The sequence below is a fragment of the Uliginosibacterium sediminicola genome (assembly GCF_039631295.1).
Lineage (GTDB): Bacteria > Pseudomonadota > Gammaproteobacteria > Burkholderiales > Rhodocyclaceae > Viridibacterium > Viridibacterium sediminicola.
Map to the genome: position 1 here is coordinate 1 of NZ_JBDIVE010000010.1, position 57671 is coordinate 57671.

A 57671-nucleotide genomic window follows, 5' to 3' on the forward strand; every position below is an offset into this window, starting at 1 on the left:
ACGGCGAACACGACCGATTCCTTCACGGTCACGGTGAGCGATGGAAATGGTGGCACGAACACCGCGACCTACACGGTAAACCTGACGGCGGCCAACGACACGCCGACCCTAGCGACGCCGACAGCCGCCAGCTACACCGACACCTCGGCCAACGACAGCTTCAGCAATGACACGGGCACGCTGACCGCTACGGATCGCGATTCGGGTCAGACGCTGAGCTACGGCATCCAGGGCGGCACAGTCAGTGCCGGCGTGAGCACGCTGGCGGGGACCTATGGCAGCCTGAGCGTCAACACGAGTACGGGCGCCTACACCTACACGCCGAACGCCACGGCAATTAACGCGCTGACGGCGAACACGACCGATACCTTCACGGTCACGGTCAGTGACGGCAACGGTGGTAGCAATACCGCGACCTACACGGTGAATCTGACCGCCGCTAACGACACGCCGACCCTAGCGACGCCGACTGCAGCAAGCTACACCGACACCTCGGCCAATGACACGTTCAGCAATGACACCGGCACGCTGGCCGCTACGGACCGTGATTCGGGCCAGACCCTGACGTATGGCATCACGGGTGGCAGTGTTGCCAGCGGCGTGAGCACGCTGGCGGGGACCTATGGCAGCCTGAGCGTCAACACGAGTACGGGCGCCTACACCTACACGCCGAATGCCACAGCGATCAATGCGCTGACGGCGAACACCACCGATACCTTCACGGTCAGCGTGAGCGATGGCAACGGTGGCAGCAATACCGCGACCTACACGGTGAACCTGACCGCCGCGAACGACACGCCCACGCTCGCTACGCCGACGGCGGCGAGCTACACCGACACCTCGGCCAACGACAGCTTCAGCAATGACACGGGTACGCTGGCCGCTACGGATCGCGATTCAGGTCAGACGCTGACGTATGGCATCACGGGTGGCACAGCGGCCAGCGGCGTGAGCACGCTGGCGGGGACCTATGGCAGTCTCTCGGTCAACACGACGACCGGTGCCTACACCTACACGCCGAACGCCACGGCGATCAATGCGCTGACGGCCAGCACGACCGATTCCTTCACGGTCACGGTGAGCGATGGAAATGGTGGCACGAACACCGCGACCTACACGGTGAATCTGACTGCCGCGAACGACACGCCCACGCTCGCTACGCCGACGGCGGCGAGCTACACCGACACCTCGGCCAATGACACGTTCAGCAATGACACGGGTACGCTGGCCGCTACGGATCGCGATTCAGGTCAGACGCTGAGCTACGGCATCCAGGGCGGCACAGTCAGTGCCGGCGTGAGCACGCTGGCGGGGACCTATGGCAGCCTGAGCGTCAACACGAGTACGGGCGCCTACACCTACACGCCGAATGCCACAGCGATCAATGCGCTGACGGCGAACACCACCGATACCTTCACGGTCACGGTCAGTGACGGTAATGGTGGCAGCAACACCGCGACCTACACGGTGAATCTGACCGCCGCTAACGATACGCCGACACTGATCGTGCCGAGTGCCGCGAGCTTCACGGATACCAGTGCCAATGACAGCTTCAGCAACGACACCGGCAGTCTGGGCGGCACGGATCGCGACAGTGGCCAAAGCCTGGTCTATGGCGTCCAGGGCGGCAGTGTTGCGGGAGGTCTGAGCACGCTGGCGGGGACCTATGGCAGCCTGAGCGTCAACACGAGTACGGGCGCCTACACCTACACGCCGAACGCCACAGCCATCAACGCCCTCACCGCGAATACCAGCGAGAGCTTCACGCTGACGGTCAGTGATGGCAATGGCGGGACGACGACAACGAGCTACACGGTCAACCTGACGGGGGCCAACGATACGCCGACGCTGATCGTGCCGAGTGCAGCGAGCTTCACGGATACCAGCGCCAATGACAGCTTCAGCAACGACACCGGCAGTCTGGGCGGCACGGATCGCGACAGTGGTCAAAGTCTGGTCTACGGCGTCCAAGGCGGCAGTGTTGCGGGAGGTCTGAGCACGCTCGTGGGCACCTACGGTAGCCTGAGCGTCAACACAAGTACGGGCGCCTACACCTACACGCCGAACGCCACAGCCATCAACGCCCTCACCGCGAATACCAGCGAGAGCTTCACGCTGACGGTCAGTGATGGCAATGGCGGGACGACGACGACGAGCTACACGGTCAACCTGACGGGTGCCAACGACGCGCCGACACTGATCGTGCCGAGTGCCGCGAGCTTCACGGATACCAGTGCCAATGACAGCTTCAGCAACGACACCGGCAGTCTGGGCGGCACGGATCGCGACAGTGGCCAAAGCCTGGTCTATGGCGTCCAGGGCGGCAGTGTTGCGGGAGGCCTGAGCACGGTCGTGGGCACCTACGGTAGCCTGAGCGTGAACACCTCGACCGGGGCTTACATCTATACGCCCAATGCGACAGCCATCAACGCCCTCACCGCGAATGCCAGCGAGAGCTTCACGCTGACGGTCAGTGATGGCAATGGCGGTACGACGACGACGAGCTACACGGTCAACCTGACGGGGGCCAACGATACGCCGACGCTGATCGTGCCGAGTGCAGCGAGCTTCACGGATACCAGCGCCAATGACAGCTTCAGCAACGATACAGGCAGTCTGGGCGGCACGGATCGCGACAGTGGCCAAAGTCTGGTCTACGGCGTCCAGGGCGGCAGTGTTGCGGGAGGGGTGAGCACGGTCGTGGGTACCTACGGCAGCCTGAGCGTGAACACCTCGACCGGGGCTTACATCTATACGCCCAATGCGACAGCCATCAACGCCCTCACCGCGAATACCAGCGAGAGCTTCACGCTGACGGTCAGTGATGGCAATGGCGGGACGACGACGACGAGCTACACGGTCAACCTGACGGGTGCCAACGACGCGCCAACACTGATCGTGCCGAGTGCCGCGAGCTTCACGGATACCAGTGCCAACGACAGCTTCAGCGATGTGTCCGGCAGTCTGGGCGGCACGGATCGCGACAGTGGCCAAAGCCTGGTCTACGGCGTCCAGGGCGGCAGTGTTGCGGGAGGCCTGAGCACGGTCGTGGGCACCTACGGTAGCCTGAGCGTGAATACCTCGACTGGTGCTTACGTCTATACGCCGAACGCCACAGCCATCAACGCCCTCACCGCGAATGCCAGCGAGAGCTTCACGCTGACGGTCAGTGATGGCAATGGCGGTACGACGACGAGCTACACGGTCAACCTGACGGGTGCCAACGACGCGCCAACACTGATCGTGCCGAGTGCCGCGAGCTTCACGGATACCAGTGCCAACGACAGCTTCAGCGATGTGTCCGGCAGTCTGGGCGGCACGGATCGCGACAGTGGCCAAAGCCTGGTCTACGGCGTCCAGGGCGGCAGTGTTGCGGGAGGTCTGAGCACGGTCGTGGGCACCTACGGTAGCCTGAGCGTGAACACCTCGACCGGCGCTTACGTCTATACGCCCAATGCGACAGCCATCAACGCCCTCACCGCGAATACCAGCGAGAGCTTCACGCTGACGGTCAGTGATGGCAATGGCGGTACGACGACAACGAGCTACACGGTCAACCTGACGGGGGCCAACGACACACCGACGCTTGCCACGCCGACGGCGGCCAGCTTCACCGATACCAGCGCTGCCGACAGTTTCAGTGCGGCCAGTGGCAGCTTGGGCGGTAGCGAGCGCGATGCCGGTCAGACTTTGGTGTACGGTATTCAGGGCGGTGTGGTATCCGCGGGTAGTAGCACGCTGGTGGGCAGCTATGGTTCCTTGAGCGTGAATACCACGACCGGTGCTTACGTCTTCACGCCGAATGCAAATGCCATCAACGCGCTGAAATCCAACACGACGGAAAGTTTCACGCTGACACTGAGCGATGGTAACGGCAGCAGCACGACGACGAATTACACGGTCAGTCTTGCTGCGAGCAATGACGCACCGATCGTCAGCCTTGGCGTGCAGCCGCAAAGTTTCAGCGGTTCGGGCAGCTGGAGCTTTGTCATACCGAGCGGTGCTTTCAGCGATGCCGAGGGCGACAGCTTGAGCTTCAGCGCCACGCTGGCAGATGGCGGCGCGCTGCCTGCCTGGCTGAGTTTCGACCCGGCGACGCGCAGCTTCCAGGGCAACCCGCCGAATGATCTGTCGGCGCTTGCCGTCAAGCTCACGGTCAGTGATGCGCAGGGCGGCAGCGTGACGCAGAACTTCAGCCTCAGCTTGAGCAATGTGAATGATGCGCCCAGCGTGGCCAACGCGATTGCCAACCAGAGCTTCAACGGCTCGGGCACGATCAGCTTCAGTGTGCCGGCCAATACCTTCAGCGACGTCGATGGCGATACCTTGACGCTCTCGGCACGTCTGGCGGACGGTAGCGCCTTGCCGAGCTGGCTGAGTTTCGATCCGGTCAGCCGTAGCTTCTCCGGCCAGCCGCCCTCGGGTTCGACTGCGTTGAATATCGTCGTGTCTGCTGATGACGGCCACGGCGCTACGGTCACGACCGGCTTCACGCTGGATACCGTGGCGCCGCCGCCGGTGGTCGTTGAGCCTGCCGCGCCGTCGGCACCTGTGGAGACGGTACCGGTGACTGTGGTCGAGCCGAGTACCCCCGTGACGCCGACAGCCGAGATCACCTTCCTGTCGCCGGTTTCCAGCGGCACCATCACGCCGCCGCAGCTTGTGCCCGTTGTTGCGCCGGTGCAGAGTGAAACCTCAAGCACGTCGTCACAGGGGCAGACGGTGCCGCCTGTGCAGTCAGCCGCTAGCTCGGGTTTGGTGACTTTCGCGGCGGGCAGCGGGCTGGATGCGGGCAATCGTGCCGCGGTGCTGGAGGTGACCCGCCCGGATCAGGGCCAATTCAATTTCGACCTTGGCAGCCGGGTCAGTGTCACCGTGCCACAAGGCACCTTCGTGCACAGCAGTGCGACGGCGCAAGTCAGCGTTACGGCGATCCAGCAAGATGGTCAGGCCCTGCCGAGCTGGTTGAGCTTCAACCCGAGCACCGGCACCCTGGAAGGCACGCCGCCAGCCAGTGCGCAAGGTGAGATCGTGGTGAGGGTAATCGCTCGCGATCAGAACGGTCGTACGGCCGAGACGATGATCAAGATCCGCATCGGTCGCAACACCAGCCAGATCATGGGTGACTTTTTGCCGGCCGATGCTGATGTCTTGTCCCTGACATTGCCGCAGGCCGAGCGCGCGCCGTTACCCATCCGTGCCGGCCTGTCCGAGCAGCTGAAGTCAGCCGGGCAGCCGCGTGGCTTGTCGCCGCATTTGCGCGCAGTGGCCAAAGCAGCGTTGGTGGCGAGTAGTCGGGTATGACCGAGGCGAGACCGACGACACATCCGCTATTGCTACTGGTTGAGCTGGGACAGGCGGCGCGCCGCGCGAGCACGCTGCCGGAGCTGGGCTTTCTGCTGGTCAACGATACGCGGCGTTTGCTGCCGTATCGTCAGGCGCTGCTGTGGTTTGAGGGGCAGGGGCTGCATACCGTCTCGGGCTTGCTGGCTGCGGAGGCCAACACGCCGTTCAGCCTGTGGCTGAACCGGCTGATGAAGCATCTGAACGCGGGCGCTGCGTCCAGCGCACCGCTGCAGCGCATCCATCCCGAGGCGCTGCCTGCCGAGCTGGCTGCCGAATGGGGCGAATGGCTTGCGGAGCATGTCTATTGGGCGCCCCTGGCCGCCAATACGCAGCGTTTCGAATCGCGCGCGGGTGGCGTGCTCTTCGTCTGTGATGAGCCCTGGGACGAGGCGGCGCATCCCCTGCTGGCCGAGTGGATCGCGGTCTGGCTGCATGCCTGGAACGGCTTGCTGCGCCCTGTGCCGTATTCGCCCACCGCATTGCTCAAGCGTCTGCGCGCCTGGTTCGCGCAAGGTCAGGACCTCGCCTGGTGGCGCCGCCCCCGGCTGCAGTTGGCGCTGTTGGTGCTGGCCCTGATGCTGTGCCCGGTGCGGCTGAGCGTGCTGGCGCCGGGGGAATTGGTGCCGCTCGATCCGGCCGTGATCCGCGCCCCGCTCGATGGTGTGCTGGCCCAGGTGCATGTACGTACCAATCAGGCGGTCAAAGCGGGCGACCCGCTGTTCAGTTTTGACGAGGCCTCGATTGCCGCCCGTCTCGAAGTGGCCCGGCAAGCCCTCGCGACCGCCGAAGCTGAGTACCGGCAGATGGCGCAAATGGCCGTCTCCGATGTCCGCTCCAAGGCGCAGTTGTCCGGCGTGCTGGGCAAGATGGCCGAAAAGCAGGCCGAGGTGGATTTCCTCAGCGGGCAGTTCGCGCGCGCCAAAGTGCTGGCACCGCAGGACGGTGTGGCCTTGCTTGACGATCCGACGGAGCTGATCGGCAAGCCGGTACAAACCGGCGAGCGCATCATGCGGATTGCCAATCCGGCGGCCAAAGAGATCGAGGCCTGGATTCCGATTGGCGACGCCATTCCCTTGCCGGAGCATGCTGATGTGCAGCTCTTCCTGAGCGCTGCGCCGCTGTCTTCCGAACGCGGGCAGCTGCGCTATCTGGCCCACGATGCCTTGCCCCGGCCGGATGGCAGCTACGCCTATCGCCTGCGCGCCAGCTTGCCGGGCGGCAGTGATCAGCGCATTGGCATGAAGGGCACGGTGAAAGTCCAGGGCGGCTGGGTGCCGGCCATCTACTGGATCATGCGTCGGCCGCTGGCCAGCATCCGCCAATTCCTCGTGCTGTGATGAACGAACGCCTGCCCGCCCTGCGGCAAGAGCTCTCGCTGTTGCCCGGTCCCGTTCTGCCTGATGGTCAGCCGAGCTGGACCCTGCACGATCCGCTGCGCAATCTGTTCTTCCAGCTCGACTGGTCCTCGGTCGAGATGCTCAAGCGCTGGGACATGGCGCCCGCTGCGCTGCTCGAGGATATCCGCCGCGAGACCAGCTTGCAGCTTGATGCGGCGCAGCTGGAGGCGCTGCTACAGTTCCTGCAGCAGAACCAGTTGCTGATGATTGCGCCTGGTGCGGCGCCCGCGTTGGCCGAACGCTGGCGCCAGCGCCAGGGAACGTTCTGGCAATGGCTGCTGCACAACTACCTGTTCTTCCGGATCCCGCTACTGCGCCCCGATGCCTGGCTGACGCGCATGCTGCCGCGGGTGGATTTCTTCTTCTCGCGCCAGTTCGCCTATCTGAGCCTGCTGGCCGGCGTGCTGGGCTTGTTCGGCGTGCTGCGTGCCTGGCAAAGCTATAGCGCGACCCTGGTCGAGATGCTTTCCTTGAGCGGGGCGATCGCCTATGGCGCGACCCTGGCCGGCGTCAAAGTGCTGCATGAGCTGGGCCACGGTTTCACGGCCAAGCGCTATGGCTGTCGGGTACCTAGCATGGGGGTTGCCTTCCTCGTCTTGTGGCCCGTGGCCTATACCGATACCAACGAGGTGTGGCGCCTGACTTCACGCCGCCAGCGTGTGGGGGTGGCGGCGGCAGGCATCCTCACCGAGCTGACGGTGGCCGTCTGGGCAAGCCTCTTGTGGTGCCTGCTGCCCGATGGTGCGCTTCGCACGGCCGCTTTCCTCCTCTCCTCAACGACCTGGATCTCGACCCTGCTGATCAACGCCAGCCCCTTCATGCGTTTCGATGGCTACTTTCTGCTCGCCGACGCCCTGCAGATTCCCAATTTGCACCAGCGTGCGTTTGCGCTGGCGCGCTGGGATTTGCGCGAGCGCTTGTTCGGGCTCGGTGCGCCGCTGCCGGAGCTGTTTCCACGGCTGCGCCATGGCGGACTGATCCTGTTTGCCTGGGCCACCTGGATCTATCGGCTGACGCTATTTCTCGGCATCGCCTTCCTGGTCTATCACTTCTTCATCAAAGCGGTCGGCATCCTGCTCTTCCTGGTCGAGATGATCTGGTTCGTGGCCAAGCCCTTTTGGACCGAGTTCCGCGTCTGGCGCGAGATCTGGCCACAGGTGCGATCACGCCCGGCAACGCGGCGCAGCCTGCTGCTGGCGACGATCTTGCTGCTCTTGTTCGCCGTGCCCTGGCCGACCCGCGTGGTGCAGAGTGGCGTGCTCTATCCGGCCGTCGAGCAGGTTTTTTACGCGCCGCGCAATGCCCAGCTCAGCGCCATGCACGCCGAGGCTGGCGCAGCCGAAGCCGCCGGCGTGCGCCTGTTTGATCTGCGCTCGCCCGAGCTGGAACTGCGTGCCCGCCAGGCGCGTGCGCGCAGCGAGCAGCTGGACTGGCTGTCCGGCGCCTCGGCGTTTGATGCGGAGCGGCGCAAGGATTGGCAGGTGCTCAAGGAACAGCTGGGCACCTCGCAGGCCGAGCAGAAGTCGGTCGACGCCGATTCCGGGCAATACCACCTGAGCAGCAACTTGCCGGGCGTGCTGCGCGATCGCGATCCAGACCTGCGGGTGGGCGACTGGCTCAGCCCGCGTGAAGTGCTGGGGCGGATCAGCGGCCCGGGCTTTCTGCGCGCCACGGTGTATGTCGATGATGAAGACCTGGCGCGCATTGCCGCCGGTGATCGTGCGGTGTTCACGGCCGATGGCGGCAGCGGGCCGAATATTCGCCTGCGCGTCCTCGCCATCGATTCCGATGCCACCCGCACGCTGGCCGAAGGCGAGCTGGCCAGCATGTTCGGCGGCTCAATCAGCGTGCGCGAAAAACATGGCGCGCTCTACCCCGAGCGGGCGATTTATCGCGTGCAATTGCAAAGCGAAATCGAATACCCGCAGCAGCAGCACCGCTGGCGTGGTCAGGTCGCCATTGCCGCAGATTGGGAAGCGCCGGGCCTGCGTTATCTGCGCCAGTTTGTCGCCGTCCTCTGGCGCGAGTCCGGTTTCTGAGCGCGGCCTGGGGCCGCGCTTTTGACAGCTGTGTCGATCTTGCGTAAGCTCTTTCAACAGACGGCAAGATCTGCGAACGATCAAAAAATGCTGGCTATTTGATTCCCTGGCTGCTGCCCTGCAGGCAGCCACAGTGCCGCAAGCGCTGCAGAATCCGGGGGTATAGCTCAGTTGGTAGAGCAGCTGACTCTTAATCAGTAGGTCGTAGGTTCGAATCCTACTGCCCCCACCAAATTCCCGAACAGCTTAGGGCGTGCTTACATTCACGCGGCGGTTGCGCGGGTGCTGAATTGGGCGCAGAACAAGGCGCAGCGACGCTGTCAGGGTGGCCCCCTGAGGAGGAGCTGCAACGCTGTGCTGCGGTCAATTCAGTACCCGCCCTTAGGGTTGAAGTGCAGGGCTCGCCATCCTGCGTTGCGCTCCTTGTACAGGGCGATTTTGCCAACCGAGACCCTGCACTGTGTCGCGCGCCCGCTTTTGGCAAGCACGTGGCAAGCCCTGCACTTCAACGCAATCCGCCGGGTGAATGTAAACACGCCCTAGTCTACAGACTGGGCTTTTTGCTTTTGCGGCCCTTACTTTGCACGCGCACTTACACCATGGCCCTGCCCACGATAGACCCTGCTGATTACGCCGCACAACTGGCGGCCAAGCTGGCGCAGTTCAAGCACGACTTTGCGCCGCTGGGCTTGCCCGAGCCGGCCGTGCACGCCTCGGCGGCGCAGCATTACCGCATGCGCGCCGAATTCCGCATCTGGCACGCCGGCGAGCAGATCGATTACGCGATGTTCGACCCCGAGGAGCCCAAGCGGGCGGTGCTGATCGAGTATTTCCCGGTCGCCTGCGAGGCCATCTGTGCGGCCATGCCGCGCTTGCGCGCCGTGCTGCAGGACAATGCGGCGCTGAAGACGCGGCTGTTCCAGGTGAATTTCCTCGCCACCCTGAGCGGCGAGCTGATGATCACCCTGATCTATCACCGCAAGCTCGATGCCGCCTGGGAGCAGGCTGCGCGGGAGCTGGCGGTGCAGATGCAGGCGCAGATCGTCGGCCGCAGCCTGAAGCAGAAGATCGTGCTCGAACGCGACTGGCTACTCGAATCCTTCGAGATGAATGGCCGCACGCTGCGCTACAAACACATCGAAGGCGCTTTCACCCAGCCCAATGGCGGCGTCAATCGCCAGATGCTGGCCTGGGCCTGCGCGCAGGCTGGCGAGCTGGGCGGCGATCTGCTGGAGCTGTACTGCGGCAATGGCAATTTCACCGTCGCGCTGGCGCCGCAGTTCGGCCGCGTGCTGGCCACCGAGGTGAGCAAATCCTCGGTCAATGCCGCGCATTACAACCTGGAGGCGAATGGCGTCGACAATGTGGCGATGGTGCGCATGTCCAGCGACGAGATCAGCGATGCGCTGGCACGCACGCGTGCCTATCGGCGCATGAAGGACATCGATCTCGACAGCTACGCCTTCTCGACCCTGTTCGTCGATCCGCCGCGCAGCGGCCTGGATGCGCCGACCCTGGCGCTGGCTGCCGGCTTCCGCAACATCCTCTACATCTCCTGCAACCCGCACACCTTGCTCGACAATGCGCGCGCCCTGCAGGCGACGCACGAGATCCGCGCCTCAGCGGTATTCGACCAGTTCCCCTACACCCACCACCTTGAGTGCGGGCTGCTGCTGTCGCGCCGCTGAGGCTTTTCTGTCAGCCTAAAGTCCGTGCGCGGTCTTGTAGTTGAGGGTGTAGGCGATCTTGCCGGGCTTGCTGTTGCTGATGGCCTTGCTCAGGTCGCCAAAAGTGCCCTTGTTGTAGGCGCTGCCGGCATTGATGCTGGCGAGCTTGCCCAGATCAGCGCCGGTTTTGCCGGCAATGATCGGGTCGCTCGCCGCGACCATCAGCAAGGACGCGTTCCATACGGCGCCGAGATAACCGGTGTCGGCGACCGGATCGGTGAGGCTGCTGTTGAGCTTGCTCAGATCGAAGCTGGCCAGCTTGAAGCTGCTGTTGGCGCGTAGCCACTCGGCCCAGTAGAACTCCAGGAAGTCGGTGCTGATGCTCGGCTTGCTGTAGCCGACGTCGCGGGTGAAATAGACCAGCGAGCGATAGACATCATTCTGCAAGCCGTTCTTGAGCCCCAGTCCGCTGGGCAGTTTGTCGGGCGTGATGGTGTTGTCATTGCCGTCCTTGAGCCACAGATAGTTGTTGCTGCTCATCTGGGTCCAGAACGCGCTGCCGGAATAGGCCGAGAAATTGTTTTTGACGAGTACCGGAACGACCAGGTTGGGCCCGCCGTCGGCGACTTCGTAATAGGTCGACATGCCGTGGTGACCATCGGTCAGGTATAGGCTGCTGCCGTTGGGGCCGACGACAACGGTGGGCAGCACCGTGGTATCGCGCTTGCTGGTGTCGGTCAGCGTGCAGCTGAAGCTGCTGGCATCGCTCAAGCTGGAGCTGGTGGTCGAAGTGGCGACGCCCGTCATGCCGGTGTCGGCGCAGAAGTCGTCGAACTTCTTGCTCGGCACCAGCTCGTAGCGGCCGAGCTTGTAATAGATCTGGTCATAGCCCAAACCGCCTTGGGTGGGCTTGAGATCGGAGAGCTTGACCAAAATGACGCTGCCGATGCTGGCCGTGCTCCAGGGGCCCGGCGCCACCGAGGACGCCGAGGAGGATGCGGAGCTGGTGACTGCGTCGTCCTGCCCACCGCAGGCGGTCAGCAGACCCAGACTCAGGCACAGAATCGCCATCCAGGCGGTGGCGTGTGGCGTGCGTTGCATAAGCGTCAAATCCCTTGTGGCGGCAAAGGGGGCGACGCTAAAGCTTCAAGGTGACAGCTTGATGACGAGCGCTTGCCTGGCGCCTAGCCTGCTTGCAAGCTGTGGTGTGCACCACGCTGGGCTTGCCAGCTCGATACGCTCATCACGCAGGCGATGATCAGGAACACCGGCACGGCGCCGAACAGGGTGCTCACTGCGCCGTAGACCGAGGGGCCGGTGAGGCCCATCAGATTACCCATCATCGAACGCAGACCGGCGCCTTCGCCGGCCTTGCCGTCGGGCATGGCGCGGTAGATCAGGCTGAGGATGTTCGGCTGGCCGGCACCGGCGGCAAGGCCGAAGATGAAGCCCAGCGTGGCCAGCAGCACGCTGCTGCGGGCCAGCGGCAGCAGGAAGAAGACACTGGCAGTGAGCGCAAAGGCAAGACTCAGCTGGCGCCACTCCGGCATGCGGCGCGAGAGCCAGGGCAGGGCTGCGCGAATGGCGAAGGTGCCGATCGCGAAGGCCGACAGCACCATGCCGATCACCGTGGCCGAGTAGCCGCGCGCCTGGCCGAGCACCGGCACCATGAAGTTGAAGCCATCCCAGGCCATCGACACGGTCATCGCCAGAATATAGATGCGCAGCAGCTGCGGGCTGCTGAAGACCATCCGCACCACGCTGGCATCGCCGCGCGGCGCGCGTGCCCGCTCGCGCTTGCCATCGGGCAGATGCACGCGGTACGAGGTGAGGAAGCTGCCCAGCACGATCAGCGCCAGTCCGCCAAAGGCCGCACGAAAGCCGCTGAAGTCGATCAGCAGGCCGACCAGCGAGGGGCCGACGACCGAGGACACCGAGTTCCCCAGCTGCAGCCAGCCGATCATGCCGACGCGCTCGCTCTCCTGCTCGAAGTCCATGTAGGACACGCAGACATTGGCCGCCAGCATGTAGCTGCCAAAACCGAAGCCGCCGAGGGTCGCGGTCAGCAGGATCACCGGCAGATTGAGCCACAGCACCGGCAGCGCCAGCCCGCAGATCATGGCGATCAGGCTCAGGCGCATCACCAGGCGCGGCCCGACGCGGTCGATCCAGCGTCCCATGTGCAGCGACAGCAGTGCCGGCAGTAGACCGTAGAGGCTGTAGGCGATGCCGGCCATGGCCTCCGAGCCGCCGTGACGCAGGGCAAACAGCGATGCCGCGACACGCCCGCCCGACATGGTGACGTGGGCCAGCACCGACACGGCGATCAGGGAAAGCACTTGAGTAGGCGCTTTGGCGAAAAAACGCGACAGTTGGGCCGTGAACATGGCAGCATCTTAGGCGTCGGGCGGCCGATTGCCAAAGTCATCCGACCAGCCTGCCGCCTGCTATGACTGCCTGAAGAGAATGCCCCTGATGACGAAGTCCGCGCTGCATGTCGATATCTTCTGTACCGTCATCGACAACTTCGGCGACGCGGGCGTGTGCTGGCGTCTGGCGCGTCAGCTGGCGCTCGAACACGGCTGCCGCGTGCGGCTGTGGATCGACCAGCCCGTGGTGCTGCACGCCCTGGTGCCGGAGCTGCGCGGGCGCCGCGAATGGCAGGGCGTTGCGCTCGGCGACTGGCAGGAGGCGGCCGCAGCCGTGCCGGCGCAGCTGGTCATCGAAGCCTTCGCCTGCAATCCGCCCGCCAGCTACGTGCAGGCCATGCAGGCGTGCAATCCGCCGCCGCAGTGGATCAATCTCGAATACCTCAGCGCGGAAGACTGGGTGGAAGGCTGCCATGGCCTGCCCTCGCCGCAGCCGGGCGGCTTGCGCAAGTACTTCTTCTTCCCAGGCTTCACGCCGCAGACCGGCGGTTTGCTGCGTGAGCAGGCGCTCGATGCCGAGCGCCGCGCGTTTCAGGCTGATGCACTGGCGCAGGCGGCGTTCTGGCGCAGCCTGCGGCTGAATCCCTCGGCTGCTGCGCTCAAGGTTTCGCTGTTTGCCTACGAGAACGCTGCCTTGCCGAGCCTGTTGGCGGCCTGGGCCAATGGTGATCAGCCGGTATTTTGCGCCGTGCCCCTGGGCCGCTCATTGCCGGCCGTGGCGCAGTGGGTTGGCCTGTCCAGTCTGCACGCCGGTGATGTGTTGCAGCATGGCGCGCTGAGCATCGCCGTGCTGCCCTTCCTCGCACAAAGCGATTACGACCGTCTGCTGTGGGCCTGCGATCTGAATTTCGTGCGCGGCGAGGACTCCTTCGTTCGCGCGCAGTGGGCGCAGCGCCCCTTCGTCTGGCACATCTACCAGCAGCAAGAGGCGGCGCATCGGCCCAAGCTGGAGGCCTTTCTGCAGCGCTCGGAGGGCGGTTTGCCCGCGGCGGCGGCCCAGGCGCGGCGCGACTTCTGGCGGGCCTGGGACGATCAGGCCGGTGCCGCCGAACACTGGCCAGCCCTGCGTGCCGCCTTGCCGGAACTGGGGCAACACGCTGCAAAATGGGCCGAATGTGTCGCCGATCAAGGCGATTTGGCTTCCAAGTTGCTGATTTTTTGCAGGCATTTGCTAGAATAGCCGGCTTTGTAATCTCCGGCGCCATGGCGCCATCAGGGTGCCCCTATGAAAACCGCTCAAGAACTCCGCGTTGGTAATGTCGTGATGGTCGGTGCAGACGCACTGGTCGTGCAACGTGCCGAATACAGCAAGGGTGGCCGCAACGCCGCCGTCGTGAAGATGAAATTCAAGAACCTGCTCACCGAAGCGGGTTCGGAATCGGTCTACAAGGCCGACGACAAGTTTGAAGTCGTGCAGCTCGATCGCAAGGAAGTGACCTACTCCTACTTCGCTGATCCGATGTACGTGTTCATGGATGCTGAATACAACCAGTACGAGATCGAGCCGGACAACATGACCGACGCGCTCAAGTACCTCGAAGACGGCCTGCAGTGCGAAGTCGTGTTCTACAACGACAAGGCCATCTCGGTCGAACTGCCGACCTCGGTCGTGCGCGTGGTCGAATACACCGAGCCGGCCGTCAAGGGCGATACCTCGGGCAAGGTGATGAAGCCTGCACGTCTGGCCACCGGTTTCGAACTGCCGGTGCCGGCTTTCGTTGAAATCGGCGACAAGATCGAAATCGATACGCGTACCGACGAATACAAGAACCGCGTCAAGTAAGCTGTCCGCACGCGCTTCGCTCAGAAAAGGCCCGCAAGGGCCTTTTTTTATTGCATTCCGTGTCAACAACAGGCCCTGTTCGCGCGTTATCCCCATCGCTTCACGTAAATTTACGCCGCTTCCACGCCTGCAACGATTTCTGTCATCCATGCGGGCTTAGCATGTCAGGCGCAGCCCTTGTGTGCATGATGTGTGGTTGCTGATGCTTACCAATTCAATAGGAGAATAGAAATGTCGATGCGAGTGATTGCTTTGTCCGTACTGCTGGCGCTGAGCCTGGGTGCATGCAAGAAGGCTGAAGAAGCAGCGCCTGCTGCCGAAGCGGCCAGCGCCCCGGTCGTCGAGGCTGCCAGCCCGGCTGCCGCCGAAGCGCAATCTGCTGCTGATGCGGCCAGCCCCGCTGCAGCCGATGCAGCCAGCGCACCGGCCAAGTAAGCGCAGCGACTTTCGCTGATCCGCAAGGGGCCGTTTGGCCCCTTTTTCATGTCGGCGGCAAACGCGCGCCAGCGCACCGGAATTTTCCGGGCAATCGGTTACTCTATGCAGCTCTCGCCCCGCCGTCGTTCGGGGTGTCGCTGTCTTCTCCGATTTTGCCCTTATGAATCATCCGTATATCCGCATTCGCGGCGCCCGCCAGAACAACCTCAAGAACATCGACCTCGACATCCCGACCGGTGAGCTGGTCGTGGTGACCGGGCCCTCGGGTTCGGGCAAATCCTCGCTGGTTTTTGACACGCTTTACGCCGAGGGGCAGCGGCGCTACGTCGAGACCTTCTCGCCCTACGCGCGGCAATTCCTCGACCGCATGGACAAGCCGCAGGTCGATCGCATCGAAGGCGTGCCGCCGGCGATTGCCATCGACCAGAGCAACCAGGTGCGCACCTCGCGCTCCACCGTCGGCACCATGACCGAGCTGGCGGACTACCTCAAGCTGCTCTTCGCACGTGCCAGCACGCTGTACTGCAAGGGCTGCGGCGCCGAGGTCGTGCGCGAGACGCCGGAGACGATTCTGGCGAGCCTTGCCGAGCGCTGTCCGCAACATGAGGACCCGCGCCTGGCCATCGTCGCGCCGCTGGCGATCCCAGAGAATTTCACGGCCGAGGAAATGCGCGGCCATCTGGAGCGCCAGGGTTTCACGCGTGTGGCCGAATCGGGCAAGCGCTTGTTGGTGACCGTGGACCGTTTCCGCTTCGGCAATGCCGAGACCGCCCGCGTCGCCGAAGCGCTGGAATCGGCCCTGCGGCTGGGCAACGGCAGGATGGAAGTGCATCTTGGTGGTGAGCTTATTGCGGCGGGAGTGGGGAGTGGCGAGTCGGGCGTTACTCAACCAAGCGTTTCAACTCCCGACTCCCGACTCCCGACTCCCCAGATCTGGAAGTTCTCCGCCGACCTGCACTGCGCCGAGTGCGACATCCACTACGTCGAGCCGACCTCGGCGCATTTCTCCTTCAATTCCGCCGTCGGCGCCTGCGAGACCTGCAAGGGCTTCGGCCGCGTGATCGGCATCGATCCGGGCCTGATCGTGCCGGACGAATCAAAATCGCTCGCCGCGGGCGCCGTCAAACCCTGGCAGAGCGAGAGCTACAAGGAATGTCAGGATGATTTGATGAAGATGGCGCGTCTGCGCGGCGTCGCGACCGATATTGCGTGGCGCGATCTGCCCGCCGAGCACCGCCATTGGGTGATGGAGGGCGAGCCGGAGTTCAAGAGCTGGCAGCGCTCCTGGCCGAAGTACTGGTACGGTGTGCGGCGCTTCTTCGACTGGCTGGAAACCAAGGCCTACAAGATGCACATTCGCGTCTTGCTCAGTCGCTATCGCGCCTACACGGATTGCCCCGCGTGTGACGGCGCTCGACTGAAGACCGATTCGCTGCTGTGGCGCGTGGGGACGAAGGAGGCGGCAGATGCGGCGCTGGCTTTTTCCCCTCTCCCGGCGCACAGCGCCACCCTCCCCCGAGGGGGAGGGAACGGCAATGGTTTGTCGGTGACTCGCCAGCGCTTCCGCCCCCACGGCGTCACCCTGCCCGAAGCCACGCTGCAATCCCTGCCGGGCTTGTCGATTCACGATCTGATGCGCTTGCCGATTGATCGCGCGCGCGATTTCCTGAGCCAACTGGATATCCCCGGCAGCGCGGGTGATGCGGCTGACCTGGTGATGGGCGAGATCCGCAGCCGCATGAATTACCTATGCGAAGTCGGCCTCGGCTACCTCACATTGGACCGTCAGAGCCGCACGCTCTCGGGTGGCGAAGTGCAGCGCATCAATCTGACGACGGCGCTGGGCACTTCGCTGGTCAACACCTTGTTCGTGCTCGATGAGCCCTCGATTGGCCTGCACCCGCGTGACATCGAGCGCATCAACGGCGTGATGCGCAATCTGCGCGACGCCGGCAATTCGCTGATCGTCGTCGAGCATGATCCGGCCGTGATGCTTAATGCCGATCGCATCATCGACATCGGCCCCGGTCCGGGCGCGGCGGGCGGCAATGTGGTGTTCAACGGCACGCCGGATGAATTGCGTGCGCGCACCGACACGCTCACAGCGCAGTATCTGGGCGGCCATCGTCAGGTCGATGCCGGCCTCGTCCGCCAGCGCGTCGAGGCGAAAACGCCGCGTCTCAAGCTGCTCGGCGCGACCGCCAACAACCTCAAGAATGTCGATCTGGCCGTGCCGCTGGGCCGCCTCGTCTGCGTCACCGGCGTGTCGGGCTCGGGCAAGTCGACGCTGATTCAGGACGTGCTGTGGCCGGCGCTCAAAAAAGCCAAGGGCGAATCTACCGAGGCGCCGGGCGCTTTCGCCAAGCTGATGGGCGAGGATCTCATCGATGCCGTGGTGATGGTCGATCAGAGCGCCATCGGCAAGACCACGCGCTCGAATCCGGCCAGCTATGTCGGCGCTTTCGACGTGATCCGCAAGCGCTACGCGGCGCTGCCGGAAGCCGAGCAACGTGGCTACACCGCCGGCACCTTCTCGTTCAATTCCGGCGACGGGCGCTGCCCGACCTGCGGCGGCAATGGTTTCGAGCATGTCGAGATGCAGTTCCTCTCCGACGTCTATTTGCGCTGCCCGGATTGCGACGGCACGCGCTATCGCCCCGAGGTGCTGGAACTCAAGCTGCAGGGCAAGAGCATCGCCGAAGTGCTGGAACTGACCTGCGCTGATGCGCTCAACTTCTTTGCCGGGGACAAGGAGCTGACGCGTGCGATCCAGCCGCTGGTCGACGTCGGTCTCGATTACCTGACCCTGGGCCAGCCGGTGCCGACGCTCTCGGGCGGCGAAGCGCAGCGCTTGAAGCTGGCCGGCCACCTCGCCGAGTACGCCGCCAAGTCCGCAGCGAAAAAGAAGGCAGCAACGAAGGGATCGCTGTTCCTGTTCGATGAACCGACGACCGGCCTGCATTTCGGCGATATCGAAAAGCTCTTGCGTGCGCTGCGTGCTCTGGTTGATGCCGGCAATACCGTGCTGGTTGTTGAACACAATCTCGATGTCATGCGCGCAGCAGACTGGCTGATCGACCTCGGCCCCGAAGGCGGCGACGGCGGCGGCGAGATTCTCGTTGAAGGCGCGGTTGAAGATGTGATCGCCTGTGCGCGTTCGCATACCGGGCGCGCGCTGGCGGAATATCACTTGGGCGTCGGGAGTCGGGACTCGGGAGTCGAGGCGCTGCGCGCCGCCGAGCCCGCAGCGATTTACCGATTCCCGACTTCCCACTCCCCACTCCCGCAAAAAAACACCATCACCATCACCCACGCTCGCGAGCACAATCTCAAGAACGTCTCGCTGGCGATTCAGCACAACAAGTTCACCGTGGTGACCGGCGTGTCCGGCTCAGGCAAGTCGACGCTGGCTTTCGACATCTTGTTCGCCGAAGGCCAGCGCCGTTATCTCGAATCGCTCAATGCCTACGCGCGCCAGTTCGTGCAGCCGGCGAGCAAGCCGGATGTCGACGCGATCCACGGCATTCCGCCGACCGTTGCCATCGAGCAGCGCACCAGTCGCGGTGGGCGCAAGAGCACGGTGGGCACGCTCACCGAGGTCCATCACTTCCTGCGCCTGATGTTCGTGAAGCTCGGCACGCAATACTGCCCGGACTGCAACTGCGCCATCGAGCCGCAGACGCAGGACGCCATTGCCGCGCGCATTCTGCGCGACTACCGTGGCCAGCGCATCGGCCTGCTGGCGCCGCTGGTGGTCAATCGCAAGGGCCTCTACACCGATCTGGCCAAGTGGGCGAAGAACAAGGGTTACACGCATCTGCGCGTCGATGGCGAATTCCTGCCGGTCGCACCCTGGCCGCGCCTGGATCGCTTCAAGGAGCACAATATCGAGCTGCCGGTATGCGATGTGGATGTGCGTGCCGACAATGAGGCCGAGCTGCGTGACAAGCTGGCGGATGTGCTGGCGCTCGGCAAGGGCGTGGTGCGGCTGATCACGCCGGATGGAAAAGACGTCGTGTTCTCCATTCTGCGCGCCTGCCCGAGCTGCGGCACCAGCTTCCCCGAGCTCGACCCGCGCCTGTTCTCCTACAACTCCAAGCACGGCTGGTGCGAGAGCTGCTGCGGCACCGGCGTCGAGATTCCGAAATGGATGAAGGAGCCGGAAGTCGATGTCGCCGAGATGGAGTTTGCCGGCATCGAAGAAGACGGCGAGGAAGTCGCCTGCCGCGCCTGCGATGGCTTGCGCCTCAATCCGGTGGCGCTGGCGGTGCGTTATCGCGAGGCGTCGATTGCCGACTACAGCAAGCGCTCGGTGGCCGATCTGGCACAGTGGATCGCCAGCCTCAAGCTGGCGGGACGCGAGGCCGAGATCGGCCGCGACATCGTCAGCGAGCTGACGCACCGCCTCGCTTTCCTGCGTGATGTGGGTCTCGGTTATCTCGCGCTGGATCGCGCCGCGCCGACGTTGTCGGGCGGCGAAGCGCAGCGTATCCGCCTGGCATCTCAGTTGGGTAGCAATCTGCGCGGTGTCTGTTACGTGCTCGATGAGCCCTCGATTGGCTTGCACCCGCGCGACAACGGCGTGCTGCTCGACATGCTCACCGCCTTGCGCGACAAGGGCAATACGGTGGTGGTCGTCGAGCATGACGAAGACACCATCCTGCGTGCCGACGAAGTGCTGGATTTGGGGCCGGGCGCGGGGACGCGCGGCGGTCGCCTGATCGCCCAGGGCACGGCGCAGGAGCTGATCGCCTCCGCGGATTCGGTCACCGGCCAATGCCTGCGCGAGCCGATGCAGCATCCGCTGCACACGCGCAAGGACGTCACCCAAGCTGATCCGGCGATTGCGCTGCAAGGCGCCAGCCTGCACAACCTGCGCTCGGCGAGTGTGCATGTGCCGCTGGGGCGCCTCAGCGTGGTGACCGGCGTGTCCGGTTCCGGCAAGTCCACGCTGGCGCGCGATGTTTTGCATGGCGCGCTGAAGAAACTCATCGGCGAAGATGCGCAGGCGGCGAAAGCGGCGGGGCGCAAAGCCAAGGCGGTGATGCCGGCGCGTGCCGCCAGCGCAGGCGCGTACAGCTCGATTACAGGTTGGCAGACGGTTGGTCGCGTACTCGAAGTCGACCAGACGCCGATTGGCAAGACGCCGCGCTCCTGCCCCGCAACCTATGTCGGCTTCTGGGACAACATCCGCAAGCTCTACGCCGAGACCGAGGTCGCCAAGCTGCGTGGCTGGACCGCCGCACGCTTCTCCTTCAATACCGGCGATGGCCGCTGCCCGGCCTGCGAAGGTGCAGGCCAGCAGACCGTGGCGATGAACTTCCTGCCCGATGTGAAGGTGCGCTGCGATGTCTGCGACGGCAAGCGCTTCAATGCCGACACGCTGAGCGCGCTGTGGCGCGGCAAGTCGATTGCCGATGTGCTGGCGATGGAGGTCGACGAAGCCGTCGAGTTCTTCGCGTCGCACACGGTGGTGGCGCATCCGCTCAAGCTGCTGCAGGACGTTGGTCTCGGCTATCTCACTCTGGGCCAGCCCTCACCGACGCTGTCGGGCGGCGAGTCGCAGCGCATCAAGCTGGTCACCGAGCTGGCCAAAGTGAAGACCGATCCGGCTGCGCGCGCCTCGAAATACAAGAGCCCGCACACGCTCTACGTGCTCGACGAACCGACCGTGGGCCTGCACATGGCCGACGTCACAAAGCTTATTCACGTGCTGCATCGTCTGGTCGAGGCGGGCAATACGGCCCTGGTCATCGAGCATGATCTGGACGTCATGGCCGAGGCGGACTGGATCATCGACATGGGGCCGGAAGGCGGCGATGGCGGCGGTCAGGTGGTGTTCGAAGGCCCGGTGTCGCAGCTGCGCCAGCGCGACACGCATACGGCACGCGCGCTCAATGAGTTCCTGAAGCGTCACGCGAAACTGGCATCATGATGCTGTCGCACGACTTCATTCACAGGAGAGCTGGACATGCATGAGGCACCGCGCATTGCCGACCCGCTGCGCATTCTGGTCACCGTGGTTCTGGTATCGCTGCTGTTGATCAGCTGCTTCTGGGTGTTGCGACCGTTCCTGCCCGGTGTGCTGTGGGGCGTGATGATCGTCGTGTCGAGCTGGCCGCTGATGCTGCGCCTGCAGGCAGCGCTGGGCGGGCGGCGGATTGCGGCCACCGTGCTGATGACGGTTGGCCTGGTGGTGGTGATCGTGGTGCCCTTGCTGCTGGCGATCTTCACCCTGATCGACAATGGCGGCGAGCTGATCGACTGGGTCAGCAGCCTGCAGCAGGGCGCCCAGGCGCAGCCGCCGCAGTGGCTGCGCGAGCTGCCCTATGTGGGCGAACGCATTGCCCTCGAATGGCAGCGCCTGCTTGGCGCCGGCGGATTGGGCGCGCGCTTGTCGGAGCATGGCCGTGAAATCACCGCCTGGATGTTTGCCCAGGCGGGCAGCGTGGGGGCGGTGCTGCTGCATTTCGCCATCACCATGGCCACCACGGTGCTGCTCTACCTGCGGGGCGAACTCGCTGCATTGTTCATCCGCCGCTTTGCCTTGCGTCTGGCCGGCGAGCGCGCGCATGCCCTGGTCGAGCTGGCAGGGCAGGCGATCCGTGCGGTGGCGCTGGGCATCGTGGTGACTGCGCTGTTCCAGTCCCTGCTCGGTGGGTTGGGCCTGTTGCTGACCGGGGTGCCCTTTGTCAGCGTGCTCACTTCGCTGATGCTGATGTTGTGCGTGGCGCAGATCGGCCCGATGCCAGTGCTGCTGCCGGCGGTGATCTGGCTGTTCTGGCAAGGCGATACCTGGCAGGGCGTGGTGCTGGCCGTGGTGGCGGTGCTGGCGGTGACGCTGGACGGCGTGCTGCGGCCTATCCTCATCCAGCGCGGTGCACATCTGCCCCTGGTGCTGATCCTGATCGGCGTGATCGGCGGCTTGATCGGCTTCGGCCTGGTCGGCCTGTTCCTCGGTCCGGTGATCCTGGCGCTCAGCTATACCCTGATCCACGCCTGGATCGATGATCAGGTGCCGGCCCGCATCGAGCGCGATGTCATGCCGCCGCCGGTTTGAACTCAGGCCCCGCATTCGTTAGCATGTCGACCCGCTCTCAAGCTTCTCCCTCTTCCATGCCCAGCACCGCAGCTCACCATTCCCGACTCCACCGGCCCGTGCCGGTGCGTGTGTCGGCAGCTCATGCCCTGCAGTGGCTGGCCTGCGGCTGGCGCATGTTCGTCGCCCAGCCCGTGCAGTGGCTCCTGATGTCGCTGACGGCATTCGTGGTGATGGCCATCATCTCGATGTTCATCGTGCCCTTCCTGCCGATTCTCGGGCCGATGGCCGCGCCGGTGATGTTCGTGCTGCTCACCGGCGGCATGCTGCGCGTGGCCGAGCGGCAGGCGGCGGGCGAAACCCTGCAGTTCCGCCATCTGCTCGAAGGCATGTCGCGCCACACCGCCAATCTGGCCCTGGTCGGCGTGCTGTTCAGTATTCCGCTGGTGCTGCTGCACCTGACTATCATGCTGGCGATGGGTGGCGGCCTGCTGGTTGGTGTGCTGGGCGTCGCCCTGGGCAGCGCGCTCAGTGGCGTGCTCAGCTGGCTGGCGACCTTGCTATCGACCATTCTGGCCGGCGGCGCCATCGTCCTGGTGCTGTGGCTGCTGCTGATCCTCACCCTGATCTTTTCGCCCGCGCTGATCATGTATCGCGGGCTGTCACCGCTGGACGCCATGGGTGTCTCGCTGCATGCCAGTGCGCGCAACTTTGGCCCCATCCTGCTGTTCGGTCTGTGCATCTATGCACTGTTTGTGCTGGCCATGGCGCCGCTGGGTCTGGGCGTGCTGATTTTCATCCCGGTCAGCGTCGGTGCGCTGCGCCAGGCCCACCACGATCTGTTTGCCGAAGCGACGGAGCCCGCATGAGTTTGCAAGCCCGGAAATTACCCGCCGCACGCGGCTTCTATTGGCTCAGCGGCGGTTTCCGTCTGTGGCGCAGCAATCCGCTGGCGCTGTCGATGACGACCTTGTTCGGTCTGTCCCTGTCCTTGCTGATCGGCAGCATTCCCTGGCTGGGCTCCCTGATCATCTGCCTGCTGGTGCCCTTCGTCGATGCCATCCTGCTGCGTGTCTGTCATGCCCTGACTCAGGGCGGACGCCCCGATCCGCGCACTTGGCGGGCAGCGCTGGAGCGCAATGCGCGCAGCCTGCTGATACTCGGCCTGGTGATGTTCGTGATGCTCTCGCTCAGTCAGGCTTTGTCCGGCTGGGTCGCCGGTGACGATGTCGAGCGCACGCTCAGCGATGCTGCCAATGCCAGCGCGCCGATGCCGGCCAATGTGCTGTGGGCGGCGCTGATCTACGTGCTGTGCGCTTCGGTGCTGAGCGTGATCATGTGGATCGCGCCGATGCTCAGCGCCTATGCCGACGTACCGCCGTTCAAATCCCTGGTCTTCAGCATCATTGCCTGCTGGCGCAACAAGGGCGCTTTCCTGGTCTTTGGTCTGGTGTTGGTGTCCTTGTCGATTCCGCTGAGCCTGGTCCTGCTGGCCGGGCCGGGTGGTCAGATCCTCGCCAGCGCCCTGGTTTTCGGTCTGCTGATGCCGGTCTGCGCGGCCAGTAATTATCTGAGCGTCAGCGATATCTTCGGCGCGCTGCCGGGCCTGGTCGATGCCGACTGAGCAGGCGCCGCTGGGCATTCTGGGCGGGACATTCGACCCGATCCATTACGCCCATCTGCGTCTGGCGCAGGAAGCGGCCGACGCGCTGAGTTTGCCCCGCGTGCGCTTCATTCCTGCTGGCCAGCCCGCGCATCGCGCCGCGCCGCAAGCGAGCGGCGCCCATCGTCTGGCCATGGTGCAGGCGGCGCTGGCCGGGCTGCCGCAGTTTGAATGCGATGCTGCCGAAGTCAGCAGCACGGCACCCAGCTATACCGTGCCGACCCTCGAACGCCTGCGTGGCGAGCTCGGCGCGGACCGCCCGCTGGTGCTGATCATGGGCGCGGATGCCTTCCTCGGTCTGGCCAGCTGGCATCGCTGGCGCGAGCTGTTCGCGCTGGCGCACATCGCGCTGGCCACGCGGCCCGGCTACGTCCTCGCTGAACAGGCCCTGCCGGCCGAGCTTGCCGCCGAGCTGGCGCAACGGCAATGTTTGCCGGCAGCACTGGCTCAGCAAGCCGCCGGCGGCATTGCCCGCTTCGAGATGACGGCGCTGGATATTTCGGCCACGGCGGTGCGTGAGCAGATTCGCACGGCACGCAGTCCGCGTTTCTTGGTACCCGAGCCGGTTCTCGACTATATTGAAGCCCATTCCCTCTACCGATAGCCAACACCCCCACCGCATGGATATTCGCAAGCTGCAAAAAATCGTTGTTTCCGCACTCGAAGACATCAAAGCTGTCGACATCGAAGTCATCAACGTCACCAAGCTCACCTCCCTGTTTGATCGCGTCGTCATTGCCAGCGGCAATTCCAATCGCCAGACGCGTGCGCTCGCCAACCACGTTCAGGAAAAGGTCAAAGAGGCCGGCGGCGAAGTCATCTCGGTCGAAGGCGAGCAGGGCGGCGAATGGGTGCTGGTCGATCTGGGCGATATCGTCGTGCACCTCATGCAGCCGGCTGTGCGCAGTTATTACAACCTTGAAGAACTCTGGCAGACCACGCCGGCCGCCCGCCGCAAGATGGTCGCTGCCAGCATGAGCCAGGCTGCGGAGTGATTGCAGCACAGCTGTCGGCATGAAGCTGCTGATTACCGCCGTCGGCACGCGCATGCCGGCCTGGGTCGAGGCGGGCTTTGCCGAATACGCCAAGCGATTTCCACGTGACTGTCCGCTGGAGCTTGTCGAAGTGCGTGCCGAACCGCGCACCACCGGCAAGCTGCCGGCGCAGATGATGGAGCTGGAAGCGGCGCGCCTGCGCCAGGCGATTCCCGCCCGCGCGCGGATCGTCGTCCTCGATGAGCGTGGTGAAGACCTGAGCAGCAAGCGTCTGGCCGAGCATCTCAAGAAATGGCAGGCCGAGGGCGATGATGTCGCCTTCGTCATCGGCGGACCGGATGGTCTGGCGCCGGCTTTCAAGGACGCTGCCCATGCGCGCATCCGCCTCTCCAGCTTGACCCTGCCGCACGCCATGGTGCGGGTGATGCTCGCCGAGGCGCTCTATCGGGCATGGAGCTTGCTGCAAAACCACCCATATCACCGTGAATGATGCGGTGCGCCGGCGGCACTCTTGCTGCCGGTCTCATGTCTTCGCAGCAAAGGCTTTCCGCAGATGAGCTCATTGCCCAGTCTTCCGCGTATCTATCTGGCTTCGACCAGCCCGCGTCGGCGCGATTTGCTGCACCAGATCGGTATCGAATTCGACACCCTGTTCTTCCGCTCGCCACCGCGCGACGATGAAGATGTTGCGGAAGACGCGCATCCGAACGAGCCCCCCGAGGACTACGTGATGCGTGTCGCCATCGCCAAGGCCGAGGGCGCACAGCGCCGCATCGTCTGGCGCAAGCTGCGCCGCCAGGCGGTGCTGGCCGCCGATACCACGCTGGATCTGGATGGCGAGATCATCGGCAAGCCGGAAGATGCTGAGGACGCCGCGCGTATCCTGCGCCGCCTCTCAGGCCGTGAACACCGCGTGCTTACAGCTGTCGTGCTGGCCGATGACAAGCTGTTCCTGCAGCGCCTGTCGATCAGCACGGTGCGCATGCGCGAGATCCGCGAGGACGAGATTGCCCACTACGTCGACAGTGGTGAGCCCTTCGGCAAAGCGGGCGCCTACGGCATTCAGGGGCGCGCGGCGGCCTTCATCGCCGAGATCAAGGGTTCCTACTCGGGCATCATGGGGTTGCCGCTCTACGAGACAGTCGAGCTGCTGCACGAGCTGGCGGCCTCGCAGGCCGGGAATTCCTATGCCGCGCTGCGCACGGCGGGCTGAAGCGTTTAGCGCCGGGCGACCAGGCTGGCATTGGCGCTGAGGTAGATCAGCGCGAGGAAGGGCCAGAGGAAGTCGGACAGGCGCGTCAGGCCGTGGAAGTTGAGGAAGTGGCCCTCGTGGATCAGGCGCATCGAGGCGAGCTCGAAGGGGTTCTCCGGCGCAATGTTCACCAGTACGGTCGAGCACAGCAGGGCCACGCAGGCGGTGCTGTGCTGCAACCAGCCGGGCAGGCGCCAGGTCAGCAGCAGCGCCAGCAGGCCCAGCGCGATGCCGCGCACGGCGCCGGGCGTGGCCCATTGCCAGGGCTGCGGCGGGACGACGAAGACGTAGTCCGCCAGCGAGCGCAAACCCAGTCCTACCAGCAGGACGATCAGCACCAGCAGGATGCTGCGCTCGCGCATGCAGCGTTGCAGCAACATGCCCAGGGCGAGCAGATTCATGCTGACGATGAGGGTTTCGATCAGCACGAAGCGGCGCGTCGAAAAGGCGATGGCGGCGGGCAGCTCGAACAGCGGCCGCATGTCGCCGGTACCGAACAAGGTGCTGGTCGGTTCCAGCTGGGTCAGCCACCACAGACCGACGAGGATCATGCCGGCTTCACCGATATGGCCGGGCAGGATGCGCCGCTGCCGCCAGCGGATCAGCGCGCCATCGTGATCGAACATCCTGCCCCAGCGCAGGCCGGCCAGCGCGCCGAGCAGGCCGCCGAGTGAATTGGTGGCCAGGTCGATGTTCGAGGCGACGCGCGTGGGCAGGTAGTTCTGCGCGTATTCCATGCCACCGCTGAACAGCGTGCACAACAGCCAGCTGAGCAGTACCGCCAGCAGCGGAGAACGCCGGTAGCGCATCGAGGCCAGCACGCTGAAACCCAGCGGCATGTAGCCCAGCACATTGAGCCAGATGTCGGCCAAGGTGCTGTAGCGCGGCCAGGGCGCGACCAGAAAGGCCAGTGGGCTGCCGCCGGGATCGCGCCAGCCGCTCAGCGGATACAGGCAGGCATAGGCCGTCAGGACGGCATACGAGAAAGCCAGGTAACGCGGCAGGCGCTGATCACGCATCCAGGGCTTTGCTGCACCAGCCGCGTTGCGGGCGCATCTCAGACGCCGCCATGGCCGGGCGAGCCCGCCGGGCTGACGTGGCCCAGCGGATGCTCACCCGCATGTGCCGTGTGCGGCGCGCCGGGCGCCTGCGGAATCGGCGGCGTGCGCACAAACTGCGGCAGCAGCGAGAACAGGATGAAGCTGCCCAGCGAGACCAGGAAGCCGACCAGATGCGGCAGCCAGACTTCGGTCCAGGCCGGCGGCGCATCGCCCGCAGCGAGCACTTCGAGGCTGATCCAAGTGATCAGGCCCAGCAGCATCGACACCACGGCACCCTGAGTCGTGGCCCGCTTCCAGTACACCCCCAGCGCCAGCGGCACGAAGGCGGCGACCAGGGTCACCTTGTAGGCATTCTCGACCAGGCCGTAGATCGACAGCTTGGAGTTCATCGCGATCCAGGTCACGACGCAGGTGAACACCAGCACCACGCCCTGCATCCAGCGCAGGAACTGCTTGTCGGTCAGCTCCGGTTTCCAGGCCTTGAGGATGGGGCGCAGCAGGTTTTCGGAGAAGGTCACCGAGGGCGCCAGCAAGGTCGCCGAAGCACAGCTTTTGACCGCCGAGAGCAGGGCGCCGAAGAACATGATCTGCGCAATCAGCGGCACTTTTTCCAGCACCAGCTGGGGCAGGATCAGCTGCGGGTCGGTGTCGATGTATTTGGCGACCAGATCCGGCGCGATCATCGTTGCGCTGTAGGCGAGGAACATCGGGATGAAGGCGAACACGAAGTACAGCGAGCCACCGAGCACCGAGGCCCACATCGCGATGTTCTCGGTCTTCGACGACTGCACGCGCTGGAACACGTCCTGCTGCGGGATCGAGCCGAGCATCATGGTGATCCAGGTGCCGATGAACAGCACGATGGCGTCAAGCTTGAACTCCGGCCAGAACTGGAACTTGCCGGCGGCCTGCGCATGCGCGATCACCGTGCCGACACCGCCGGCGCTGCCGCCGACATCCCAGCCGATGTAGAGCAGGCCGATGACGATGACGATCATCTGGATGAAGTCGGTGATCGCCACCGACCACATGCCGCCGAACAAGGTGTAGACCAGCACCGAGGCGGAACCCAGGACCATGCCCAGCTCCTGCGACACCGCGCCGTTGGAGAGGACGAAGAAGACCAGACCGAGTGCCTTGATCTGTGCCGCCACCCAACCCAGGTAGGAAATGACGATGGCAAGCGTGGTGATCAGCTCGACGGTGCGCCCGTAGCGCAGGCGGTAGTAATCGCCGATGGTCATCAGGCGCAGGCGGTAGAGCGGCTTGGCGAAGAACAGGCCGACCAGGATCAGACACAGCGAGGAGCCGAAGGGATCGGCCACCACGCCGCCGAGACCGTCTTGCAGGAAGGTGGCGGGAATGCCCAGCACGGTCTCCGAGCCGAACCAGGTGGCAAACACCGTGGCGGTCACGACATGGAAGGGCAGGGCGCGGCTGGCCACCGCGTAGTCCGTCGTGTTCTTGACGCGCAACGCGGCGTAAAGACCGATGGCGATGGAAATCAGCCAGTAGATGATGACGAAGCTCAGCAGCATGACATGACCTCTGCAGACGTTATGTGTGTGGCGCTGTGGGCGCGCCATTCACGCAGCAGGGGGAATGCTGCGAGTCCGCAGGATTATAGCTGGAGCCCGGCGGCGTGCGAGTAGGCCGTGGCGGCCCTGCGCACGCCGGTGTGCCGCTCAGAGACGGTAGCTGGTGACCACGCGCTGCATGCTGCTGGCGAGCGCGTCCAGCTCGCGGGCCGAACGGGCGCTGTCGCTGGCGGCCGAGTTGCTCTCTTCGGCCATGCGTGCAATGCGTTCGACCTGCTGGGCGATGCTGGTGCTGGCCGCGCTTTGCTCGCGGATGGCGTGGGTGATTTCGCTCACCATGCCCACCGCCTGCTCGCTGCTGTGGCCGATCTGGCGGATCGCCGCATCGGCTTCGGAGGCGCGCGTCACACCGGCGCTGACACTCTGCACCGATTGTTCCATGCTCTCCACCGCCGTGCGTGCGCTGTTGCGCACGGTCTCGACCATCGACGAGATCTCGTGGGTGGAGCTGGCCGTGCGCTCGGCGAGCTTGCGCACTTCGTCGGCCACCACCGCAAAGCCACGCCCCTGTTCGCCGGCACGTGCGGCTTCAATGGCCGCATTGAGCGCCAGCAGATTGGTCTGGTCGGCCACTTCGCGAATCACCGCCACCACCGAGGAGATGCGGTCGCTCTGCGTCTCCAGCTCGCGGATGCGCGTTGCGGCAGTATTCACGGTGTCGGCGATGTCATTGATGTCGTGTACGGTCTGGCTGATCACCTGCGCGCCTTGCTCGGCCAGCGCGCCCGACTGGGTCGATTGCGTATTGGCTTCGCCGGCGCGTTCGCCGACGTGGGTGATGCTGACCGTCAGTTCCTGGATCGAGGCGGCCATATTGGACGCCGACTGGCTTTGCTGTTCCGAAGCATGGGCAACCTGATCAGAACTGGCTGCCAGGGCGCTGGACGCCGAGGCCAGTTGGTGTGTGCCCTGCGAGATCGACTTGAGGCTGGCCTGCAGCTTGTCGAGCAGGCGATTGAGCGCCACCGCCATCACGCCGATTTCGTCTTGCGCATGCACCGGTGCACGCAGGGTGAAATCATTGTCGCGTTCGATGCGTTGCAGGGTGGTGCTGGTGCTGGCCACGGCGCGCTTGATGCCGCGTGCCATCAGCAGGCTCAGGCCGCCGACGATCAGCAGCGCCAGGCCGATGGCGATCCCGCTACCGATGGCGCCGCGCTGCGACAGCGTTGCCGCGCTTTGTTCGGACTCCGCAGCCAGGCGGGCGTTGTAGGCCGAGTGCGCCTCCAGGGTTTCGAGCAGCTTGTCGCTGAGGCCGGTCAGGGCGCGGCTGTTGAGGCTGCGCACAGCATCGGGGTCGTTCTGCGTGGATTTCTCGATCACCGGCGCCATGGCGGTGAGGAAGTCATTGAGCGCCTGGCGGTCGCGCGCCAGCATTTCGCGGTCGTGGTCGTCCGAAATCAGGGTTTCGTATTGCTTGAAGTCCTTTTCGAGGGCCTGCTTGCCCTGATCGACCGCCACCGTCGCACGGCGCCGCGCCAGGGGATCTTCGGCGGCCAGCACGTGCTGCATGAGGGCGGTGCGGATCTTCAGCGCATTGATTTCCATGCTGCTGATGCTCTGGATGCTGGGAATCATGTCGCCATTGGCTTCGCGCAAGGCTTTGCTGAGGCCCGAAGACGAATACAGCCCGACCAGTCCGACGATCAGGAGCGCCACTGCGGAAATGCCTGTCATCAAAAGCAGGCGCTGTGAAATGGATAGCTGCATTGCAATGTCTCCGGAAAACGATTTACCTGGCCCTTTGGATTTACGGATGCAGATCGGCTTCCTTGAGGCGCTGCGCAGGAAAATCCTCCGTATGTGACCGTTATCAAGGTGTGTGGGCGAGGCCCAGCTTGGGGCTGCGGCGTGTCTGTCAAGCGGAAGTTTTCGGCGCGTGTTGCGTTTTTCGAAGCGCAGCACTGAAAAAGCAGCGGCAGACCGCGGCGCCGGGTGGCACTAAGCTGGCGCCATGTTTAACAAGTGCATGCACCCTTCAGAAAGCGAATCATGGATCTCGGGCTGAAAGACAAAGTGGTCCTCATTACCGGCCCGGCCAAGGGCATGGGGCGCGCCATCAGCTTGGCGTTTGCCGCCGAGGGCGCCAAGCTGGCGCTGATCGGGCGCGACACCCAGGCTATCGATGCGGTGGCCGGCGAGCTGCATGCTGCTGGCACCGAAGCCAGGGTATTCGCCTGCGACATCACCCGCAGCGCCGAGGTGCAGGCCGTGGTCAGCGCGGTGCTGGCCGCCTTCGGCCGCATCGATGTGCTGGTGAATGTGGCCGGCGGTTCCGGCCCGATCGGCAAGACCGGCTGGGAGACGACGCAGGAAGAGTTCGACCAGATCGTGCAGCTGAACATGACCGGCTGCTTCAACACCATGCAGGCGGTGCTGCCGGGCATGATCGCGCAGCGCAGCGGCAAGGTGGTCAATGTCGGCGGCACCTTCGGCATGCGTGGCCGCGCCGGGCGCATGGCTTACTCGGCCAGCAAATGGGGTTTGCGCGGCATCACCAAGAGCTTCGCGCTGGAAGCCGGCCCCTTCGGCATCAACGTCAATTGCGTGGCGCCGGGCATGGTCGATGGCCCGCGTTTTCGCGACAAGGTCTGCGCCAACATGGCCAGCAAGCTGGGCATCACGCCGGACGAGGCGGCTGAACGCCACGCCGCCGATTACGCACTGCGCCGCATCTCGACCGATACCGATGTCGCCAATGCCTGCCTGCTGCTGGCCAGCGAGGTGACGCGCCAGGTGACGGGCGTCGATCTGCCCGTCGATGGCGGCTGGGCCATGCTTTGAGGCGCCTCTGGCACAGCCTGCAGCACTTACAACACAGATTCCATCACAGAGAAGAACATGCCTATAGTTGATCTCGTCATTCGCGGCGGCAAGGTCGTATCGCCGGACGCCATCATCGACGCCTCGGTGGCCATTCATGAAGGTCAGATCGTCGCCGTCGGCCACGACGACCTGATGCCCAGCGGGCGCGAAGAAGTACGTGCCGATGGCCTGCATCTGCTGCCCGGTGCCATCGACAGCCACGTGCACTTTCGCGATCCCGGCTATCCGCACAAGGAAACCTGGGCCACCGGCTCGGCAGCGGCGGCCTGCGGCGGGGTGACCACGGTTTTCGACATGCCCAACACCAAGCCGGCGACCGGCACGGTGGAAGCCCTGCAGATGAAGCTGCGCGCGGCGGAAGCTTCCTACGTCGACTTCGGCATCCACGCGCTGCTCGGTGACGATACCGTTGGCCATCTGGAAGATCTGCTCGAACACGGCGCGACCAGTTTCAAGGCCTTTGTCGGCAACACCTTCGGCAATCTGCCGGCGCCGAGCGATGGCGCCTTGCTGGAGGCTTTCGAGATCCTCGCGCCGCTGGGCATTCGCACCGTGGTGCATGCCGAGAATTCCTCGATCATGGCGCGCCGCCAGCAGCGCATGATCGAAGCCGGGCGCATCGACGCGCAGGCGCATCTGGCCGCGCGTCCCGAAGTGTGCGAGATCGAAGCGGTCAGCCGCATCATCCACTTCTCGGAATGGACCGGCGCGCGCGTGCACATCGCCCACAAGAGTTCGGCCGATGCGCTGTGGCTGGTGCGCGAGGCCAAGGCGCGGGGCGTCGACATTACGGTCGAGACCTGCCCGCAATACCTGCTGCTCAACACCGATGATGTCCTGCGCCTCGGTGGCCTGCTGCGCCTGAACCCGCCGATCCGCGATGCGCGCCACAATCAGCCGCTGTGGGATGCGCTGATGGATGGCACAGTCGACATGATCGCCACCGACCACGCACCGCACGCCATTGACGAGAAGCTCAAGGAGAACATCTGGGAATGCGACTGTGGCTTCCCCGGCGTGGAAACGCAGATGGCCCTGATGCTCAGCGAAGTGAACAAGGGCCGCGCCAGCCTGATGGACTACGTGCGCTGGAGTTCGGTGGCGCCGGCCAAGGCCTGGGGCCTGTATGGCACCAAGGGCGTGATCGCTCCCGGCGCGCATGCCGACATCGTGATGGTGGACATGAACCGCCGGGGCATCCTCTCGCATGGCAAGCTGCAGACCATCGCCAAGCTTTCGCCCTGGAACGGTCGTGCGGTGATGGGTTATCCGCTGCACACCCTGGTGCGCGGCCGCTTCGTCATGCGCGATGGCGCGCTGGTCGAAGCTGCGCGCGGCTGGGGCAAGTCGATCAAGGGCGTCCAGAAGATGCCCACGCCCAAGCCTTTGCATGTTGAGCTGGCGACGCGCAATATCCTCAAGGCGCCCGACAATGCGCCGCAAAATGCGTTGCCGCAGGTCGATGCGGTGACGCCGGCACACTGAGTCATTAGCGGGGATTCCATGAAATTCAAAAGCGTTGCGGTGTTCTGTGGCTCCAATTTCGGCATTTCGGAGGCCTATGCCGAAGGCGCGCGTGCGCTGGGTCGCACGCTGGCCGAGCAAGGCATCAGCCTGGTCTATGGCGGCACCCACAAGGGCTTGATGGGTGTGGTGGCCGATGCGGTACTGGCCGCTGGCGGTACGGCGCATGGCGTGATCAGCCAGCGCTTGTACGAGCGCGGTCATCTGCACACAGGGCTGACGCGCCACGAAATCACCGCCGACATGAAGAGCCGCAAGGCGCGCATGGCGGAGCTGGCCGATGCCTTCATCGCCCTGCCCGGCGGCATGGGCACCTATGAGGAATTGTTCGAGGCGGTGACGCTGACCCAGCTGGGCGATCACCTCAAAGCCTGTGGTGCGCTCAACATCAATGGCTTCTTCGAGCCGATGCGCGCTATGCTCAATCACGCTGCGCAAGAAGAGTTCATGCGTCAGGAGCATGCCGACATGCTGATGATCGATGCCGATCCGTCGTCGCTGCTCGAACGCATGCAGACCTGGGAGATGCCCAAGGTCGAAAAGTGGTTCCCGGTCAAAAGCTGAACCGGGCTTGCCGAATCACAACACGCCAGCAGCGCGACCACCTGCTGGCCAGTCAAATTGAATACGAGATCCGACATGATACGCATCCGAATTTCCGCCGGTGGTTTTGAGTTCATCGCCGAAACCCACGACGAGGCGCCGCAGACCGTGGCCGCTTTCGTCAAGCTGCTGCCCTATGAGCAAGAGCTTATCCACGTGCGCTGGAGCGGCGAGGGCTGCTGGATTCCGATGGGCGACTTCAAGCTGGGTGTCGATTTCGAGAACCACACCAGCCACCCCTCGGTGGGCGATGTGCTGTTCTATCCGGGCGGCTACAGCGAGACCGAAATCATCCTCGCCTATGGTGCCTGCTCCTTCTCCAGCAAGCTCGGTCAATTGGCCGGCAATCATTTTCTGACCATTGTCGAAGGCAAGGAAAATCTGCGCGCCCTGGGCCTCAAGTGCCTGTGGGAGGGCGCGCAGGAGGTTCGTTTTACGCTGGCTTGACGGTCTGCGTCGGCGCAGCGGATTCAATTGCTTGTGTCTGAGTCCTGCGCTTTCATGATCAGTGCAAAGGGGCCGCCGCCTGCGGGGCCCTGATGCTCGGCACCACCGGAAACGTAGAGTGCCGTGTCGCCCAGCACCGAGGCCAGCGCCGCACCAACCGCCGCACGCGCATGGCGCGTGGCGTTGATGTCCGAGTCGTTGAGCATGGTGTGACGCGCACCGCGCAGCTGGCCATCTGGCGAGGCTTCTGCTTTGGCGAATACATTGACGAAGCGCTCGCGCAGCAACGCCGCTTGCGTATCCGGATCAATGCCGAAGTTGTCGCGCAAGCAGTGGCGCACGCCCGCCACGTCGATGGCGTCACGCATCTGTCCGTGGGCGATCACGTAGTCGCTGCGGGCGTGTCGGCTCATGCCCAGCACGACCAGCACATTGTTATCGAGTTCGATGCCTGAGGAGGTGGATGCGACGGTGGAATACAGTGACCAGTCCCGCTGGATGTGCTCATCGCGCAGCGTGCTGGCGTCAATTTCGCCGAGTGCGCAGGCGACGCCCAGGGCGGAGGCTGCACGTGAGGCGCCCATTGATTCGTAGGTGTCGTGCGTGACGGTATCGACGCCGCGTTCTTGCGCCGCACGGATTTTTTCGGCCGTCAGCAGCGGGCACTTGATCTGCACGAAATGTACGTCGCTCGCGTCTTCGATGCCGGCATCGGCCATGGCGCTGCGCACGGCGTCCTGCGTTGCGCGCACTTGCGCCAGCCGGCCCAGCTCTTCGGGCAGAAAGTCACGGGTGAATGCCACGCCGACTGCCAGGCGCTTGTTCGCACCCGCGGCGGCATCGTCATGACGCCGTGCAAACACCGTGAAATGTGGTGCCAGTACGCCCTCGGTACCGCCCGACATGACGAGTGCGACACGCGCGTGCACGGCCGTGCTGGAGATGCCCAGGTGTGGCGCCAGCAAATCGCACCAGGCGCGCGTGGCGTAATCGCGGGTGAAGTCATTGACGCAGCCATTGCCTTCGGTTTTGCCGAGGACAGCAACAATGTCCTGCGCGCGTAACAGGCCGGCGTCAAGCAGCGCTTGTGCCGCGCTCAGGTCAGCCGGGCCCTTGCACGGCAATTTGAACACATCGATATGTTGAGTCATGTCATTACCGTGATTGGCGTTCGATTCAGGATCTACAGGGCATTGATCTTGCTGCGCTCGGTGCAGCACTTCCAGTGCCATGTTGGTAAAGCCGTGTTGAATTTTCTGCAACAGTAAAAATCTCATGACCTTGCACTACCTGCGCATCTTCAATTACATCGACGCCATTGCGCGCAGCGGCTCCATCCGCAAGGCGGCCGAAGGCCTGTTCATCACGCCATCCGCGCTGGACCGGCGCTTGCAAGATCTGGAGGAAGATCTGGGCGCCGAACTGTTCGAGCGTCATGCGCGCGGCATGCGTCCGACAGCGGCGGGGGAGCTGTTCCTGCAGCACGCGCGCAGCCAGCGCGCTGACTTCGAGCGCCTGCATGGCGAGATCGCCCAGCTCAAAGGCATGCACCGTGGAACGGTCAGCATCGCGGCCAGCCAGGCCTTGGCCTTCTCACTGTTCCCGGACATCATCACGCGCTTTCGCGCCGATAATCCTGGCGTCAATTTCACTGTCCGCATTTGTGATCACAATCTTGCCATACAGGCGCTGCGGGATTTCGAAGCCGATCTGGCGCTGGTCTACAACGTACAGCCGACGGCCGACATCACGGCGCTGCAGGAGCTGGAGCAACGCATGTGTGCCGTCATGGCAGCCAATCATCCGCTGGCGCAGCTGAGCTCACTGCGCATGCGCGACTGCCTGAGTTATCCGCTGGCGCTGCCCGACAATAGCCTGGGCGGCCGTATTTTGCTGGACGGCTTCTTTGCGCGCAGTTCGCTGATGCCGAACGTGGTACTTGAGTCCAATTCTTTTGAAATGCTGCGCAACTTTGTGCGCGGCAACGATGCCATCTCATTCCAGATCCAGGTCGGTACCGCTTTGGCGCGCGCGCAAGATGGCGTGACGGCGCGTGACATTGAAGATCGCGGCCTGAGCTCACGTCCGCTGCTGCTGGCGCAGCTCAAGGGCCGCCACCTGCCGCTGCCGGCACTGCGCTTTGCGGAAGTCTTGCGCCAAACTCTGGCGCAGCAGATCAGTTGAAGCGCGCGATGCTGAGCGTTGCACTGGGGGCAACGCGGCATTGAAAAAGCAGCGGCAGACCGCAGCAGCCGGTCGAGCTACGCTGCACTCATGTCGAGCACGCGCGAACCCTTCGAACCCCTGGCAAGTTTTGGCGCGACACACAATGCGTGGGTCGGCAACAGCCAGCATGTCAGCCTGCTGCGCCAGACCCCCGTAGCGCAGCCACTGCACTTGCAGGCTGAACCGGCGACGCTGGAAATCGATCTGGCGCGCAGTGCGCTGGTGATCGTTGATATGCAGAACGATTTCTGCCATCCGCAGGGCTGGTTCGCGCAACGCGGCTTTGATATCAGCGCCGCCCGCCGACCGATCAATACCCTCAGCGCACTGCTGCCGCCCTGGCGTGCCGCGGGCGGGCGTGTGCTGTGGCTCAACTGGGGGATCCGCGCGGATCGCGCCAACTTGCCACCCGGTGTTCTCTACAAAGGCAAGGCTGGCAAGGCGAGCAATACGGGCTATGGCGAAGTGTCGCCGGAAGATCATGGCGCAGCGCTGGTGCGTGGCAGCTGGGGTGCCGCCAGAATCGACGAATTGACTGCCGCCGAGGCGGACATCTGCGTCGACAAGCATCGCCTGTCCGGCTTTTACGACAGTGAGCTCGATGGCGTGTTGCGCGCACAAGGCATCACCAGCTTGCTGTTTGCCGGCATCAACACCGACCGTTGTGTGTTCTCGACGCTGCAGGACGCCGGCTTTCTCGGCTACGACTGCCTGCTGCTGCGTGATGCCTGCGACACGCCTTCACCGCCCTACGTCAGCGACAGCATTCATTTTCTTGTCCGGCTGTTGCATGGCTTCATCACCGACAGCGCCGCGCTTCACGCGGCCTTGTCTGCGCGCTCCGATTCACCTTCTCACGCTCAACCCTAAAGGAAGCACCATGAAATTTGCCCGTTCCTGTGCGGCGCTGGTCTTTGCGCTGACGGCTTCGCTGGCTTTGTTGCCAACGAGTGCCAGTGCTGAAACCAAGCTGAAAATGACCCTCAACTGGAAGTTCGAAGGGCCGCAAGCCTGGTTCTTCCTGGCCCAGGAGAAGGGCTACTTCAAGGCCGAAGGGCTGGATGTGCAAATTGATTCGGGTGAGGGCTCGGCGGCATCGATTCCCAAAGTGGCCAGCGGTGCCTACGACGTTGGCTATGGTGACCTGGGTGCGATTATCGAGATGGCCTCCAAGTTTCCGGCGAGCGCGCCGGTTGCTGTGTACATGATGTACAACGTCACCCCTTACGTCGTCGCAGTCAAAGCGAATAGTCCCTACAAGACGCTGAAGGATTTTGAGGGACACACCCTGGGTGGTCCGGGCAACGATGCGGCGCTCAAGCTGTTCCCGGTGGTGGCCAAAGCGGCTGGGGTCGATAGCAGCAAAGTGAATATCACCAATATGGCGCCTAATCTGCGCGAACAGATGCTGATGCGCGATCAGATCGATGGCGCCTTCGGCTTCATGCTGACCGTGGCTTTCAGTGCCAAAGCCATTGGTATCGATCCAGACAAGGAGCTGCGTTTCATCAAGTACGCTGATTCAGGTGTGGATTCGTATTCCAATACGCTGTTCTTCTCGCAGCAGATCGTCAAAAACCATCCCGAAGTCGTGCAAGGCTTCCTGCGTGCGGTCAATCGCGCGATCAAGGAGGTCATCGCCAATCCCGAGCCGGGCCTGGACCTGGTCATGAAGCGTGACCCCTTGCTCAATCGCAACATCGAGCGTGAGCGCCTGATCGCCACGTACAAGCTGCAGATGAGCAGCCCGGAAATCGCCAGAATCGGGTTGGGCGACGTGGATGATGTACGCCTCAAGCGCAATATCGACCTGATTGTCAGCACCAGCAATCTCACACGCACGCCGGCGCTCACCGAAGTCTTTGACCGCCGCTTCCTGCCGCCGCGCAGCGAACGCCCCTCCAAGCTCTGAGCGCTGGCGGAGGACCGTCATCAGGCCGACCGTGAAAAGGGCGTCGGAGGCGTGACGCTCGCAGGCCTCTTCGGGCGCCGTAGCATAGGCTGCCCTCTGCTTACGCCGGCTTGATGCCGTGCGCCTGCGCCTGGCGTAATCCCCATGACTTGCTCCAGGCCAGCACACGTGTCGTGAACGCGATGCGTGGAGCTGGCTCAATGACCATCAGCTCGCATTGGCGCCGTGCCTGGAGTCGCAACCAGCCGCCCTTGTCGAGCGTTGTCGTGTCGCCGGCGCCCAACTCACGTACGAGCGCCAGCATGCTGGCGCCCAGCCACTGCGGCGGAAGCTCGAACTGCACATAGCCTTCGGTGCAGATCAGCTGGCTGCCTGCTTCGAGATAAAGACTGGCGATGGCGCCGGCCGGGATGCTGATGGCGCGCGATGCGCCCTGCTGAGGTGCTGAAGTCTGGTCCTTCGAAATGCTGCTCATTTGCTGCTCCGCAACGGATGTATCGAGCCCCAGAATAGGCTTCGGTATCGCAGCGAAACAGACACAGCAATTGGCTTTGTTTGCCAGATCAGGGCGACTTGTCAGCATCTGTTATGGTCAAATACGGCCTCCTCTGTATCTGTTCTGTTGTGCCGCCACAGGTGATGATGAGCCATGAGTTTGCCGGACGATACACAGCTGCTTTACCTGCGCCTTGCCTCGCATTACCAGGGCGCCATCGAATCAGGATCGCTGACGCCGGGGGATCGCATGCCCTCGGTGCGCAGCCTCACCCGCCTGCACAAGGTCAGCTTGTCGACCGCCCTGCAGGCCTGCCACTACCTGGAAGACAAGGGCTGGCTGGAGGCGCGCCCGCGCTCCGGTTACTTCGTGCGCCGCCCGCGCCGCGTCAGCCTGCAACCGAACAGCGAACCGGAACAGCCGCTGCAGCTCGATGCCGCGCAGTACCTCGGCATTCATGAGCGGGTGTCGGAATTCATCGCCAGTTGCGAGCTCTACCCGCTCAAGACCAATCTGGCCCAGGCCTTCGGCTCGCCCGATGCCTACCCGACCGAAGCCCTCAAGCACGCCGCCACGCGTGCGCTGCGCAGCCACCCCGAAGTGCTCGTCGAGCCCACGCCCTGGCATGGCGAGAGCGGTTTTCGCGCCGTGCTGGCGCGGCGTGCGCTGGACCACGGCATGCGCCTCACGCCGGATGACATCGTCGTTACCCACGGCTGTACCGAGGCGGTGAATCTGGCGTTGCGCGCGGTGACACAAGCTGGCGATACCGTCGCGGTCGAATCGCCGTGCTATTTCGGCCTGCTGCAGATCGTGCAAAGCCTGGGCTTGCGCAGCATCGAGATCCCGACCAGCCCGCACACCGGCATGTCGATCGAGGCGCTGGAGCTGGCCTTGCAGACCCAGCCTTCGATCCGCGCCGTGGTGGTGGTGCCCAATTTCCAGAATCCGCTCGGCAGCGTGATGCCCGACGCGCATAAGGAGCGCCTCGTCGCGCTGTGCGCCGAGCATGGCAAGGCGTTGATCGAAGACGACAGCTACAGCGCGCTGTGCGATGCCGAACAGTCGCTGCGTGCCGTGCAGTCCTGGGACACCGATGGCACCGTCATCTACTGCGCCTCGCTGCACAAGACCCTGGCACCGGGCATGCGTCTGGGCTGGATTACGGGCGGGCGCTGGCATGCACGGATCAAGATGCTGAAGTTTGCGCAGAGCCGCCCGAATGATGCGCTGTCGCAGCTGACGGTCGGCGAGTTCATGGCCAGCAGCGCTTACGACCGCCACATGACGCGCCTGCGCAATCTGCTGCGCGAGCGGCGGGAGCGCACGGCCGAATCGATTGCCGCGCACTTTCCGGCCGGCACCCGCCTGAGCATGCCACGCGGCGGCATGCTGCTGTGGGTGCAGCTGCCGCCGATCCGCTCGCCGCATGCGCTGTTCGAGCAAGCGCTGCGCGAAGGCATTCGCGTTGCGCCGGGCTGGATCTTCAGCAACTCCAGCCGCTATGACAATTACTTGCGCATCAATTGCGGCATCCAGTTCACGGCCGAGGTCGATGCCGCCATCGAACGCCTCGCTGCCCTGGTGTACGAGCAGCTGGTCTGAATCAGTCGGCCGTGCTGTCACCGCAGGCGCAGTGCAGCGCTTCGTGGGCGTAGTAATGCGCGACCGCGTCACGCAGGCGTGACACGGCCGCCGCATCGACTGGCGCCGCGAGCATGGCTTGCCGTGCATCTTCGAGCAGGCGCGCTTCGAGCGCCGGCAAATCGACCGTCACGCAGCGTCCGTCTTGCGCTACAGTGCGCCCGGCAATCACCACGCGGGCAATGTCGCGCTTGCTGGCGCGGGCGAGGATCAGGTTCAGCTCATCGCTGCGTGCCGGGTCGAGCACATCGCTGTAGAGGCGCTGTGTGTCGAGCACGATGAAGTCCGCCGGCGCGCCGGCCGCGATGCGCCCGCCGCCATCGGCACCGGTGATGCTGTAACGGCCGGTCACGCAGGCGGCTTCGAACAAGTCAGCGAGGCTGAACTCATTGGCGCTGCATTGTGTGCCCAGGTGTCGCCAGGCCAGGCGCAGTTCGCGCAGCATGTCTTCGTCATCATCGCAGCTCATGCCGTCCAGGCCGATGCCGAACTTGAGGCCGGCATCGAGGTAGTTGCGCCAGGCTGGCACGCCGGAACGCAGGCGCATGTTCGACGACAGATTGGCTGATACCGTCACCCCGCGCTCGGCCAGCAGGCGGCATTCATCCAGGCTGAGCCAGACGGCGTGCGCGATGGTCAGGCGCGGCGAGAGCAGACCGATGCTGTCGAGGTGCTGGATCAGGCCGTGCTTGTAGTGGGCGTCGGCCCAGTCGCGCTGCGGGCGTGTTTCGAACAGGTGCATGTGCACGCGCCGGCCATCTGCAGCCGATGCTTGGGCGATGGCCAGCAGGGCGCCATCGTCCAGCCATTGCGGGCCGACCGGACCGTACTGCACGCTGAAGAATTCGTGCTCCAGCGCGGCGATCTGTTCGACCAGCTGCATGTTCTCCTGCAGGCTGCGCGAGGGGCGGCGCATGGCGTGCACGCGTGCGTGGTCGGTGGCGGGGAGCTGCTTGAGCAGCGGCTCCAGCGGGCCATAAACCACAGAATTACGTCCAGCAAACGGCACGGCGAAGGCGATGCGGATGCCGACGTCGCGCGCTGCGCGCGACACCGCTTCGGCTTCGGCAAGCAGCTGGCGACCATCCTGCGTGTTATGGCAATGATTGGCGGCGCAGATGCCCGACTCGACCATGCGCGCAAAAGCCACCACGGCGCGCAGATACGGGTCGACGCGTGGCTCGTAGGCTAGCTCGGTCAGCCAGGTTTCCAGCGCCTGGTCTTGCGCGCCGAAGGCGAGCGTGCGCAGGCCGCGACCGTGATCATGTGCATTAGCCAGCGCGGGCAGGGCGAGGTGATGGCGTGCGCTGGCGGGCAGATCGCTCAGGGCGCTGATCTGCGCGATGCGGCCAGCGGCCAGCTGCAGGCTGCTGGGCCCCCGTGCGGGCTGCTCGCCCGGTTGCGTATAGACGCGTGCGAACAGCGGGTCGGTGTGGTGTGGGTCCATCGTTCAGAGCGCCGCCCAGCCGCCGTCGACCGGCAGGTCGATACCGGTGATCTGGCGCGACATATCGGAGGCCAGGAACAGGCAGGCATTGGCCACATCGATATCGGTGCTGACGCGGCGCAGGGCGTATTCCTCGGCTTGGCGCTGGGCCGCGTCGTCGGCGTTGAGGCCGAAGCGGCGCATCGCCTCCGGGATGAACTTGTTGCGGTACTGCTCATCGTCGACCATGCCCGGCGCGACGAGATTGACATTGATGTTGTAGGGGCCGGCTTCCAGCGCGGCGGACTTGGTCACACCACGCAGGCCCCACTTGGAGGCCGAGTAGGCCATGCGGCCGGCGCGACCGCGCATGCCGAAGGTGCCGCCAACATTGACGACCTTGCCGTAGCGCCGCGCGATCATGCGCGGCAGTACGGCGCGCATGGTGTTGAAGCAGCCGGACAGATTGAGCTCCAGGGTGCGATTGAACTCGGCGGGCGAGGTGTTCCAGGTGGTGTCGCCAATCGGGCCGATGCTGCCGGCGACATTGACCAGCACATCGATCTGGCCGAATTGCTGGATCGCCAGTTCGGCCATGCGGTCGGTGTCTTCTGGTCGCGTGACATCGCAGAGCACCGGCAACACCTGCACGCCGAGGCTGCGGGTTTTCATGGCTACCGCGTCGATACTCTCCAGATCGTTGCAGGCGAGCACCAGGCGGCAGTTCTCTTGTGCAAAGGCCAGCGCAATGGCCGGCCCCAGGCCCGACTCTGGCCCTGTGATGATGACAACCTTATCCCTGAGTTCCAGTTGCATGATTTTGTCCGCGCGAGTCTTGTTTGATCATCGGTGGGCGTGCATGGCATTGCGGTTGCTTTAGATCAATGTGCGTTGGTTTGTTTTCACTACGCACTTTGGCACTTAGCCACTTGCATGCCAGAGCCGTCCTGTTGATCAAGTTAATGGATCGCGTGATGCTGAGGGGTGCAAATTCGGCGGGTGCGTGTTGCCTTTATTGCAGCTGGAGCAGAACATGGCATTGCGGAACATGCGGGTATGGCGTTACCTCGAAGAGGTCGCACGGGTTGGGTCGGTCAGGCAGGCAGCTGAACGTTTGCACGTTACGCCTTCGGCATTGTTGCGAAGGATTCAGGATGTCGAATCCGATCTCGGTGCGGCCTTGTTCGAACGTACGTCCTCGGGCATGCATCTGACCGCCGCGGGCGAGGTGTTCATCGGCTGGATCAAGAACCAGCAATCCGAACTGCGCCGCGTCTATTCGCACATCGAAGCGCTCTCCGGCCTGCGGCGTGGCGAGGTGCGCATCGCGGTCAGCCAGGCCGCTGCCAGCGGCTTTCTGCAGCGTGAGCTGCGCGAATTCCGCAGCAAGCATCCGCTGGTCAAATTCACCGTCACGGTGTGTGATCACACCGCTGCGATCCGCCAGCTGATCGCCTATGAAACCGACCTCATCCTGGTGTTCCGCCCGCCACACGCGGCCGAGCTGCAACCGGTGATGTCGATTGGCCAGAACCTTGTCGCCGTGATGGCGCACGACCATCCGCTGGCCAAGAAAGAGACCGTGCGCGTGCGTGACTGCCTGATGTACGACCTGGCGCTGCCCGAGCGCAGCTACTCGGGTCGCGAGATCATCGACGAAGTCCTCGCGCGTGGCTCGACACGGCCTAATCCGGTGATCGAATCGAACTCCTTCGAATTGCTGGCCGGTATGGTCAAGGACAGCGAGTTGATCAGCTTCCAGGTCGACATCGGCGCCCTGCGCTGGCGCGATGATCCGGACTTCGCCGTGCGGCCCATTGATGTGGTCGACCAGGCGCACGGCCCGCTGGTACTGGGCCAGCTCAAGGGCCGCGCACTGCCGCTGGCGGTGGCGCGTTTCTCGGAGCAGCTGGCGCGCCGGATGGACAGCATGCGAGTGCTGCCGACGGTGGACGATCAGCTGCCAGCCAGTGCGCTCGAACACCTGAACAGTTGAGCAGAGCACTACGACTTTAGTCATAGCTTTCGCCCCACTTCGGGGAATCCGTGCGCTGCGCCAGTGCATGAAAATCTGCATCCAGCGGGTGTAGACATTCGGGTCGCTGGGGCGCGCCAAAATAGCGACACCGGGCGGCAGGGGAGTGCTTAGGATCAGCACTTGCCATTTCGTTCCAGGCCCGCCCATGTCGTCCACTGTTCCTGAAGGCCCTTGCGATTGCCCGCCCGGGCTGAGCCGGCGTCAATTCCTCTCGCTCGGCGTGCTGGCGGGTGCGGCGCTGCTCGAAGGCTGGTCACCCCTGGTGCAGGCACTCGAAGCACCGCCGGCGGACGAGCCGGCCTGGGGCGACACGCCAGTGGTCTTGCGCGAGGGGACCAATCTGGCGATTGCCTTGTCGCCCGACCGTAAAACCCTGGCGATGGATTTGCAGGGCATCTTGTGGAGCCTGCCGGTCGAGGGCGGTGTGGCGCGGCGCCTCAGCGGCTATCTGCATGACATCGCGCGCCCGCAATGGACACCGGATGGGCGCAGCATTGTTTTCCAGTCCTATCGCGATGGCGGCTTCCAGTTGTGGATGATCAATGCCGATGGCCGCGATCTGCGCCAGCTCACGGCGGGCGAGTTCGATTGCCGCGAGCCGAGCTTCTCGCCGGATGGTCGCGAGCTTGCCTTCGCCAGCGATCGCAGTGGCCACTACGCGATCTATGTGATCGATCTGGCCAGCGGCGCGGTGCGCCGTGTGGTCGAGACCGGCAACGAGGATGGCGAACCGGCCTGGTCGCCGGACGGGCAGCGCATCGCCTTCTCAAGTGGCGGTGCGATCCGTTCGATTGCAGCCAGTGGCGATCTGGCCAGCTTGCGGGTGGAATACGCGGGTCCGGGCGCCAGCGCACCGGCCTGGTTGCCGGATGCGCAGTCGCTGACCTGGCGCGTGCTCGACGGCAGCGGGCGCGATATGCGCAGCAGCCGCCTGTATCACGCCGGCCAGGCGATCACCGATCTGCAACAGGACGTCTTTCCCGCGCCGGTGGTTTGGCTGGATGCGCAGCGCTTTCTGTACACCGCAGATGGCAAGATCCTCCAGCGCACACTGGCCGATGCGCGCACGCAGGCCATTGCCTTTGAAGCGACGGTCAATGTCACTGCGCAGCGCAACTATGTGCGCAAAGTGCGTGATCTCGATCCTGCCAAGCTGCGCGTGGTGCGCGGCATTTCCTTCCCGGTGATTTCGCCCGATGGCGAGCGCATTGCCTTCGGTGCGCTCAATCAGCTGTGGATCCTGCAGCGCGGCCAGGCCAAGCCGCGCCAGCTGACGCACGACAGTTACGCCAAGCTCGGGCCGGCCTGGTCGCCAGACGGGCAGCAGCTTGTCTATGCCTCGGATCGCGGCGGCCTGATGCAGCTCTGGCTGCACGATCTCAATACGCAGGCGACGCGTGTGCTGACCCATGAACTCGCGGGCCTCAAGTACGCCAGCTGGTCGCCCGATGGCAAGCAGATCGCATGTCATACACACGACGGCTGGCTGTCGACGATTGATCTGGCGACGGGCGAATTCAAGCGCGTGATGCGCCAGACCGTGTGGTCGGGGCGCCCGCATTGGTCGCCGGACGGCAAGCAGATCGCGTTGGCGGCGGTGCGTCCGTATTCGGCACGCTATCGCGAAGGCCTCAGCTGCTTGCTGACGGTGACGCTGGCGGACGGCAGCACGCTGTATCAAACACCTGCGCCGGGCGTCTCGCTCGACATCCGCAATGTGAACGGGCCGCTGTGGTCGGCAGACGGGCGTCACTTCTTTTACACCCTCAATGGTGTTCTGCATGTCTCCAGGCTCGATGCGCAAGGCCGCGTCGAGGGCGCGCCGCGCGCGCTGTCGAACGAGCCGGCGGATGCGCTGAGCCTCAGCGCTGACGGCCGTCGCCTGCTCTATCTCGCACATGGCGTGCTGCGCATGGCGCATCTGGATGGCACGCGCATCACCCAGGTCGAGACCGTGCCGCTGGACCTGCACTGGCAGGTGGCCAGCTCGCCGGGGCTGACCGTCGTGCACGCCGGCCGCTTCTGGGATGGGCGCAGCGAGACGGCGCGTGAGAACGTGGACATCCTGGTGCGCGGCCAGCGCATTGTCGGCATCGAGCCACACCGTTCGACGCGCAGCGGCGTGCGCTGGATCGATGCCAGTACGCAGACCGTGATACCCGGTTTGCATGACATGCACACCCATCGCGAGATGGGCATCCAGAACGGCGACCGCGAACCACGCATCTTCCTTGCCTATGGCATCACCACGACGCGGGGCTTGGGCGAGAACGCCTATCTGACGCTGGAGAACAAGGAGTCGGTCGATGCCGGCCTGCGCATCGGCCCGCGCCATTTCGCAACCGGCGAAGCGCTGGAAGGCAGCCGCGTGTTCTGGGATGGCATGCGGCCGGTGCGCGACGAAGCTGCGCTCAAGCGCGAATTCGTGCGTGCCAAGGCGCTCGATTACGACCTCATCAAGTGCTATGTGCGCCTGCCGCCGAACCTGCAACAGAAGGCGACCGAGATGGCGCACGCGATGGGCGTGCCGATCACCTCGCATTACCTGTTCCCGGCGGTGGTGTTTGGCGCGGATGGCTTTGAACACATGGGCGGCACCGACCGCTTCGGCTACTCGCGGGTCGGCAGTCAGCTGGGCGTCGGCTATCAGGATGTGCTGGCGATTGCCGCCGGTGCGCGCTGCTTCCGCACACCGACCTTGTTCGGCATCGAGACCCTGCTCGCCGACACGCCGGACGATGTGCTCAAGGACCTACGCGTGCAGCGCCTCTTGCCGCCTTGGGAGCGGCCAGCGCTGGAGCGCATTGCCAAATCCGGCAAGGCGCAGCCGCTGCGCGTGACGGCCAGACAGATGGACGCCGTGCTGGCCATGCACAAGCAGGGGGTGAAGATCATCTGCGGCAGCGACTACCCTATTGTCATGCCGGGGCTCAGCTTGCACCTGAACCTGCGTGCGATGGTGCGCTTCGGCATGCGTCCGGTCGATGCCTTGCGCACGGCGACCAGCGTGGCGGGCGAAGTGCTGGCGCAAGGCACTGGCGTGCTTGAAGCGGGCGCCCTGGCCGATCTGGTGTTTGTGGCGGGCGATCCGCTCATGCGCATCGAGGACGCGGCCAAGGTACAGGCGGTGATGCTCGGCGGCCGCGTGTATCGCTTCGATGAATTGCTGGCGCCCTTCGATCAGCCGACCCAGCCCACCGCGCAGCTCAATGCCAGCGATTTCGGTCAGGCTCAGCTGGCGGTTGCGGATCCGCACTGGTGGCACGACGCGCACTGGGCGCATGTCGCCAGCCAGGGTTGTTGCGGCGCGCAGGCCTGAGCTTGCCCTGAAGTCAGGCCGCACCAACGAGAAGGCCCGCATCGCTGCGGGCCTCTGCCTTTTTACTTTCTCCGGGAAATGCGTGATTACGGGCAGTTCAGTTGCGGGTAATCGGCTTGCGCCTGGGCGCTGCTGATCAAGCCCTGGGCGATGTCGTAGGCGATGGCGGCGGGATCACGTTCTGCGGCGGGGCCGAGACCCGCACCGCCGGGTAACTTGAGTACCAGGCGATCACCGGCGGGAATCTGCTGCAAGCCTTTGGCGCGCATGCTGGCGCCGGAGGCGAGGGCGACCGTGCCGGCTGCGCCATCCTGTCCGCCGGAGCGGCCACGTGCCGGATTGGCGACGCGCTCGTACATGGCCAGCACTTCGAAAGCGCTGCCATCGCGTGTGCCGACTTCAACTATCTGACCGAGCCCGCCGCGCTGGCGACCGGCGCCGCCGCTGTCGGGCAGCAACTCCTTGCGCCAGATGACGATGGGCGCGCCGTGCTCGCTGACTTCCACCGGCATGGCGCGCACGCCGCTGGGGAAGGCGGTGGCCGACAAGCCGTCCTGGCTCATCCGTGCGCCGGCGCCGCCGCTGTTGAAGAACACCGTATCAAAGCCACGTCCCTGCATGCTGCCACGCAGCTGCACACTCCACAGACAGGACGAGCCCTCGGCTGGCACGCGGCCCGGCAGGGCCTGATCGAGACAGGCGAAGACCAGGTCCGGCAGCATCTGGCCGATGACGTGGCGTGCGGCAACCGGTGAGGGCCGCTGTGCGTTGAGGATGCTGCCCTCGGGCGCGTTGACGATGAAGGGCAGCAGGGCGCCGTAGTTGTTCGGCACCTCGGGGGCGATCAGGCATTTGAGGCCGTACACCGTGTAGGCGCGGCAGTAGTTGAGAACCACGTTGATGCCTTGCGACACCGCCGCGTCGGTGCCGGCGTAATCGACTTCGATGCCTTCTTCGCGAATTGTCAGCGTGGCGCGCAGGGTGATCGGTTTGTCATAGCCGTCGATGACCAGCTCGCCCTGCCAGCTGCCTTTCGGCAAGGCCGCGATGCGCGCACGCGTGGCGTGCAGCGACTGCATCAGGATGTAGTCGCCGAGCGAGTCGAGATCGGCCAGCGCGAATTCGCGCAGCATGGCCACCAGACGGCGGGCGCCGGTTTCATTGCAGGCAATGTAGGAGAGGATGTCGCCTTCGACCTGCAGCGGCGTGCGCACGTTCTGCTTGATGATGCTCATCAGGTCGTCGTTGAGCTGGCCCTTGGCGGCCAGCTTGAGCAGCGGAATCTGCAAGCCTTCTTCAAAGATCGAGCGTCCGTCCGGCCCCTGGCCGAGGCCACCGATGTCGAGCTGGTGGCAGCAGCAGCCGAGCAGGCCGACCACGCGGCCATCCATCACCACCGGGCTGACCACGGTCACATCATGCAGATGCCCGGCGGTGAGCCAGGGGTCGTTGGTGATGTAGTGATCGCCCTTGGCCATGCTGTCGATGGGAAAACGCGCGAGGAAGTGACGCACGCCTTCGGCCATCGAGTTGACGTGGCCCGGCGTACCGGTCACCGCTTCGGCGACGAGTCGGCCTTGCGTGTCGAACACCGCTGCCGAGAGGTCACCGGCGTCGCGCACGGTGGTCGAGAAGGCAGTGCGCATCAGCGCCTGGGCGGCCTCCTCGACGACCGAGATGAGTCGGGTCCACATGACCTGCATGCGCAGTTCATTGACGGCATCATTCATGAAGTGCTCCTTGTTCTGCGGCCGTGCCACGCCGGCGCAGCACGATGTAGCCATGGCGGTCGATGCGTGCATCGAAGCTTGGCGAGATGACGCTGGTGGTCTCGCGTTCGATGACCAGGGCCGGGCCCTGGATCAGATCGCCGGGGCTCAGGCGCTCGCGGTGGTGGATGGCGAAATCCTGGATGTTGCCGCTGGCTGGGTCGCGCACGGCGCGGTAGCCGGCCGGTGTAGCGAGGCGCTGGGTGGCCGGCTCGGCCAGTGCTTGCGGGGCCGCCGTCACGGTGGACACCGAGACGCGCCAGCTGAGGATCTCGATCGGCAGCTTGACGAGGAAACCGCCGTACTGCTGGCGATAGGCTTCTTCGAAGCGGGCGATCAGCAAGCCTGCGTCGTCCGCCAGCAGATCACGCGTCGGCAGTTCGATCGGCAGCTCATAACCCTGGCCGCAGTAGCGTGCAAAGGCCAGGCGGCGTTCCTGGCGCGGCTGCCCGGCGGCGCCGGCGTCGACGATCTGGCGGGCGTCGTCGGCCATGCTCTGCAGCAAGGCGTTGACGGCGGCGAGGTCCAGCTGGTCGAGGCGCTGATGTTTGCTGCGCGCGATCTCGTAAGCAATCGGCGCGCGCAGGAAGCCCACGGCCGAACCGACGCCCGCGCTGCGCGGGATCACCACCTCATCGATGCCCAGTTTCTCGGCAATGCGCGCGGCATGCAGCGGCGCGCAGCCACCAAAGGCGACCAGGGTGCGCCCTTCGAGCGACAGACCGAGTTCGACGGCATGCACGCGTGCCGCGCTGGTCATCGCTTCGTCGACGATCTCGCTGATGCCCAGCGCACGCGTCGGAGCGTCGGCGCCGCTCATGCCGGGCAGGGACAGCAAGGCCTTGTCGCAGGCCTGCAGATCGAGCGCGAGGCTGCCGCCGGCGAAGGCGGCCGGGTCGATGCGACCCAAGGCCAGGTCGGCATCGGTGACGGTCGGCTTTGTGCCGCCGCGACCGTAACAGGCGGGGCCGGGTTCGGAACCTGCGCTGTGCGGGCCGACCTGCCAGCGCCCGGCGCCATCGACGCTGGCAATCGAACCGCCGCCGGCGCCGATCTCGACCATCTCGACCACCGGGATGCGCAGCGGCAGGCCGCTGCCCTTGCGGAAGCGATGCACGCGCGCCACTTCGAACACCTGCGAGCTTTGCGGGCGGCCATCATCGATGTAGCAGATCTTGGCCGTGGTGCCGCCGACATCCAGCGCCAGCATGTGCTGGATATTGCGCTCGGCGGCAATCGAGGCGGCGAACAGCGCCCCCCCTGCGGGGCCGGATTCGACCAGGCGCACCGGAAAGCGCGCCGCGATGTCCACCGTGGTCAGTCCGCCGGAGGAGAGCATCAGGAACAGCGGGCAGTTGAAACCCAGGGCGGTGATCTTGTTCTCAAGCCGGCGCAGGTAATTGGCCACCAGGGGCTGCACATAGGCATTCGCCGCGGTGGTGGTGAAGCGCTCGTATTCGCGCATTTCCGGCGAGACTTCGCTGGACAGCGACACCATCACCTCAGGCAGGGCTTCGCGCAGAATCTGCGCGGCGCGCTGCTCGTGCGCCGGGTTGGCATAGCTGTGCAGGAAGGCCACGGCGATGCTCTCCACGCCCTCCGCAGCAAAGCTCGCGGCGGCGGAGCGCACCGCCTGTTCATCGAGCGGCTGCAGTTCGGCGCCGTCGGCTGCGATGCGTTCAGGCACGCTGATGCGCAGCTTGCGCGGCACCAGCACCGGCGGCTTCTCCATTGTGATGTCATACTGGTCGAAGCGGCTTTCGCTGCCCATGTCGAGCACGTCACGAAAGCCGTCGGTGGTCAGCATGGCGGTCTTGACGCCGCGCCGCTCGATCAGCGCATTGGTCGCCAGCGTCGTGCCGTGCACGATGAGGCCCACATCGGCCGGCTGCAAGCCGGCCTCGGCGAGGAGGATTTGCACGCCTTCGAGCAGGGCCCGTTCGGGCGCGTCGTAAGTGGTCAGCACCTTGGTCGAGTAGCGCTGCGCAGCCGTCTCCAGCACCACGTCGGTGAAGGTACCGCCGATGTCGGCGCCAATGCGCGCCAGTGCCGCGCTGCTCACAGATAGTCTCCCGACTTTTCGAGCTTGGCGTAGAAGCGCTTGAGGTGATCGCCGACGTGCACCGGTGCGAAGCGAGGCTCGCCGCCATCCTGCGCCACCAGCTCGGGCACCGGCTCGATGACGGTGTCGCGGTCCGGGTTGAGGAAGAACGGAATCGAGAAGCGTTCGACGCCCGCGCGGTTGCGCACGCGGTGGTAGTTGGAGATGAAGCGGCCGTTGGACCACCACATCATCATGTCGCCGATATTGATGGTGAAGGCGCCGGGCACCGGCGGCGCAGCCACCCAGGTGCCGTCGAGGCGTTTGACTTCAAGGCCACCGACATTGTCCTGGGCGAGAATGGTCAGCGGACCTTCATCGGTATGCGAGACGGTGTTCGAGACTTCGAGATTGGCGCTTGGCGGCAGCGGGATGTAGTAGAGCAGGCTCAGCTGACAGATCGGCATGTTGAAGTAGCTGTCGAAGCGGTCTTCCGGCAGACCCAGGCCGATGGCGAAAGCGCGCAGGATGTCGCGCGACAGATCGAGCATGGCGGCGTAATAATCGACGCAGGCTTCGCGGAAGCTCGGCATGCCTTCCGGCCAGCGATTGGGGCGGAAGAAGATCTTGTCGACTTCGGGTGCATCGGCGAATTCGGCCTGGATGCGGTATTGCTCAAACAAACGACTGTCACGCGACAGGCTGGACTCGGGCGGCATCGGAATCCAGCCGCGATACCACTCCACCGTGGCCTTGGCTTTCTCGCGTTCAGCAACAGGCTGGTGAAAGAAGCGGGCGGACTCGGTGAAGATCGCTTCGCGCTTGGCCTCCGGTACACCGTGACCCTTGAGGTAGAAGAAGCCGATGCGTGTGCAGGCTTCGGCAATTTCCATTGCCACCTGCTGTTTGCCTTGCGCACCGCCTTCACGGAAGGGGGTGAAATCAATGATGGGAATCTCGGCAATGTCGACCGTCTTGGCGACGATCAGATCCTCTTCCCCAGCTGAACTGCGACTCATGGTTAAGCTCCTTTCATGCGTGATACAGATTAACCAGAGCGCCGGCCGAGTAGGGGTGCCTTTTCGGCGTGGGGCGTTTGCGAAAACGGCTACGAGTCGCCCCGCCGCAGGCGCGGGCTTTGGCGCACACTCTGCACCATGCCCGTGCTGAGCAGGCTTGGCGCCGGGCGCTGTGTGCAACCGACTCTCCGTGATCCGACCATGAACATGCCTTCAGCCCTTCCTGCCGATATCGTCAACAAGCGTCGTCGCGCTGCCCTCGGCGTGCTCGGTGCGCTGCCCCTGCTCGGCTTGGGCGCGCTCAGCGTGGAGGTGGCACGCAGCGGTGGCGAGCGCCACGACACGGCGCGCATCCGTGTCGATCATCAGCTCGGCTGGCTCAAGGGTGTGCAGTTCGGCGGTGACTTTGTAGCTCTGGAGCGCGGCTTCTTTGCCCAGGAAGGCTTGGACGTCAACTACACCGCCGGCGGGCCCGGCACCGATTACCGCACCCTGGTCTCCAGCGGCCGCAGCATGGTCAGCGAGAGCAATACGGCCGGCATGATTGACGGCTATCTGCGCGGCCAGCCCATCGTCGCCTTCGCCGCGGTGATGCAGCGCGATCCGGGCTGCATCATCAGCAGTGCAGCGCGGCCGATCAATTCCCTGCACGACATGATTGGCAAGACCATCGGCGTGCCCGGCAGCATCCGCTCGCAGTTGCTGACGCTCTTCAAGCGCGCGCAGATCGACGCCGAAGCCGTGCGCCTGGTGCCGGTGGGCAGCGATCCCTCCCTGCTCGCCTCGGGTCAGGTCGATGCGTATTACAACTGGTCCACCACCGCCGTGCCGGCCTTGCGCGCCGCGCAGTTTGAACCGCATCTCTTGCACATGGCCGACATTGGCGCGCCCGGCTACGGCCAGGTGCTGATCGCGCATCACGACACCGTCCGCGATCATCACGAAGTGCTGGTGCGCTACACGCGTGCGCTGATCAAGGGCTGGGCGTGGATGATCCAGCACCCGCGTGAATGCGCCGAGCTGGTGGTGCGCAAGTACGCACCGCCGGGCACCCACTTGGCCGAGCAGATCGCCCAGGCCGAAATGATGACGCCCTACATCTGGCGCGACGACGCACGCAGCAAGGGCCTGCTGTGGATTGAGCCGGGCGTGTTCGAGACGGCGGCCCAGCTGTCGCGCGAAGCGGGCAACTTCCCGGCCGAGCAGGCTTTCGACGTGTCGCGCATCGTTACGCAGAGCGTGGTGCGCGCTGCTCATTCGGCCGCGTAGACATTCCGGCACATTGCCTGCGCGCAAACGGCACCCCGGCGCCAGGCCAAGTTCGGTAGCCTTTGAATCATGAAATCGGACGCCTGACGCACCGCCGGTGCGAGGCATGTCGATCGTGGAATCATGACGGGCTTGTCGATAGAGCAGGTGTGCAAATCCTTCGCCATCAACGGGCAGCAGGTGCCGGTGCTGGACAAGGTCAGCCTGTCCCTGCAGCCGGGCCAGTTCGGTGCGCTGATCGGCCCTTCGGGCTGCGGCAAATCGACCCTGTTGCGCATGGTGGCTGACATCCTCCCGCCCAGCGGCGGACGCATCCACATCGATGGCGCGCCGCCCGAGCAGGCACGCCGCGAACACCAGATCGGTTTCGTGTTCCAGGAGGCCACCTTGCTGCCCTGGCGCAGCGTGCTGGAGAACGTGCAGCTGCCGCTGGAGATGCTGCGCGGCTCGGGCTTCAAGCCGCCGCGCTCGCCAGCCGAGCTGATCAAGCTGGTTGGCCTCGGCGGCTTCGAGCATGCGCGGCCGGCGCAGCTCTCGGGCGGCATGCAGCAGCGCTGCGCGATTGCGCGCGCGCTCGTCGCATCGCCGAAGATTCTGCTGCTCGACGAGCCCTTCGGCGCGCTCGACGAGGTGATGCGTTACCGCATGAACTTCGAGCTGCTGCGCATTCGTGGCGAAACACAGACCACTGCGCTGATGGTCACCCATTCAATTGAAGAAGCGGTGCTGATGGCCGACCGCATCTTCGTCTTCGCTGCCAAGCCGGGGCGCATCATTGACGCGATCGATGTCGATATTCCGCGTCCGCGCTGGATGTCGAGCATGGATCATCCGCGCTTTGCCGAGCTGGTCGAGCGCGTGCGCCACGGCTTGTTCAGCCAGATGCCGGATCTCACGCAGTACGACGAGGTTCTGCATGGCTGAGGCCATCCCTCCGCGTTTGCGCGCCGTGTTGCTGCCGCTCGGCCTGGCGGCGGCCCTGTTGCTGGGGCTGGAGTGCCTGGTGGCGAGCGGTCACGCGCCGATGAGCATTGCGCGGCCGACGGCGGTGGCGCAGCTGATCGGCGAAGAACATGCCATGTTGCTGCAGCAGGTCGTGCCGACCGTGGTCGTCGCAGGCTGGGGCTATGTGTTGTCGCTGCTCTTTGCGCTGGGCCTGGGCTTTGCAAGCTATGCCTGGCGACGCATGGAACTGAGCGTGCTGACCGCTGGCGCGATCCTCAGCAGCATTCCGATCATCGCCATCGCGCCCATCCTCAGCGTGTGGCTGGGCTTGAGCTTGCCGACGCGCGTGCTGATCACCTGCATCATCTGCGTCTTCCCCTTGCTGGTGGCGATCATCCAGGGCCTCAAGGCGAGCACCCACAGCGAGCGTGAGCTGTTCACCGTGCTCGCCGCATCGCCCTGGCAGCGCTTCCGCCTGTTGGCCCTGCCCAGCGCCTTGCCCTTCGTGTTTGTCGGCATGAAGGTGTCGGCGCCGCTGGCCGTGCTGGGGGCTCTGGTCGCCGAGTGGAACGGCGCCGAGTCCGGCCTTGGCGTGGTCATGCTCAACGCCATGTTCGGTCTGCAGATCACGCGCTTGTGGGCCAGCGTATTCATCGCCTGCCTGCTCTCCTCGCTGGCCTATGCCTATGTCTGCGTGCTGGAAAAACTCAGCGGCGCGCAAGACCGACCCATCATGCATACACCGACATGAGCACGTCCTCGTCTACCGCCGCCGATTTTCCGCCGCCCAGCGGGCGCAGGACTGCCTTGCGCATGCTCGATGGCGCCTTGCGCGTCAGCGCACAAAGGCTGGGTAACTATCTTGGCTTCATGCTGCTCGCTGCCGTGCTGTGGCAGCTGGGCATCTGGCTGTTCCACTTGCCGGCCTACCTCTTGCCGGGCTTGCAGCTGATTGCTGGCGCCTTCGTAGAACATCTGGCGGAGATCGCTGCTTCGACCTGGCTGACGCTCAGCGCAACCTTGCTGGGTCTGCTGATGGCGACCTTCATTGCCGCCTTGCTGGCCCTGCTGTTCATGGCTTCGCCGCTGCTCAGCGAGGCCTGCATGCCGCTGATCATCTTCGTGCGCACTGTGCCGATGATCGCCATTGCGCCGCTGCTGGTGCTGATCTTCGGTCGCGGCAGCAGCAACAGCATCGGCATGGTGGCCCTGCTGTCCTTCTTCCAGATCCTGCTCGCCGCGCGTCAGGGCTTCGAGGCGCCGACGCGCAACATGCTTGAACTGATGCACACCTGCGGCGCCAGCTTCTGGCAGACGCTCTTCAAGCTGCGCATTCCCAGCGCGATGACGCACCTCTTCACCGGCCTGCGCATCGCCTCGGCCTCGGCCATTCTCTGCGCGATGTTCGCCGAATGGCTGTCGGGTGCGCCGGGCCTGGGCAGTCTGATTCTTGACGCGTATTCGCGCCAGGACTTTGCCTTCATGTGGGCAGCGGTCGTCGTCGGCACGACGGTGTCCTATCTGTTCTTTACCGCCACGATTGCGCTCGAACGCGCAGTCCACGACTGGAGTTCTTGAACCCAATGGAATCTGCAAGCCAAACACTCGCCCGGCAAAACATTCTCGTCACCGGCTCGACCAAGGGCCTCGGTGCCGATCTGGCCATCATGCTGGCCCGCCACGGCGCCAATCTGATCATCGTGGGGCGTGACCAGAGCGCTGGCGAAGCCGTTGCCGCAAGCATTCGCGCCCTCGGTCGCGAGGCCATCGCGATTGCTGCCGATGTCAGCGACGAGGAGGCGATGGGCGCTGCCACGCGTCAGGCCCTGGCCCACTTCGGCCGCATCGACCGCCTGCTCTGCGTGGCGGGCGTGAGCAGCCCGCGCCGGCCGATCTGGGAAGCCGACACGGCGGATTTTCACGCCTACTTCAATGTGAATGTGCTCGGCGTGATGCTGGCCATGCGTGCCGTGTTGCCGTCGATGATAGCGCAGCAGGACGGGCGCATCGTGCTGATCGGCGGCACTTACGGACACAAGGGTGTGGCCAAGTCCTCGCTCTACGCGGCAACCAAGTGGGCGCTGCGCGGCATGGCCAAATCGGTGGCACTGGAAGTCGGCGCGCACAACATCACGGTCAATGTGATCGCACCGGGCGGCATCGACGGTCAGCGTCTGCGTGACGAGTTCGCCGCGTCGGCCAAACGCGAAGGCATCCAGCCTGAAGACGTGCTCAAGCGCTTTACCGCGCGCAGTGCGCTCGGCCGCCTGATCGACAGCGAAGACGTCGGCCATGCGGTGATCCATCTGTTCTCCGAGAGCGGCCGCATGATCACCGGGCAGGACATCATCATCGATGCCGGCACCGTCGTGTAAGCACAATAAAAATTGATCTGGAGTCCCCAATGATGAGCCCACACAAAAAATACGGCACCGACACCATCGCAGTCCATGGTGGTCGTGACCCCGATGCGTTTCACGGCGTAGTCAATACGCCGGTCTATCACGCTTCGACCTTCATCTTCAAATCGGTCGAGCAATTGATCGAGACGCGGCGCGATCGCGCCAGCGGCGCTTTCGAGCAATTCACCTACGGTCGCGAAGGTACGCCGACCACGCGCGCACTCGAAGACGTGGTGACCCAGCTTGAAGGCGGCTACCGCGCGGTGGTTGCGTCCTGTGGTCTAGGCGCCATCGTGGCCTCGCTGACGGCGTTTCTGTCGGCCGGTGATCACCTGCTGATCATCGACAGCCTCTACGGGCCGGTGCGCGATTTCTGCGAATCCTTCCTCAAGCGCTTCGGTGTCGAGGTCACCTATTTCGACCCGAGTCTGGGCGCCGATGTCGCGCATCTGTTCCAGGCCAATACCAAGGTGGTCTATCTGGAGTCGCCCTGTTCGCTGACTTTCGAGATGGTCGATGTGCCGGCGATTGCCAAGGCCGCCAAGGCGCGTGGCATCACCACGATCATGGACAACACCTGGGCTTCGCCGTTCTGCTTCCAGCCGCTCAAGCATGGTGTGGATGTGTCGATCCACGCGGCGACCAAGTACATCTCCGGTCACTCCGACCTGATGCTGGGTATCGCGGTGTGCACCGAAGAAGCCTTCATCCCGGTCAAGAAAACGGCCTCTGGTTCCGGCTACTGCGGCGGTCCCGACGATGTCTACATGGCCTTGCGCGGCTTGCGTACCTTGCCGCTGCGCATCAAGCGCCACCAGGAAACGGCGACGCTAATCGCCAAATGGCTACAGACGCGCCCGGAGGTGGCGCGCGTGATGTACCCGGCGCTGCCGGACGACCCCGGCCATGCCATCTGGAAGCGTGATTTCAACGGCGCTTCGGGGCTCTTCGGCGCCGTGCTCAAGCCTTTCAGCGACCAGCAACTGGCAGCCATGCTGGACAACATGGATCTGTTCCAGATGGGCTATTCCTGGGGCGGCTACGAGAGCCTGATCGTG

At 64.4% G+C, this 57671-nt stretch carries 43 protein-coding genes and 1 tRNA gene (1 of these 44 running past the window's edge); 32 read left to right on the plus strand and 12 right to left on the minus strand.

Translation table 11 applies throughout. The features are described 5' to 3' along the window. The 5 genes from ABDB84_RS15985 to trmA form a co-directional block, all read left to right on the plus strand. A partial coding sequence (locus ABDB84_RS15985; RefSeq protein WP_345920757.1) for a VCBS domain-containing protein occupies nt 1–5304 on the plus strand: 5304 nt, incomplete at its 5' end. Next, nucleotides 5301–6683, plus strand: coding sequence for an efflux RND transporter periplasmic adaptor subunit (locus ABDB84_RS15990; protein WP_345920758.1), 1383 nt, complete (start codon nt 5301–5303; stop codon nt 6681–6683). The genes ABDB84_RS15985 and ABDB84_RS15990, both read left to right, overlap by 4 nt. Beyond that, nucleotides 6683–8782 (plus strand): site-2 protease family protein, encoded by a 2100-nt coding sequence (locus ABDB84_RS15995; RefSeq protein ID WP_345920759.1) that lies wholly within the window; start codon nt 6683–6685, stop codon nt 8780–8782. Before ABDB84_RS15990 ends, ABDB84_RS15995 begins: the two co-directional genes overlap by 1 nt. 156 nt (nt 8783–8938) lie before the next feature. Then, nucleotides 8939–9014 (plus strand) — tRNA-Lys (locus ABDB84_RS16000). Nucleotides 9015–9381: 367 nt separating this feature from the next. Beyond that, nucleotides 9382–10470 (plus strand): tRNA (uridine(54)-C5)-methyltransferase TrmA, encoded by a 1089-nt coding sequence (gene trmA, locus ABDB84_RS16005; protein WP_345920760.1) that lies wholly within the window; start codon nt 9382–9384, stop codon nt 10468–10470. A gap of 15 nt (nt 10471–10485) precedes the next feature. Here the strand turns inward: trmA and ABDB84_RS16010 are convergent, their stop codons facing one another. Both ABDB84_RS16010 and ABDB84_RS16015 read right to left on the minus strand, forming a co-directional pair. After that, the gene (locus ABDB84_RS16010) at nt 10486–11550 is read right to left on the minus strand and encodes a ParB/Srx family N-terminal domain-containing protein (protein WP_345920762.1); all 1065 of its coding nucleotides are present in this window, start codon (nt 11548–11550) and stop codon (nt 10486–10488) included. 83 nt (nt 11551–11633) lie between these two features. Continuing rightward, complete coding sequence (locus ABDB84_RS16015) at nt 11634–12836, minus strand: MFS transporter (RefSeq protein ID WP_345920763.1); 1203 nt, start codon at nt 12834–12836, stop codon at nt 11634–11636. An 88-nt stretch (nt 12837–12924) separates the two neighbouring features. Between ABDB84_RS16015 and earP the strand changes: the two genes are divergently transcribed. The 11 genes from earP (at nt 12925) to ABDB84_RS16070 (ending at nt 26009) form a co-directional block, all read left to right on the plus strand. Further along, on the plus strand, nt 12925–14058 hold the full coding sequence (gene earP, locus ABDB84_RS16020) for an elongation factor P maturation arginine rhamnosyltransferase EarP (RefSeq protein ID WP_345920764.1): 1134 nt from the start codon (nt 12925–12927) through the stop codon (nt 14056–14058). Between the two features lie 45 nt (nt 14059–14103). Next, on the plus strand, nt 14104–14661 hold the full coding sequence (gene efp, locus ABDB84_RS16025) for an elongation factor P (RefSeq protein WP_345920765.1): 558 nt from the start codon (nt 14104–14106) through the stop codon (nt 14659–14661). Nucleotides 14662–14892: 231 nt separating this feature from the next. Continuing rightward, on the plus strand, nt 14893–15096 hold the full coding sequence (locus ABDB84_RS16030; RefSeq protein WP_345920766.1) for a hypothetical protein: 204 nt from the start codon (nt 14893–14895) through the stop codon (nt 15094–15096). 163 nt (nt 15097–15259) lie between these two features. Next, the gene (locus ABDB84_RS16035; RefSeq protein WP_345920767.1) at nt 15260–21034 is read left to right on the plus strand and encodes an excinuclease ABC subunit UvrA; all 5775 of its coding nucleotides are present in this window, start codon (nt 15260–15262) and stop codon (nt 21032–21034) included. A gap of 36 nt (nt 21035–21070) precedes the next feature. Then, nucleotides 21071–22159: an AI-2E family transporter YdiK gene (gene ydiK / locus ABDB84_RS16040; RefSeq protein WP_345920769.1), complete on the plus strand. Its 1089-nt coding sequence runs from the start codon at nt 21071–21073 to the stop codon at nt 22157–22159. Between the two features lie 110 nt (nt 22160–22269). After that, nucleotides 22270–23007: a BPSS1780 family membrane protein gene (locus ABDB84_RS16045; protein WP_345920770.1), complete on the plus strand. Its 738-nt coding sequence runs from the start codon at nt 22270–22272 to the stop codon at nt 23005–23007. After that, nucleotides 23004–23762: a BPSS1780 family membrane protein gene (locus ABDB84_RS16050; protein WP_345920771.1), complete on the plus strand. Its 759-nt coding sequence runs from the start codon at nt 23004–23006 to the stop codon at nt 23760–23762. Before ABDB84_RS16045 ends, ABDB84_RS16050 begins: the two co-directional genes overlap by 4 nt. Then, a complete protein-coding gene (gene nadD, locus ABDB84_RS16055; protein ID WP_345920772.1) occupies nt 23752–24405 on the plus strand; it encodes a nicotinate-nucleotide adenylyltransferase in 654 nt (217 codons plus the stop codon). Before ABDB84_RS16050 ends, nadD begins: the two co-directional genes overlap by 11 nt. Nucleotides 24406–24421: 16 nt before the next feature. Beyond that, nucleotides 24422–24796 carry a ribosome silencing factor gene (gene rsfS, locus ABDB84_RS16060; protein WP_345920773.1) on the plus strand — a complete coding sequence of 125 codons (375 nt, stop codon included), beginning with the start codon at nt 24422–24424 and terminating at the stop codon, nt 24794–24796. A gap of 19 nt (nt 24797–24815) precedes the next feature. Further along, complete coding sequence (gene rlmH / locus ABDB84_RS16065; RefSeq protein WP_345920774.1) at nt 24816–25286, plus strand: 23S rRNA (pseudouridine(1915)-N(3))-methyltransferase RlmH; 471 nt, start codon at nt 24816–24818, stop codon at nt 25284–25286. A gap of 63 nt (nt 25287–25349) precedes the next feature. After that, entirely contained in the window at nt 25350–26009 is a 660-nt protein-coding gene (locus tag ABDB84_RS16070; protein WP_345920775.1) for a Maf family protein, read from the plus strand. A 5-nt stretch (nt 26010–26014) separates the two neighbouring features. Here the strand turns inward: ABDB84_RS16070 and ABDB84_RS16075 are convergent, their stop codons facing one another. The 3 genes from ABDB84_RS16075 to ABDB84_RS16085 all read right to left on the minus strand — a co-directional run bounded on the left by ABDB84_RS16075 (nt 26015) and on the right by ABDB84_RS16085 (nt 30417). Then, nucleotides 26015–27067, minus strand: a complete 1053-nt coding sequence (locus tag ABDB84_RS16075) for a VanZ family protein (protein ID WP_345920776.1) — start codon at nt 27065–27067, stop codon at nt 26015–26017. A gap of 38 nt (nt 27068–27105) precedes the next feature. Continuing rightward, on the minus strand, nt 27106–28647 hold the full coding sequence (locus ABDB84_RS16080) for a high affinity choline transporter 1 (protein ID WP_345920777.1): 1542 nt from the start codon (nt 28645–28647) through the stop codon (nt 27106–27108). A 147-nt stretch (nt 28648–28794) separates the two neighbouring features. Beyond that, a complete protein-coding gene (locus ABDB84_RS16085) occupies nt 28795–30417 on the minus strand; it encodes a methyl-accepting chemotaxis protein (RefSeq protein WP_345920778.1) in 1623 nt (540 codons plus the stop codon). Nucleotides 30418–30699: 282 nt separating this feature from the next. Here ABDB84_RS16085 and ABDB84_RS16090 point away from each other — a divergent pair, with 282 nt between their 5' ends. The 4 genes from ABDB84_RS16090 (at nt 30700) to ABDB84_RS16105 (ending at nt 34107) form a co-directional block, all read left to right on the plus strand. Next, the gene (locus ABDB84_RS16090) at nt 30700–31491 is read left to right on the plus strand and encodes an SDR family NAD(P)-dependent oxidoreductase (protein ID WP_345920779.1); all 792 of its coding nucleotides are present in this window, start codon (nt 30700–30702) and stop codon (nt 31489–31491) included. A 57-nt stretch (nt 31492–31548) separates the two neighbouring features. Beyond that, the gene (locus tag ABDB84_RS16095) at nt 31549–33018 is read left to right on the plus strand and encodes a dihydroorotase (protein ID WP_345920780.1); all 1470 of its coding nucleotides are present in this window, start codon (nt 31549–31551) and stop codon (nt 33016–33018) included. Nucleotides 33019–33036: 18 nt separating this feature from the next. Further along, nucleotides 33037–33621 carry an LOG family protein gene (locus ABDB84_RS16100; protein WP_345920781.1) on the plus strand — a complete coding sequence of 195 codons (585 nt, stop codon included), beginning with the start codon at nt 33037–33039 and terminating at the stop codon, nt 33619–33621. A 75-nt stretch (nt 33622–33696) separates the two neighbouring features. Further along, on the plus strand, nt 33697–34107 hold the full coding sequence (locus tag ABDB84_RS16105; protein WP_345920782.1) for a DUF3830 family protein: 411 nt from the start codon (nt 33697–33699) through the stop codon (nt 34105–34107). A 23-nt stretch (nt 34108–34130) separates the two neighbouring features. Here ABDB84_RS16105 and atzD read toward each other — a convergent pair whose 3' ends face one another. Then, entirely contained in the window at nt 34131–35258 is a 1128-nt protein-coding gene (atzD, locus tag ABDB84_RS16110; protein ID WP_345920783.1) for a cyanuric acid amidohydrolase, read from the minus strand. A 124-nt stretch (nt 35259–35382) separates the two neighbouring features. On the opposite strand from atzD, the gene ABDB84_RS16115 reads away from it, so the two are divergent. The 3 genes from ABDB84_RS16115 (at nt 35383) to ABDB84_RS16125 (ending at nt 38245) form a co-directional block, all read left to right on the plus strand. Beyond that, complete coding sequence (locus tag ABDB84_RS16115) at nt 35383–36291, plus strand: LysR family transcriptional regulator (RefSeq protein WP_345920784.1); 909 nt, start codon at nt 35383–35385, stop codon at nt 36289–36291. Between the two features lie 90 nt (nt 36292–36381). Next, a complete protein-coding gene (locus ABDB84_RS16120; protein WP_345920785.1) occupies nt 36382–37203 on the plus strand; it encodes a cysteine hydrolase family protein in 822 nt (273 codons plus the stop codon). A 10-nt stretch (nt 37204–37213) separates the two neighbouring features. Further along, on the plus strand, nt 37214–38245 hold the full coding sequence (locus tag ABDB84_RS16125; protein WP_345920786.1) for an ABC transporter substrate-binding protein: 1032 nt from the start codon (nt 37214–37216) through the stop codon (nt 38243–38245). A gap of 100 nt (nt 38246–38345) precedes the next feature. Here ABDB84_RS16125 and ABDB84_RS16130 read toward each other — a convergent pair whose 3' ends face one another. Further along, nucleotides 38346–38720: a hypothetical protein gene (locus ABDB84_RS16130; protein ID WP_345920787.1), complete on the minus strand. Its 375-nt coding sequence runs from the start codon at nt 38718–38720 to the stop codon at nt 38346–38348. A gap of 174 nt (nt 38721–38894) precedes the next feature. On the opposite strand from ABDB84_RS16130, the gene ABDB84_RS16135 reads away from it, so the two are divergent. Further along, entirely contained in the window at nt 38895–40346 is a 1452-nt protein-coding gene (locus tag ABDB84_RS16135; RefSeq protein ID WP_345920788.1) for an aminotransferase-like domain-containing protein, read from the plus strand. A gap of 1 nt (nt 40347) precedes the next feature. On the opposite strand, the gene ABDB84_RS16140 is transcribed toward ABDB84_RS16135, so the two are convergent. After that, nucleotides 40348–41832, minus strand: coding sequence for an amidohydrolase family protein (locus ABDB84_RS16140; protein WP_345920789.1), 1485 nt, complete (start codon nt 41830–41832; stop codon nt 40348–40350). A 3-nt stretch (nt 41833–41835) separates the two neighbouring features. After that, on the minus strand, nt 41836–42627 hold the full coding sequence (locus tag ABDB84_RS16145; RefSeq protein ID WP_345920790.1) for an SDR family NAD(P)-dependent oxidoreductase: 792 nt from the start codon (nt 42625–42627) through the stop codon (nt 41836–41838). Nucleotides 42628–42844: 217 nt separating this feature from the next. Between ABDB84_RS16145 and ABDB84_RS16150 the strand changes: the two genes are divergently transcribed. Continuing rightward, a complete protein-coding gene (locus tag ABDB84_RS16150) occupies nt 42845–43807 on the plus strand; it encodes a LysR family transcriptional regulator (protein ID WP_345920791.1) in 963 nt (320 codons plus the stop codon). A 187-nt stretch (nt 43808–43994) separates the two neighbouring features. After that, complete coding sequence (locus ABDB84_RS16155; protein WP_345920792.1) at nt 43995–47168, plus strand: DPP IV N-terminal domain-containing protein; 3174 nt, start codon at nt 43995–43997, stop codon at nt 47166–47168. 86 nt (nt 47169–47254) lie between these two features. Here ABDB84_RS16155 and ABDB84_RS16160 read toward each other — a convergent pair whose 3' ends face one another. Genes ABDB84_RS16160 through ABDB84_RS16170 form a run of 3 tightly spaced genes read right to left on the minus strand, consistent with a single transcriptional unit; the run spans nt 47255 to nt 51997 of the window. Further along, entirely contained in the window at nt 47255–48898 is a 1644-nt protein-coding gene (locus ABDB84_RS16160) for a hydantoinase B/oxoprolinase family protein (protein WP_345920793.1), read from the minus strand. Then, entirely contained in the window at nt 48891–50999 is a 2109-nt protein-coding gene (locus ABDB84_RS16165; RefSeq protein WP_345920794.1) for a hydantoinase/oxoprolinase family protein, read from the minus strand. Before ABDB84_RS16165 ends, ABDB84_RS16160 begins: the two co-directional genes overlap by 8 nt. Then, nucleotides 50996–51997, minus strand: a complete 1002-nt coding sequence (locus ABDB84_RS16170) for an isopenicillin N synthase family dioxygenase (protein ID WP_345920795.1) — start codon at nt 51995–51997, stop codon at nt 50996–50998. Before ABDB84_RS16170 ends, ABDB84_RS16165 begins: the two co-directional genes overlap by 4 nt. 201 nt (nt 51998–52198) lie before the next feature. On the opposite strand from ABDB84_RS16170, the gene ABDB84_RS16175 reads away from it, so the two are divergent. From ABDB84_RS16175 to metC, 6 genes are all read left to right on the plus strand, one after another. After that, entirely contained in the window at nt 52199–53266 is a 1068-nt protein-coding gene (locus ABDB84_RS16175; RefSeq protein ID WP_345920796.1) for an ABC transporter substrate-binding protein, read from the plus strand. A gap of 123 nt (nt 53267–53389) precedes the next feature. Next, entirely contained in the window at nt 53390–54190 is an 801-nt protein-coding gene (locus ABDB84_RS16180; protein WP_345920797.1) for an ABC transporter ATP-binding protein, read from the plus strand. Continuing rightward, nucleotides 54183–54962, plus strand: coding sequence for an ABC transporter permease (locus tag ABDB84_RS16185; protein WP_345920798.1), 780 nt, complete (start codon nt 54183–54185; stop codon nt 54960–54962). The genes ABDB84_RS16180 and ABDB84_RS16185 overlap by 8 nt, the downstream gene beginning before the upstream one ends. Continuing rightward, on the plus strand, nt 54959–55789 hold the full coding sequence (locus ABDB84_RS16190) for an ABC transporter permease (protein ID WP_345920799.1): 831 nt from the start codon (nt 54959–54961) through the stop codon (nt 55787–55789). The genes ABDB84_RS16185 and ABDB84_RS16190 overlap by 4 nt, the downstream gene beginning before the upstream one ends. Nucleotides 55790–55794: 5 nt before the next feature. Further along, nucleotides 55795–56586, plus strand: a complete 792-nt coding sequence (locus ABDB84_RS16195; RefSeq protein WP_345920800.1) for an SDR family NAD(P)-dependent oxidoreductase — start codon at nt 55795–55797, stop codon at nt 56584–56586. A 29-nt stretch (nt 56587–56615) separates the two neighbouring features. Then, nucleotides 56616–57671, plus strand: the 5' portion of a protein-coding gene (metC, locus tag ABDB84_RS16200; RefSeq protein WP_345920801.1) for a cystathionine beta-lyase. Its footprint extends 141 nt past the window's final position; the window shows 1056 of its 1197 coding nt (coding positions 1–1056); its start codon is at nt 56616–56618; its stop codon lies beyond the right edge, outside the window.

Coding starts and splice junctions, on each gene's coding strand:
- ABDB84_RS16120 (WP_345920785.1), top strand. CDS start 36,382: ATGTCGAGCACGCGCGAACCCTTCGAACCCCTGGCAAGTTTTGGCGCG.
- ABDB84_RS16180 (WP_345920797.1), top strand. CDS start 53,390: ATGACGGGCTTGTCGATAGAGCAGGTGTGCAAATCCTTCGCCATCAAC.
- ABDB84_RS16070 (WP_345920775.1), top strand. CDS start 25,350: ATGAGCTCATTGCCCAGTCTTCCGCGTATCTATCTGGCTTCGACCAGC.
- ABDB84_RS16140 (WP_345920789.1), bottom strand. CDS start 41,832: ATGGACCCACACCACACCGACCCGCTGTTCGCACGCGTCTATACGCAA.
- ABDB84_RS16015 (WP_345920763.1), bottom strand. CDS start 12,836: ATGTTCACGGCCCAACTGTCGCGTTTTTTCGCCAAAGCGCCTACTCAA.
- ABDB84_RS16085 (WP_345920778.1), bottom strand. CDS start 30,417: ATGCAGCTATCCATTTCACAGCGCCTGCTTTTGATGACAGGCATTTCC.
- ABDB84_RS16170 (WP_345920795.1), bottom strand. CDS start 51,997: ATGAGTCGCAGTTCAGCTGGGGAAGAGGATCTGATCGTCGCCAAGACG.
- ABDB84_RS16150 (WP_345920791.1), top strand. CDS start 42,845: ATGGCATTGCGGAACATGCGGGTATGGCGTTACCTCGAAGAGGTCGCA.
- ABDB84_RS16145 (WP_345920790.1), bottom strand. CDS start 42,627: ATGCAACTGGAACTCAGGGATAAGGTTGTCATCATCACAGGGCCAGAG.
- ABDB84_RS16100 (WP_345920781.1), top strand. CDS start 33,037: ATGAAATTCAAAAGCGTTGCGGTGTTCTGTGGCTCCAATTTCGGCATT.
- trmA (WP_345920760.1), top strand. CDS start 9,382: ATGGCCCTGCCCACGATAGACCCTGCTGATTACGCCGCACAACTGGCG.
- ABDB84_RS16155 (WP_345920792.1), top strand. CDS start 43,995: ATGTCGTCCACTGTTCCTGAAGGCCCTTGCGATTGCCCGCCCGGGCTG.
- atzD (WP_345920783.1), bottom strand. CDS start 35,258: ATGACTCAACATATCGATGTGTTCAAATTGCCGTGCAAGGGCCCGGCT.
- ABDB84_RS16160 (WP_345920793.1), bottom strand. CDS start 48,898: ATGAATGATGCCGTCAATGAACTGCGCATGCAGGTCATGTGGACCCGA.
- ABDB84_RS16115 (WP_345920784.1), top strand. CDS start 35,383: ATGACCTTGCACTACCTGCGCATCTTCAATTACATCGACGCCATTGCG.
- rlmH (WP_345920774.1), top strand. CDS start 24,816: ATGAAGCTGCTGATTACCGCCGTCGGCACGCGCATGCCGGCCTGGGTC.
- ABDB84_RS16050 (WP_345920771.1), top strand. CDS start 23,004: ATGAGTTTGCAAGCCCGGAAATTACCCGCCGCACGCGGCTTCTATTGG.
- ABDB84_RS16080 (WP_345920777.1), bottom strand. CDS start 28,647: ATGCTGCTGAGCTTCGTCATCATCTACTGGCTGATTTCCATCGCCATC.
- ABDB84_RS16190 (WP_345920799.1), top strand. CDS start 54,959: ATGAGCACGTCCTCGTCTACCGCCGCCGATTTTCCGCCGCCCAGCGGG.
- ABDB84_RS15990 (WP_345920758.1), top strand. CDS start 5,301: ATGACCGAGGCGAGACCGACGACACATCCGCTATTGCTACTGGTTGAG.
- earP (WP_345920764.1), top strand. CDS start 12,925: ATGACGAAGTCCGCGCTGCATGTCGATATCTTCTGTACCGTCATCGAC.
- ABDB84_RS16135 (WP_345920788.1), top strand. CDS start 38,895: ATGAGTTTGCCGGACGATACACAGCTGCTTTACCTGCGCCTTGCCTCG.
- ABDB84_RS16130 (WP_345920787.1), bottom strand. CDS start 38,720: ATGAGCAGCATTTCGAAGGACCAGACTTCAGCACCTCAGCAGGGCGCA.
- ABDB84_RS15995 (WP_345920759.1), top strand. CDS start 6,683: ATGAACGAACGCCTGCCCGCCCTGCGGCAAGAGCTCTCGCTGTTGCCC.
- ABDB84_RS16195 (WP_345920800.1), top strand. CDS start 55,795: ATGGAATCTGCAAGCCAAACACTCGCCCGGCAAAACATTCTCGTCACC.
- ydiK (WP_345920769.1), top strand. CDS start 21,071: ATGCATGAGGCACCGCGCATTGCCGACCCGCTGCGCATTCTGGTCACC.
- ABDB84_RS16125 (WP_345920786.1), top strand. CDS start 37,214: ATGAAATTTGCCCGTTCCTGTGCGGCGCTGGTCTTTGCGCTGACGGCT.
- ABDB84_RS16105 (WP_345920782.1), top strand. CDS start 33,697: ATGATACGCATCCGAATTTCCGCCGGTGGTTTTGAGTTCATCGCCGAA.
- rsfS (WP_345920773.1), top strand. CDS start 24,422: ATGGATATTCGCAAGCTGCAAAAAATCGTTGTTTCCGCACTCGAAGAC.
- ABDB84_RS16175 (WP_345920796.1), top strand. CDS start 52,199: ATGAACATGCCTTCAGCCCTTCCTGCCGATATCGTCAACAAGCGTCGT.
- ABDB84_RS16035 (WP_345920767.1), top strand. CDS start 15,260: ATGAATCATCCGTATATCCGCATTCGCGGCGCCCGCCAGAACAACCTC.
- nadD (WP_345920772.1), top strand. CDS start 23,752: ATGCCGACTGAGCAGGCGCCGCTGGGCATTCTGGGCGGGACATTCGAC.
- efp (WP_345920765.1), top strand. CDS start 14,104: ATGAAAACCGCTCAAGAACTCCGCGTTGGTAATGTCGTGATGGTCGGT.
- ABDB84_RS16010 (WP_345920762.1), bottom strand. CDS start 11,550: ATGCAACGCACGCCACACGCCACCGCCTGGATGGCGATTCTGTGCCTG.
- ABDB84_RS16075 (WP_345920776.1), bottom strand. CDS start 27,067: ATGCGTGATCAGCGCCTGCCGCGTTACCTGGCTTTCTCGTATGCCGTC.
- ABDB84_RS16185 (WP_345920798.1), top strand. CDS start 54,183: ATGGCTGAGGCCATCCCTCCGCGTTTGCGCGCCGTGTTGCTGCCGCTC.
- ABDB84_RS16095 (WP_345920780.1), top strand. CDS start 31,549: ATGCCTATAGTTGATCTCGTCATTCGCGGCGGCAAGGTCGTATCGCCG.
- ABDB84_RS16090 (WP_345920779.1), top strand. CDS start 30,700: ATGGATCTCGGGCTGAAAGACAAAGTGGTCCTCATTACCGGCCCGGCC.
- ABDB84_RS16030 (WP_345920766.1), top strand. CDS start 14,893: ATGTCGATGCGAGTGATTGCTTTGTCCGTACTGCTGGCGCTGAGCCTG.